The sequence below is a fragment of the Methylobacterium mesophilicum genome (assembly GCF_022179445.1).
GTDB classification, from domain to species: Bacteria; Pseudomonadota; Alphaproteobacteria; order Rhizobiales; family Beijerinckiaceae; genus Methylobacterium; species Methylobacterium mesophilicum.
Genome location: NZ_BPQU01000034.1, coordinates 1 through 51,000, shown reverse-complemented (window position 1 = coordinate 51,000; position 51,000 = coordinate 1). Strand labels below are relative to the sequence as shown.

Here is a 51,000-nt window from a genome sequence, read left to right as displayed (position 1 = left end):
ACCTCAGAGCCATCGTCACTCAGACCGCCTGATCCCCTTCAAGCGATCGCCCTGGAATCGATCTGGTTTCCGGTTGTTGCCGGCCGGCGGCGCGGTCGCTGGTGGGCGGGTCGTCCGGAGACAGGCCTGCCGCGGCTTCCGGATGTCCAAGGCCGTATCCAGGATCCACCCCGTCATCCCGGGCTCCGCTCCGCGGCCCCGGGATGACGGAGTTGTCGTGAGCGCTGCCTCTGCAATGCCTCGGAGGCGCTCGCGGGATAGCCTGTGACGCATGCGTCGGCCGGCACAATCCAACCGCGCTGGTTCCGGTCCCCGGAGCGATGGGCTATGGACGCTGCGCTTTCCAGGGAATGCCGATGGCGCTCATCTACAAGATCTGTCCGCGTGCGCTCTGGCGCGAGGCCGAGGCGGCGGGCCGGTTCACCGGGGCGCCGGTCGACCGGGCGGACGGCTTCATCCACTTCTCCACCGCCGAGCAGACCGCCGAGACGGCGGACCGCCACTTCGCCGGCCAGGCCGACCTGCTGCTGATCGCCGTGGACGCCGAGACTCTGGGCGCGGCCCTGGTCTACGAGCCGTCGCGCGGCGGCGCGCTGTTTCCGCACCTCTACGGCGACCTGCCGCTCGCCGCGGTGGTGTCGATGGAGGACCTGCCCCTCGGCCCGGATGGGCGGCATGTCCTGCCGGCAGGCATCCCGCGCGCATGATCGCCGCCGCCTTCCCGCTGGTCCGCCCGCTGCTGCATCGCCTCGATGCCGAGAGCGCCCACGACCTGACCCTGCGTGCCCTGGCGCTGCTGCCCCCGGTCAAGCCCGCCGCCGACGACCCGCGGCTAGCCGTCGACCTGCTCGGGCGCCGCTTCCCCAATCCGGTCGGCCTCGCGGCTGGCTTCGACAAGGGCGCCCGGGTGCCGGACGCGATGCTCGGCCTCGGCTTCGGTTTCGTGGAGGTCGGCGGCGTGGTGCCGCGGCCGCAGCCCGGCAACCCGAGGCCACGGGCGTTCCGCCTCGCGGCGGACCGGGCGGTGATCAACCGCTACGGCCTGAACAGCGAAGGTCTGGCGACGGTGGCGGGGCGGCTCCGGGCCCGGGCCGGCCGGCCGGGCCTCGTCGGGGTGAATATCGGGGCCAACAAGGACTCCACCGACCGGCTGGCCGACTACGTCGCCTGTACCGAGAGCCTCGCTCCGCTCGTCGATTTCGTCACGGTCAACGTCTCCTCGCCCAACACGCCGGGCCTGCGCGACCTGCAGGGCGAGGCTTTTTTGGACGAACTGCTCGCCCGCACCGTTGAAGCGCGGGACGCGGCCGGCGCCAAGGCGGCGGTACTCCTGAAGATCGCCCCCGACCTCGCGCTGGATGCCCTCGACGCGATCTGCGCCACGGCGCTGAAGCGCGGGGTCCAGGCTTTGGTCGTCTCGAACACCACGGTGGCGCGGCCCGAGAGCCTGCGGGAGAAAAGCCTTGCCCGCGAGACCGGCGGCCTCTCCGGCCGGCCGCTGTTCGGCCCGGCGACCCGGATGCTGGCCCAGACCCGCCTCCGCGTCGGCGACACGCTCCCCCTGATCGGCGTCGGCGGCGTCGATTCCGCCGAGGCCGCCTGGATCAAGATCGAGGCCGGGGCGACCCTGGTCCAGCTCTATTCGGCGTTAATCTATGACGGGCCGGGGCTGGTGGATCGCATCAAGGCCGGCCTCGTGAAGCGGATGGCGGCGGAGGGCGTCGCCGCGCTCAGCCAGGTCGTCGGCCGGGGCGCGGAGGCGCTGGCCCGCGCGGCGTGAGGGACGTTCGTCAAGGCGCTTCCCAGTCTCGACCTCATGTCGAGGTGGCGTAGCGAAGCGCCCCGCAGGAGGCCTTCAGGGTTCGCACAGGCCGCGCTTTCGAGGTGTCTGCCGGAAGCCGTCGGCATCTGACCGTCCCGTTGGGCCGATGCGCCTCGTTCCTTGCCGAGGCGGTTCCAGAAACAGCCCCATCATCCCGGGCTCGCCTGCGGCGCCCCGGGATGACGGGGCGGAGGCATAAAGGCGTCCGCAGAAACCTGGGATGCGTGGAGGGCGGATATCCCTCTGCGACCCGTCTCCGGCTTGCCGCCGTCTCGGCTATGGCCCACTGTGTGATTGCGCGCCCCGCCGGACCTGGCCTGTGCGGCCCGGAACGCTTGATCCTCTTGGCAGATCTCCTCGCGGACCGACAAGCGCAGACACCTTGAAGGGGCTCGCGCGCGGCGCTTGGTTCCTCAGGCTGCGCGCGCAAGATGGGTTCGGAACCGAACCGTCGGCGGCCCGGTCCGACCGCTGCCGAGCGTCGCACCCGCCAGTTTAGAAAGGCTTTGCCAAGCGGTGACTTAGCCTGTGTCCCGTGCATGAGGGGCCTGCGCCGGCACGCCATTGTGACCGGTATCCCAAGCCGCTTATCTCGCGGTTGCGAATTGGCGAGCTCAGCTCGTTTTCACAAGAACATCCAGGACAATCCATGGCCCAGCCTGACGGGGCTCCCAAGCGCTCATCCGCCGCCGGCGGCTGGGGCGCTCTGAAGAGTTGCGGCAAGCACCTGTTCGGCTCGCGCGCTCCGCTGACGGGGGCGCGTGCGCTGCTGAAGGCGAACCAGCCCGACGGGTTCGATTGCCCGGGCTGCGCCTGGGGCGACCCGGAGCACGGCTCGTCGTTCGAGTTCTGCGAGAACGGCGTGAAGGCAGTCTCCTGGGAGGCCACCGACAAGCGCACCCCGCCCTCCTTCTTCGCCCGCCACACGCTCACCGAACTGCGCGGCTGGAGCGACTACGCCCTGGAGGGCGAAGGCCGCCTCACCCACCCGATGCGCTACGACGCGGCGAGCGACCGCTACTTGCCGGTGAGCTGGGACGAGGCCTTCGCCGAGATCGGCGCGACTTTGCGCGGCCTCGACAACCCCGACCAGGCCGAATTCTACACCTCGGGCCGCGCCTCCAACGAGGCCGCCTACCTCTACCAGCTGTTCGCCCGGTCCTACGGGACCAACAACTTTCCCGACTGCTCGAACATGTGCCACGAGGCCAGCGGCGTCGCCCTGATCGACGCCATCGGCATCGGCAAGGGCACGGTGCTGCTGGAGGATTTCGAGAAGGCGGACGCGATCTTCTGCGTCGGCCAGAATCCCGGGACCAACCATCCGCGCATGCTCGGCGACCTGCGCCGGGCGGCCGAGCGCGGCGCCCAGGTCGTGGTGCTGAACCCCGTGCGCGAGCGCGGGCTGGAGCGCTTCGCTGACCCGCAGAACACCGTGGAAATGCTGCGCGGCTCCAGCCAGCCGATCGCCAGCCACTACCTCCAGCCTCGTTCCGGCGGCGACATGGCGGCCTTCCGGGGCATCGCCAAGATCGTGTTCGCCCGCGACGCCGAGGCCCTCGCGGCCGGGCGGCCGTCGCTGCTCGACCGGGCCTTCCTGGAGCACCACACCGCAGGGCTCGACGCCTACCGGGCCGCCGTGGAGGCCACCGCCTGGGACGCGATCCTCGACCAGTCGGGCCTGACCTACGAGGACATCTCCGCCATGGCGGATGTCTATCTCGGCGCGCAGCGGGTGATCGCCACCTGGGCCATGGGCGTGACCCAGCACCGCCACTCGGTGGCGACCGTGCGGGAGATCGCCAACCTGCTGTTCCTGCGCGGCAATATCGGCCGGCCCGGCGCCGGCCTGTGCCCGGTGCGCGGCCATTCCAACGTGCAGGGCGACCGCACGGTCGGGATCAACGAGCGCCCTTCGGTGGCCTTCCTCGAATCGCTGGAGCGGCATTTCGGCCTCGCCATGCCCCGCCGGCACGGCCACAACGTCCTGGCGGCGATCCGGGCGATGCGCGACGGCACGGCGAAGGCCTTCATCGGGCTCGGCGGCAATTTTTTGCGCGCGACGCCCGATACCCCGGTGGTGGCGCAGGCGCTCGCCTCCTGCCGCCTCACCGTCCACATCGCGACCAAGCTCAACCACGCCCACCTGGTGCCGGGCGCCATCGGCTACCTGCTGCCCTGCATGGGCCGCACCGAGATCGACCGGAACGCGGCCGGCAAGACCCAGATCGTGACCGTCGAGGATTCGATGAGCATGGTCCACGGCTCGGGCGGCATCAACAAGCCGGCCTCCAAGGAGCTGCGCTCCGAGATCGCGATCATCGCCGGCATGGCCCAGGCCACCGTCGGCTCGGCCGCGATCGACTGGGCCGGGCTCGCGGCCGATTACGACCGGATCCGTGAGGCGATCGCCGCGACGATCCCGGGTTTTACGGAGTACAACACACGGGTGCGCAAGCCGCGCGGCTTCATGCTGCGCAACCTCGCCGCCGAGCGGGTGTTCGAGACCGCCACGGGCCGGGCCAACTTCTCCGCCGACGCCCTGCCGGCCGAGACCGAGCATCAGGTCGCGCGCAAGGGCCAGAACACCTTCGTGCTCCAGACCTTCCGCAGCCACGACCAGTACAACACCACGATCTACGGCCTCGATGACCGCTATCGCGGCGTCTACGGCGAACGGAAGGTGCTGTTCGCCCACCCGGACGACCTCGCCGAGATCCGCGATCGGATCGGCGAGCGCGTCGACATCGTCGGCCTCCATGCCGACGGCGTGACCCGGCGGGCCGAGGATTTCCGCCTCGTCCCGTTCGACATGCCCCGGGGCGCGGTGGCCGGCTACTACCCGGAGCTGAACGTGCTGGTGCCGCTCTCGACCTTCGGTGAGAAGAGCGACACGCCGACCTCGAAGTCGGTGCTGGTGACCCTGCAGGCCCGCGCGGCGGCGTGAGCGGGCCCGCGGACCCTCCCCCGGACGAGGCGGCGTTCGTCGCCGCCCTCGACCGCGTGACGGCGGCCCATCCCGGGATGATGCCGCTGGAGGCCGGGCTGCTCGCGGCCCTTTCCCTCGGCCTGCCCGGCGACAGCCGCGCCTTCGCCCGCACCTTCGCGGTGGAGCACGCCCTGGTGCTGCGCGCCCTCTCGGGGCTGGAGGAGGCGGGCCACGTCGCGGTGACCGCCCGGGATGCGCGCACCCAGCGCACGCGCTACGGGGCGGCCGCCTAGGCCCTCTTTCAAGGCGTGGCGGCGGCCGCCTCCAGGGCCGCGACGTCGAGCTTCACCATGGTCTGCATGGCAGCGAACACCCGGGCCGCCACCGCGGGATTAGGGTCGGCGAGCAGCCGCGGCAGGGCCTCCGGGACGATCTGCCAGGGCACGCCCCAGCGGTCGCGCAGCCAGCCGCACTGGATCTCCGCCCCGCCCTCCCCGGTGAGGGCGTCCCACAGCCGGTCGACGTCCGCCTGATCCGCGCAGGACACCGCAATCGACGCGGCGGTGCCGTACTGCGCCGGGACGCCGCCGTTGAGCGCCTGGAAGCTCTGGCCGCCCAGGGTGAACGCCACCAGGATCGCGGCGCCCGGCGCGCCGCCGGGCCAGGGTCCGGGCGCCCGCAGGATCGGCCCGAGGCTCGAGCCGGGCACCAGCGACACGTAGAACCGCGCGGCCGCCTCCGCGTCGTCCGCGAACCACAGGCAGGTGCTGACCGTCTTCGCCATGACGAGACCTCCGTCCCGAGAGATTGGACCCGTCGCGCGGCCTACAACCCGGCCGCGAGTTCGGCGAGTTGATCGGCGCAGCGCCCCCAGCCCTCGTGGAAGCCCATGGCCTCGTGGGCCGCGCAATCCTCGGCCGACCAGTGCCGGGCCCGCGCGGTGTAGCGGGTTCCCCCGCCCTCGGACTCGAAGGTGATGAGGCCGGTGAAGAACGGCTTCGGCGCGGGTTCCCAGGCCCGTACATAGGCGTCCGTGAACACGATGCGGGCATTCTCGACCAGTTCGAGATAGACGCCTACGCTCGGGAATTCCGTGCCGTCGGGCGCGCGCATGACGATCCGGGTGGCGCCCCCGGGGCGAAGGTCGGTCTCGGCCTCCGAGACCGTGAAGGGCGCGGGTGCGAACCAGCGCTTCAGGAGATCCGGCTCGGTCCAGGCCCGGTAGAGCGAAGCCGGGGATGCGGCGATGCTGCGCGTGAGGACGAGGTCGCGCCCGTTCGGTTCGGTCATGGTCGTGCTCGCTGGCGGCGGTCGTGGGGCGGTCAGCCCTTGCGCTGGTTCATGGCCCAGACGATCCCGAACGGATCGCGCAACTGGCCGTAGCGGTCGCCCCAGAACATGTCGGCCGGCGGCATCAAGGCGGTCGCGCCCGCCGCGACGGCCTCGGCGTAGCGCGCGTCGATATCCTCGACCATCAGCATGAGGGAAAACGCCTGCGGCGCCTGCAGCGGGTGGCCATGCTCCGGGAAGGCGTCGCTCAGCATCAGCGACGACCCGTTGACGTGGAGGTGCACGTGCATGGTCCGGCCCTGGTCGTCCGCCGGCATCGCGGTGACGATTTCGGCCCCGAAGGCGCGCCCGTAGAACTCGGCCGCTCTCAAGGCGCCGTCCACGGTCAGGTAGGCCACGAGCCCGCCCTTCACCGGGGCCGGGATGTCTGGATTCGCGCTGCTCATGGCGTGAGCCTCCGATCGCGGCCGCGCGCCCAGGATCCATGCGTTCGACACGGTCCGATTCGGCCGGTCGAATGTTGTCTCATCCCGTGTGTGATCCGTCGAGCGGCGCGTGAATGGGGATCGAATATTTGAAACGCGGGCCGCATGAGACCAACGGACGGACCCAGGCGCGCACTCTCACCTCGGTGCGGGAGAGGATGGCCCGCAAAGCGGGTCGGGAAAGGGGAACCCGGCTTCCCAAAGGGACGAGACCCAGCCCTTGCAAGGTGTTTGCAGCAGCTGTCGGCATCGAACCGTCCCGCCTGTTCGGCGCCCCCTGGTCTTTGTAGAAGCCGCTTTGAAGGCAGCTTCGTCATCCCGGGGCCGCGAAGCGGAGCCCGGGATCCAGAACCATCGTCGGGTCAAAGACTTGCGCCGCCGGCGGCTCTGGATCCCGGGCTCGCCTGCGGCGCCCCGGGATGACAGGGTGGAGGCTGAAGCGTCTGTGGAAACTTCGGATCCCTGGATGACGTATGGTCCTCTGCGACCCGTCTCTCGCTTCCGCGCCGCCTTCTCGGCTGTCACGCGGGGGCGTGATAGGCGGATGCCATCGTGTCCAGCCTGTGCGGTTCCGAAGCGCTTTATGCCATTGGCAAAACGCGTCAGGTACAGATCGATCCCAACACCGTGAGAGGGCTGGGACGAGGCCGTCTTGAGGGCCGGAGCGCACCTCCGCGCCGTCGCGTCTCGTCAGTCCAGATCGCCGGCGAAATTCACGCGATCGCCGCCAGGGGCCGGTCCGAATGCGCGGCCTCCGCGCCGGGGCCCGGCGCGAACATCTCCATGTCGTCGGCGAACTGCTCGACGATCGTCGCCGAATTGGCCAGGCATACCGGCAGATACGAGGCGAGCGACGGAGCCTGCGCGAACCCGTCTTCGAGCAGCCTGTCGTTGGCGAAGGTGAGGTCGAGGGCGCAGAAGGCGTAGTAGGCGCGGGTGGCACGCAGCATCGCCCGCTTGGACGCGTCGTTCAGGCCGAACACCTCTGCAAAGCGCTTGCGCAACCGGGCGTGGTCGCGCTCAAGATCGAAGCGCTGGAAGGCACGCACCCCGTCGCTCGGATCCGCCGCCTCGAAGGCGGCGATCACGTCGGCCCAGCGGGTCCGCCCGGCGGTGCCCGCGGAGAGGTGATAGAGGGTGTGGCTGAGATCGCGCTTCGCGAGGAGGCCGACCAGCGTCTCGGCGACCCAGTCGGCCGGAACGATGTCGACGCAGCTCTCCGGGCTGCAGGGCAGCATGCGCAGGGCGTCGGCGGCGCGCAGGACCCAGAGGATGCTCGAACTCGGCGCGGCGCCGAGCGTCGCGTGGCCGACGACGATCGACGGCCGCGCCACGACGATCGGCAGGTCGGGGAACAGCGCGGCGAGCGACGTCTCGGTCGCCGCCTTCGATTCGGTGTAGCCGACGATGTGGCGGGCGTCGGCATCGGGATAGGCCGCCTCCTCCACCAGGCTCGGCGCGTCGGCACCGCAGATCATGGCGGTTCCGACATGCAGGAACCGCTGCAACCCCGGCATGGCCCGGGCCCGGCGGGCGAGCGCCAGGGTGCCGTCATGGTTGGTCCGGAACACGCGCTCGCCGCCCCACCATGAGGTGTCGGCGGCGAGATGGAGCACGTGGGTGCAGGCATCGAGCCGCGGATCCATATCGAGGTCGGCCCGGGTGAAGTCGCCGGGGACGATCTCGACCTTGCGCACCAGGCGCTGGGCCGTGAAGGCGTCGGTGAACCGCTCGAGGCGCGCGGCGATGCGCTGGCGCCCCTGCTCCACGCTCGTGCACCGGACCAGGCAGACCCAGCTCGCGTCGTCGTCGCGGCTGAGGGCCTGATGAAGCACGGCGCCGCCGATCAACCCGGTCCCGCCCGTCAGAAGTATGCGTGCCAACGGTGCTCTCCGCTCGATGGGGAGAGTGAGTAGCGCAAAACTTCGGAAACAATCCCGCGGCGGCAGCTTAAAACATGAACTTTTTCCGACCGTGCCCGATCAGCCACAGTCATCACGGGTCCGTGATCGTCTGACGGAAGATACTCACGAACGCGTGATCTATGTCATCAAGCAGAAGACCGCTCTTTGGTCTTTGTCCAAGTTCAAGGAGACGTGCGGAATGAGTAGATCGCCCCGACCGCAACCGTGAGTTCGTTCGCGGTGCCGACGCGGCGCACGATCGGGCTCGCCGCCGCCGCGGCGATCAACCTGTCGTAGCGGACATAGCCGAGGCTCTGCCACGCGTCGGACCAATCGTAGCTCACGGTGGCCGTCGCCCCGGCGGAACGCGGTCCAGAAGAAGCCCGGTACGGGGCCAGGACGGGATTCACGAGCGTCGCGGCGACCGGGACGTCGAAGTCCAGATGCATGGCGGCGGCATCGCCGACCACGAACCGGGGGCCCAGGCTGAGGGTGAACCGCCCGAAACGGCCCACCAGGTCGGCCGCCAGCTTGGCGATGATCCCGTCATGGGCGCGGACGCCCTGCGTGACCTCGGCCCGCAGCCTAAACGTATCGGGGACCGGCCAGACCTCTCCGAACAGGCCAAGCCCGACCGTGGCCGGCAGGCGCGGCAGGCCGGCGAGGCGCTGGTCGTCGCGGCGCGACCGGCCTTCCCGGAAGTCCAGGACGGCACCCAGCTGGACCGGGCCCTCGCCCACGAGCGTGGCATCGAGGCCGTCGTCCGGGGACCACCAGTCGTGGGGCTCGTCGGCCTTGCGGAACGACAGGTAGGGCAAACCCCAGAGCCCGGCCGCCCGGCTCCCCTGGAAGCGCGGGCCGGCACCGGCGAATCCGCCGACCGAGACGACGGTGTTGTGATCGAACAGCGCGCTCAGGTCGTCGGCGCGCGCCATGACCGGGCACAGGGCCAGGGCCGCCGCCAGGGACAGGCCGGGCCGCGCGGCGCGCCGGGGCCATCGATTCGGAAGTGCACGGGCGTGCACGGGCAGGCGGGGCACCGTCGCGGTCCTTCTGTCACGCTAGGCTTAAAGACCTCTCCCATGACACGCCCACGTTAACGGCGGTGGGTCAATCGTCCACGCGCGCACCAAAGATCCGCCGGGGTTTCGCAGGCCTTGCTGTCTTCCGGCCGCGATCGGCCGAGCGCCGGTGCGACGACGGACCGGCCTGCAACTGGGACACGGGCGCCGGTCCTCTCTCGCCGCAGGGCTTGGAGTTTCACACAACGCCTTCGGGCATAGGCACGGGACGCACGACGCGTTTTCCCCGCCCCCTTGCGGCTACGGGCTACACCGGTTGGAAGATCCGCGTCCCGAGGATCGATACCCCACCGCTGATAACCCACGCCGCCATTCCGGGGCGCCCCAGGCGAACCCGGGCTCGAGAAACGTTGCCCGATCAGGACGTTGGCACGTCGGCGGTTCCGGATGCCGGGCTCCGCTGCGCGGCCCCGGGACGACGGGGCGTGGCCGTATCGATCCGGCCATCGCTGGAAGGATCAGACTGAACTTTCAACGATGGGGAGTGATCAAAATCCCAACTGGTGTCGCCCGTGGCTGCAACGGGAAAGAGGGCGCGTTCCGCCCGTCATCGGCCGCTGTTTGAGCATCCGAGCCGGAGTGCGCGGGGAAGCGCCTCATGCCCGCTCGGGCCCGTTCCGATGCGGGTTGCGCCGTCCACCCCGGGAAGCGCCCGCCGGCATCTCGGCGTGGCCCGAGACCGGAATCGGCCGCCCGCTCTCAGAACCCCTTCGCCCGGATCGCCTCGGCCCAGGTCACGGCCCGGCGGTTCACGCCGAGGTGCTGGCGCTCGTAGAGGCGGCCTTCGAGCTTGATCGCGCCGCGCTTGGCGTATTCCGGGCGCTCGAACGCCTCGATCACCAGCTTGGCCCTTCGCACCTCCTCGTCGGTGGGGGCGAACGAGGCGTTGGCCGGCTCCAGCTGGGTCGGGTGGATCAGGGTCTTGCCGTCGAAGCCGAGGTCGCGGGCCTGGCGGCACTCGTCGCGGCAGCCCTCCGTGTCGGCGATGTCGTTGTAGACGCCATCGAGGATCGCCAGGCCCTCGGCCCGGGCGGCGGCGAGCGCCATCATCATCCAGGGCAGCATCGGCACCCGGCCCGGTACGATCTTGGCCCAGGTGTCCTTGGCGAGATCGTTGGTGCCGAGCACCAGGCAGGTCAGGCGCATGCGCGGATCGCGCCTGGCCCGGGCGATCTCCTGGATGTTGAGGATCGAGGCCGGGGTCTCGATCATCGCCCAGACGGCGATGCCCTCGGGGGCGTCGAGGGATTCGAGCCGGTCGGCGATGCTCTCCAGCACCGCCGAGGACGAGACCTTCGGCATCAGGATCGCGTCGGGCTTGGCCTCGATCGCGGCGTGGAGGTCGGCCTCGCCCCAGGGGGTCTGCGGGGCGTTGACCCGGATCACCAATTCGCGGCTCCCGTATGCGCCGCTCTTCACCGCGGCGCAGACCTGCTCCCGGGCGAGCTCCTTCTCCTCGGGGCCGACCGCGTCCTCGAGGTCGAGGATGATGCTGTCCACCGGCAGGGTCTTGGCCTTGTCGAGCGCCCGCTGATTCGAGCCGGGCATGTAGAGCACGCTCCGGCGCAGGCGCAGGTCCGTCGTCGTGGCCATGGGCATCTCCCTCCTGCGGCCGCTCCCCGGCCGGCCTTCGTTGCACTGCACCCTAGAGCAGAACGTCCGATACGCCACGCCCGAAGTCTTGCCATCGGTGAGTCCGCGCGCGGTTTGATACGATCAAGGGCGGTGTTCGATCCAGCCGTGCTTTGGTCATGTTCTCACGGCTAAAGGCGGCCTGGGTTCAATCCTTGGATCCCGGGATCTGGTCCTATGCGCGCTCTCTCGACTGTCTTCGTCCTCGCCGGCCTGGTCCTGGCCGGGGCGCCCGATCCGGCCCGGGCCCAGAGCCGGACCACCCTGGGGGTCGGCTCCGGTGCGGTCGCCGGCGCCCTGGTGGGCGGCCCGATCGGGGCTGTCGCCGGCGCCGTGGTCGGCGGGTTCGTCGGCCATTCCAGCGAGCGCGGACGCCGCCACCTCCGCCGGGGCCGGCGTTACGGCAGCATCCGCCGGGCGCCGCAACGCCGCGCCGAGGCCGAGATCCCGCGCACCACCGGGACGGTCGCCCGGGCCGCGCCGCCGGCCGCGACGGCCTGGAAGGATCCGCGCTGAGCCGGGCCGCGCGTCCGGACAGCAATTCTTCGAAGAACGACCCCGGATTCGGGCGCCGCGGCTTACGCTTCGTGGACTACGCGGAGGCTGGCGTCGGATTCCCGTCCGCGAACTGCGTCGATCCGCGAAACGTGTCGCGGGCCAGGCCGGGAAACGCGACCGCCTGGAACAGGCCTCGGGCACCCAGGAACGCCACGAAGGCCAGCCACAGCCCGGCATTTCCCAGGCCGAACACCTGCACCAGCCCCAGAGCCGCGCAGTAGATCGCGAGCGCCCCCGCCATCAGGTTGCGCATCGCCCGCGTCCAGGTGGCGCCGATATAGATCCCGTCATAGGCGAACGCCGCCGTTGCGGCGAACGGCGCCAGCGCGGCATACGGCAGGTATGCCCGGGCGGTCTCGCGCACCGGCGCGCTGGTGGTGACGAAGTCGATGAAGCCCGGCCCCAAACCGAGCGCCAGCAGGCTGACCCCGATCCCGAAGCCCAGGCACCAGCGCAGGCTCAACGCGGAGGCCCGCCGGAACCCGGCGGCGTCCCGGGCGCCAACCGCTTGTCCGCACAGGGTTTCCGCCGCCGTAGCGAAGCCGTCGAGGAAGAAGCCGCCGATCAGGAACAGGTTCCAGAGGACGGAATTCGCCGCCAGGACCACGTCGCCCTGGCGGGCGCCGAGCGCCGAGAACAGCACGATGCCGGTGATCAGCGCCAGGGTGCGCAGGATCACGTCGAGGTTGACGCTGAGCGTCCGGCGCAGGGCGGCGGCGTCCCGCAGGTCGCGCAGCGGCACCCGGAACGGGCGCGATCCGAGCCGCGCGAGCACGATCAGGCCGAGCCCCAGCCCGGCCGCCTCCGCGCACAAAGTCGCCAGCGCCGCGCCGGCGAGCCCCAGGCCGAGGCCCAGCACGAAGGCGAGCGTCAGCCCGACATTGATCAGGTTGATCGCCACCTGCAGCAGCAGACCGAGATCGGTCCGCCCACGCCCCACCACCGAGCCGAGCACGCCATAACTTGCCAGCACGAAGGGCGCGGACAGGATGCGGATATGGAAGTAGGTCGCGAGCCCCGACGTCACCGCCTCGCTGGCGCCACTGACCGCGAAGGCGGCTTTGGCGATCGGCCATTGCAGCGCGAGCAGGGCCAGGCCGATCGCGGCGCCGGCCATCAGCGCTCGGGCCAGGATGCGGTCGACCTCGATGCCCTCCCGGGCCCCGACCGCCTGCGCGGTCAGTCCCGCGGTTGCCATGCGCAGGGACCCGAACGACCAGAAGATGGCATCGAAGATGACGGCTCCCAGCGCAACCGCGCCGAGCAGGGCCGCATCGCCGAGCCGGCCGATCACCGCCGCGCCGACGAAGCCGAGCATCGGCGTCGTGACGTTGGCGAGCGTCATCGGCAGCGCCAACGCCAATACGCTGCGGTGCGTCGGCAGGACCGGGGCGGCGGGCGGATGCGTCATGCCGCGACCTTAGCCGAGCCGGACGATGCGCGTCCCGATCAGCGCGAGGTCGCGAACAGCCGCGACAACAGCCAGAGCGGGATGACGACCACGGCGCCCGCGACGATCCAGCCGCCGAAATCGTGCAGCGAGGCGAGGCCGATCTCGAGGAGCGCCCGGGCCGAGTCGTAGGCGTGCCAGAATAGCCGGCCCGGCGTCAGGCCGAGCATCGCCATGGAGGCGCCGACCAGGACCGAAAGGAACAGCAGGCGCAGGAAGACGCCGGCGGGCGAGCCGCCAAGGAATCGGTGCAGCGCGGAGGGCCGCCGCTGGTATGTCTCAGACCCGTAGGCGGCGTTCGGCGGCGGAGCGCCTTGCCGGCGCCGGTCGTGATCGACGAGCATCGCGTCCTCATGAAGCCAGGAAGGGTCCGGATCGGCGACGAAACGGGCGGAACCGTGGCCGGCACACAACACCGCGTCGAAACCGGATCCCGGATCGGACGTTAGCGGGTTTCACCCACGGACCCGAGATGGCAAGCGAGAGCCGTCCCGCCAAGATGCCGGGAATGGCCGCGGGACAGCGCCGACGGGACGAGACCCAACATGATCGACCACGCCTTGTTCGACCCGGCGACGATCGATCCCGAGACGCTTCGGCTCAATGCCGAGATCGTCGCGGCGCACGCCGCCCTGCCTGATCCCTGGTCGTTCCCGATCGAGGAGGTTCGTGCCCGCCGCCGCGCCGGGACCAAGGCGGCTCCGGCGATGCCGCACAGCGCCCGGGCGGAATGGATGACGATCGAGGGGCCCAGCGGTCCGCTCAAGCTGCGCGTGGTCCGCCCGAAGGCCGACACGAAGGTGCGCGGCGCCTATCTTCACATCCACCGGGGCGGCTGGGTCTGGGGCGCGGCCGACGAGCAGGATCCCTGGCTCGAGCGCATCGCCGACGCCTGCGGCTTCGTCGTGCTGTCGGTGGAGTACCGCCTCGCCCCAGAGCATCCTTATCCGGCCGCGCTACTCGATTGCGAGGCCGCCGCCCTCTGGCTCGCGGGACCCGGCCGGGCCGAGTTCGGCGTCCACGCGCTGACGATCGGTGGCGAGTCGGTCGGCGCGCACCTCGCCGTGATGGTGCTGCTGCGCCTGCGGGACCGGCACAACCAGCCGCGCGCGTTCCGGGGCGCCAACCTCAACGCGGGCTTCTACGACCTCGGCCTGACCCCGTCGGTGCGCAACTGGGGCGACGAGCGCCTCGTCGTGAACACCCTCGATCTCACCAAGTTCGCGGACGGCTACGTCCGCGAGGGGATCGACCGACGGCGTCCGGACGTGTCGCCGATCTATGCCGACCTGAAAGGATTGCCGCCGGCCCTGTTCACCATCGGGACCGCTGACCCGCTTCTCGACGACACGCTCTACATGTCGGCGCGCTGGGCCGCCGCGGGCAATGGCGGCCACACCGCGATCTATCCCGGCGGTTGCCACGTCTTCGCCCGGTACCCGAGTCCGATGAGCGAGCGAGCCCTGGAACTGATCGACCGCTTCCTGATGGCCCTGGCCTGAGCGATCGATCCGAGATCCTGCCGGAGGCCTTCCGGGCGTGGTTCGCCGCGCGTGGCTGGACGCCGCGGCCGCACCAGCTCGACCTGCTGCGGATCGCCCGGTCGGGCCGGTCGGCGCTCCTGGTGGCGCCGACCGGCGCCGGTAAGACGCTCGCAGGATTCCTGCCGAGCCTCGTGGCTCTGGCGGAACGGGCAGCCCCCAAAGCGGAGCCCAAGACCGCCAAGGGCCTGCATACCCTCTACGTCTCGCCGCTCAAGGCGCTGGCGGTCGACATCGCCCGCAACCTCGACGCGCCCATCGCCCAGATGGGTCTCCCGGTACGCGTCGAGACCCGCACCGGCGATACCCCGGCGCACAAGCGCACCCGCCAGATCAGCCGCCCGCCCGACATCCTGCTGACGACGCCCGAGCAGCTGGCGCTTCTGATCGCCCATCGCGACGCCGCCGAATTCTTCTCCGGCCTGCGCTGCGTCATCCTCGACGAGCTGCATGCCCTCGTGACCTCGAAACGCGGGGACCTGCTCTCCCTGGCCCTCGCCCGGCTGCACCGCCTCAGCCCGGATCTGGCAGCGATCGGGCTGTCCGCAACGGTCCGAGAGCCCGACGAATTGCGGAAGTACCTGGTGCCGCAGCTGGAGCTTTCCCCTCCCCCCTCTGCGGGCGGTCGGAGTCATACAGCCCCGGACGAGGCTCGGGTCCCCTTTCCCGCACGGGAGAGGAAGCGCGTCGCGGTGTCGGCGCTCGATGAGGTCACACGCCCGACCCAGGCGCCTCTCCCTTCCTTCCCTGCAGAGGGGGGAGGGGAAAAACAGCCGCCCATGGCCGACCTCGTGACCGTCCGAGGCGGCGCCAAGGCCGACTTGCGCCTGCTCGATCTCGGGCGGTCGCTGCCGATCTCGGGGCACACCGCCTGGCACTCGATGCCGGCGATCTACGAATTGATCAAAGAGCACCGGACGACCCTGGTCTTCGTCAACACCCGGCTCCAGGCCGAGTACACGTTCCAAGAGCTCTGGCGCCTCAACGAGGACGCGCTGCCGATCGCGATCCATCACGGATCCCTCGACGCGCAGCAGCGGCGACGGGTCGAGGCCGCGATGGCGGAGGGACGATTGCGGGCGATCGTCTGCACCGCAACCCTCGACCTCGGCATCGACTGGGGCGACGTCGATCTCGTGGTCAATGTCGGGGCGCCCAAGGGCGCGAGCCGGATCATGCAGCGGATCGGCCGGGCCAACCACCGGATGGACGAGCCCTCGAAGGCCTATCTCGTCCCCGGCAACCGCTTCGAGATGCTGGAGTGCCAGGCGGCCCTCGACGCCGTCGAGGCGGCCGCGCAGGATACCCCCGACGCGCGGCTCGGCGCCCTCGACGTGCTCGCCCAGCACGTGCTCGGCATGGCCTGCGCGGACGCCTTCGACCCGGTCGGCCTCTACGACGAGATCGTCTCCGCAGCACCCTATGCCGGCCTGACCTGGGAATCTTTCGAGCAGGTCGTCGATTACGTCGCGACCGGCGGCTATGCCCTGCGTGCCTACGAGCGCTTCGCCAAGATCCTGCGCGGGCCCGACGGCCTCTGGCGCGTGCGCGATGCCCGGACGGCGCAGGCGTACCGGATGAATGTGGGCACGATCGTCGAGGCGGCGCGGGTCCGGGTGCGGCTCGGCCGGACCCTGCGCGGCAAGCCCGGCACGGTCCTGCCGAAGGGCGGCCGGGTGCTCGGCGAGATCGAGGACGAGTTCGCCGACACGCTCACGATCGGCGACACCTTCCTGTTCGCCGGCGAGACCCTGCGCTTCGAGGGACTCGCCGAGGACGAGGCCCTGGTGACCCGCGCGCCGCTCGGGACCGATCCTGCGATCCCCTCTTATGCCGGCGCGAAATTCCCGCTCTCGACCTTCCTGGCCGAGCGGGTCCGGGCGATCATCGCCGACCCGTTCGCCTGGGATCGCCTGCCGAAGCAGATCGGTGACTACCTCCAGCAGCAGCGCCGCCGCTCGGTCCTGCCGGGCGAGCGCGACCTGCTGGTGGAGACCTTCCCACGGGGGAAGCGCCACTACCTGACGGCCTTCCCGTTCGAGGGACGGCTGGCACATCAGACCCTCGGCATGCTGCTGACCCGGCGGATGGAGCGTGACGGCCTGCGCCCGCTCGGGTTCGCGGCCAACGATTACGGCATCGCGATCTGGACGACCCGCGATGTTTCGGAGCGCGCTGCGCTGGACTCCGACTTCATCGGCGACCTGTTCGCGGTCGACATGCTGGGCGACGACCTGGAGGCGTGGCTCGATGAATCGGCGATGATGAAGCGTACGTTCCGGCAATGCGCGGTGATCGCCGGCCTGATCGAACGCCATCACCCCGGCCTGAAGAAGTCCGGCCGTCAGGTCACGATCTCGACGGATCTGATCTACGACGTGCTGCGCAAGCACCAGCCCGACCACCTCCTGCTGCGCGCGGCGCGACAGGATGCGGCAACCGGACTCCTCGACGTGAGGCGCCTCGGCATGATGCTAGAGCGCATCCAGGGGCGAATCATTCACAAGGCTCTCGATCGGGTCTCGCCGCTCTCCGTATCCGTCATGCTCGAGATCGGGCGCGAACGGGTCTACGGTGAGGGGGCCGACGAGATCCTGGCCGAGGCCGAGGCGGAGCTTCTTCAGGAAGCCCTGTCCTGACCGTCGATCCGCCCTCCCCCATCGAGCCCGAGGATGCGATCTTGGCGGCCGGCCTGAGACTCGAGAAGACTCACAAGCACCCGACCCTGCTGCTGGCGGGCGAGACCCTGGTGCTGGATCTCTGCGGCGGCGTGTGGCTGCCCGAGCACCGCACGCTGATCGTCTCCGATCTCCATCTGGAGAAGGGGTCGTCCTACGCCGCCCGCACCGGCCAGTTCCTGCCGCCTTACGACACCCGCGAGACCCTCGCCTGCCTCCACGAGGCGGTGGTGCGCCACGATCCGACGCGCGTGGTCGCGCTCGGGGATTCCTTCCACGATGTCCGCGGCCCGGAGCGGATGGAGCCCGGCGACCGAGCCATGGTGTCGGCTTTGCAGGAGGGCCGGGACTGGGTCTGGATCGCGGGCAATCACGACGCGGCGGTCAGCGAGGGTGTCGGCGGTCGCTACGCCGACGCGCTGACCCTGGGCGGCCTGATCCTGCGTCACGAGCCGAGCGCCGAACCGGTCTCCGGCGAGATCGCCGGCCATCTCCATCCCTGCGGAAAGGTCGCCATGCGCGGCCGGGCGGTCCGCCGTCGCTGCTTCGTCACCGACGGCACCCGCCTCGTGATGCCGGCCTTCGGCGCTTACGCCGGCGGGCTGAACGTCCGCGACCGGGCCATCGAAAGCCTGTTCCCCAAGGGGTTCACGGCCCATCTGCTCGGGGATGGACGGGTCTTCACCATCGGCCGGTCGCAGCTCGCGCGGGATTGACGGGAGCGCGCGTCACCGTTCGGGATATCGCTTCGCCGCGGGTGGGGGCCATGTGAACGAGCGCCGCGAGACGTCAGCGATAGAAGGTGTACGTCGCGCTGTAGGGCACACGCGCCGTCTGGCCCGGCGTGCAGACGCCCTGCGGTTTCTCACCGCCGACCGTGTCGCTCCGCAAGATATACTGCGTTCCGGCGAGCGATCCGGATCCAGTTGCTCGGCCGGACAGCAGCAGCCACGCAACGGCTTGGGGTCGCGGTGCGGGCGCCTGAGCGATGACGGTGCCCAGCACCCGGGAGCCGTCCTGCGCCTCCCAGACCGGTCCCTCGAAGTGACGCCCGACCGCGCGTCCGTCCGGCTGGACGAGTTCCGCCTCGGGCTTGGCGGGGCCCCAGGCCGGCCCCTTTTCGGCAGCGATGCAGGCATAGATCTGCACGCCCCGGGCGGAGAGCCGCGCGACTGCCACGCTGCCGGGCGGCGGCGCCAAGCCCGCCGGTTCGGCCATTGCGAAGGCCGGAGCGCAAGATGCAGCGGCGATGAGGGCTGTCCGGCAAGACCTGATGAGGGTGCGGGACGTGATGATGGCGTAGGAAATCGGTTCAGCTCCATCCTGACGGTCCGAACCGCCGATACGTCGCAAACCGCGTGCGCGTTTCACGCCGCGGCTCGCGCGTGTTCCGGGTCAGGCTGATTTCATGAACCGGGTGACACTCTCCGAGAGATCCGCTGAGTGTCCGGCAAGGCTCTCGGCGACGCCCAGGACAGCTTCCGCAAGTTGACCGGTGGCATTGGCGGCCTGCGAGACGCCGCCGATATTGCCGGACATCTCATGCGTCGAGACTGCCTGCTCCTCGACGGCGCTCGCCATCGCCAGGGTCAGCGTCGAGAGCTCGGCGACGGCGGCGGTGATCATCTCGATCGCCCCGACCGCTTCGCCGGTGGCGCTCTGGATCGCCGCAACCTGCTGGGTGATCTCGCCGGTGGCCTTCGCGGTCTGCTCGGCCAGAGCCTTGACCTCGCTCGCCACCACCGCGAAGCCCCGGCCGGCGGCGCCGGCACGGGCGGCCTCGATCGTGGCATTCAGCGCCAGGAGATTGGTCTGCCCGGCGATCGACTTGATCATGCCGACCACCGCGTCGACCTCGCGGGCGTTCTCGGCGAGCTGCCGCATCGTCGCGTCCGTGGTCTCGGCCTGGACCGCGATCTGCCGGGCACGCTCTGAGACCCGTCCGACCTGACCCGAGATCTCCTGGATCGCGCCGTTCATCTGCTCGGAATTCGCCGCCACGGACGAGGCCTTCTGCCTGGCGGCATCGGCCGACTGCGTCAGCCCCTCGGCCGAATGCTGCATCTCGCGGATCGCCGAGCCCACGGCATCGACGACACGGCTGACGTCGGTGGACATGTTCACCTGCGCGGATACGACGGCCCAGGTCAGCATCGGCCCGATGTAATTGCCCTTCCGGTCGTTGACGGCGGTGACCTGCAGGTCGAGCGTCTCCGGCCCCACCTTGATCTTGGTCCGGTGCGGCAGCCGGCTCGCATCCGCCAGCATGTTGCGCTGGTGATGCGGGTTCTTGTGGAACACGTCGAAGGAGTGGTCGAGCATCTCGTCGACCTTGATCGGCAGATATTGCTCGAGCGGCCCGAGGGTCCGCCGCGAGGTGGCGTTCAGGTAGTTGATCTTGAACTCGTTGCGGGGATCGGCCGTCATCACCGCGACCGGCATGTTGTCGATCATCGACATCAGCCGATCGATATCGTTCTTCTTGGCCGAGATGTCGGCCGCGAACTTGACCACCTTCACCGGCTTGCCGTGCGCGTCGAGGACGGGGTTGTAGGTCGCCTCCAGCCAGACCTCCGCACCGTTCTTGTCGATGCGCAGGAACTCGCCGGTGACGTACTGGCCGTCCTTCAGCTTCGACCAGAACTCCGTGTACTCTGGCGACTTGGCAAACATCGGTTCGACGAAGATGCGATGATGCTTATCCCGTACATCAGCCAGGGTGTACTTCATCAAGCTTAAAAAATTCTGGTTGGCGTTGAGGACTTGGCCGTCCATCGAGAATTCGATGATCGCCAACGACCGGTCCAAGGCGTCAAGCTTGGCCTGCGCCTCGTTGTAGACGGTTCTCTTGAACATATCGGTGCTCACGCTGCTCCCGCGGGCATATGGCCAAGATTGGGTTAAATTTTATCTAATTCGACAGTTTTTGAGACGGAATCCTATATTGATCGAAAACGGAAGAAAATATTCGTGCCACATCAATTATAATATTTTCTGATTATGGGTGTCGATTTGTATTGATGATGGTTTTTTGCTGATAATCTGGCGAATATCAGAACCAGCCTCGGCTTCGAAAATAAACGATGGGAGCCAGAGCGCTGATCAGGATAAGCGCGAGGGCGTAGGGATAGCCGTATGCCCAGTCCAGCTCCGGCATGTGCTTGAAGTTCATGCCGTACATCGAGGCGATCAGGGTCGGCGGCACGCCCACCACCGAAACCACTGTCAGCACCCGGAAGACGTTGTTCTGCTCGATGTTGATCAGTCCCAACGTGGCGTCGAGAAGGAACTGAACGTTCTCGGCGAGCCGCGTCTCGAACTCGTCCAAGGAGTCGATGTCGCGCCGGATCGTCTCGAAGCGGCCGTCCTCGGGCAGGCCCAGTCCGTCGCAGGCGGCCGACACGAACGGCACGATCCGCTCCAGGCCGAGCAGACTGGCTCGGATCTTCCCCAGGACCTTCCCGCGGTTGCTGATCCCGCGCAGGATCCGCCGCAGCGCCAGGTCACGGCGGCGGGGCGGCGGGCGTTCCAGCCGGCGGCGGTCGGCGCCGCGGACATCGAAATCGAAGATCCGCGTGGACAGCGTGTCGAGTTCGGAGGCCATGTCCTCAAGGGCGTCCGCGAGGCTGTCGACCAGTTCCTCAAGGATCACGATGAAAATCTCGCTCGGCGCGACGCTGCCGTCGCCGTCCGCGATGCGCTTCTCCGACGAGTCGATCGCGCGCATGTCGTGGAACCGGATCGTGACGAGGTGATCCTTCGACAGGAGGAACCCCAGCGGCTTCAACTGGGAATCACTGCGCTCGAAGGTGATCATCGGCGTCGAGAGCGACAGCCCGTCCTTCACCCGCCGCAGCCGGCTGGAGGATTCCACCTCCGACAGGGCGGCCCGGGACGGAACGCGCAGGCCGGTGGCCGCTTCCACGGCGGCGGCCTCCTCGGAGGTCGGGTCCTTCAGATCGAGCCAGACGGCATTGCCGGGGATCGGGCTGCCGCATTCAGGCGTCACCGCGCCTTCGGGTCCGTGCAGGCTCAGCATGAGGGCGCGTTGTCCTAGGGGAAATCGGGGCCGATGCCCCGTCATCGCGCCGTCGCGCAGGGGTGCGACAGCCTTGACTCGAAACCACGCGAGGGCTATCTCGCCGCCGTCATTGGCACTCGCCAAGACAGAGTGCTAACAGTCGGGTTTGGGAGCGGTCGCGCAGGCCGCATCAACGCCAACTGCAGACCTGAAGCAAGAGGGCAGCTCATGAAGTTCCGTCCGCTGCACGACCGCGTGGTCGTCCGTCGCATCGAGAGCGAGGAGAAGACCAAGGGCGGCATCATCATTCCGGACACCGCCAAGGAGAAGCCGCAGGAAGGCGAGATCGTCGCCGTCGGTCCCGGCGCTCGTGACGAGCAGGGCCGCGTCAACGCGCTCGACGTGAAGGCGGGGGACCGCGTCCTGTTCGGCAAGTGGTCCGGCACCGAGGTCAAGATCGACGGTCAGGACCTCCTGATCATGAAGGAATCCGACATCATGGGCGTCGTCGCCCTCTGATCGGATCCCTGTTTCCCGCCCTTTGAGGCCGTTCGAGGCCTTGGGGTCCAACCCAATCACAAGAGGCAAACCATGGCAGCGAAAGACGTTCGTTTCTCCGCCGACGCCCGCGATAAGATGCTGCGCGGCGTCGATATCCTCGCCGACGCGGTGAAGGTGACGCTGGGCCCCAAGGGCCGCAACGTCGTGATCGAGAAGAGCTTCGGCGCCCCGCGCATCACCAAGGACGGCGTCACCGTCGCCAAGGAGATCGAGCTCGCCGACAAGTTCGAGAACATGGGCGCCCAGATGGTGCGCGAAGTGGCCTCGAAGACCAACGACATCGCGGGTGACGGCACCACCACCGCCACCGTGCTGGCCCAGGCCATCGTCCGCGAAGGCGCCAAGTACGTCGCCGCCGGCATCAACCCGATGGACCTGAAGCGCGGCATCGACCTCGCCACCGCCGCCGCGGTGAAGGACATCATCGCGCGCGCCAAGAAGGTCTCGACCTCCGACGAGGTCGCCCAGGTCGGCACGATCTCCGCCAACGGCGACAAGGAGATCGGCGAGATGATCGCCCACGCCATGCAGAAGGTTGGCAACGAGGGCGTGATCACGGTCGAGGAGGCCAAGACGGCCGAGACCGAGCTCGACGTCGTCGAGGGCATGCAGTTCGACCGCGGTTACCTGTCCCCGTACTTCATCACGAACGCGGAGAAGATGGTCGCCGAACTCGAGGATCCCTACATCCTGATCCACGAGAAGAAGCTGTCGTCGCTGCAGGCGATGCTTCCGGTGCTCGAGGCCGTGGTCCAGACCGGCAAGCCCCTGTTGATCATCGCCGAGGACATCGAGGGCGAGGCGCTGGCCACCCTCGTGGTGAACAAGCTGCGCGGCGGCCTGAAGGTCGCGGCCGTGAAGGCGCCGGGCTTCGGCGATCGCCGCAAGGCGATGCTCGAGGACATCGCGATCCTGACCAAGGGCCAGATGATCGCCGAGGACCTCGGCATCAAGCTCGAGAACGTGACCCTGCCGATGCTCGGCCGCGCCAAGCGCGTCCGCATCGAGAAGGAGAACACCACGATCATCGACGGCGTCGGCGAGAAGTCGGACATCGAGGGCCGCATCTCGCAGATCAAGGCGCAGATCGAGGAGACCACCTCGGACTACGACCGGGAGAAGCTGCAGGAGCGCCTGGCCAAGCTCGCGGGCGGCGTCGCGGTGATCCGCGTCGGCGGCGCGACCGAGGTCGAGGTCAAGGAAAAGAAGGACCGCGTCGACGACGCCCTCAACGCCACCCGCGCGGCCGTCGAGGAAGGCATCGTCCCGGGCGGCGGCACCGCGCTGCTGCGCGCCAAGAAGGCCGTCGCCGAGCTGAAGAGCGATGTTCCGGACGTCCAGGCCGGCATCAAGATCGTGCTGAAGGCGCTCGAGGCCCCGATCCGTCAGATCGCCCAGAACGCCGGCGTGGAAGGCTCGATCGTGGTCGGCAAGATCACCGACAACACCTCCTCGGAGACCTACGGCTTCAACGCCCAGACCGAAGAGTATGTCGACATGATCCAGGCCGGCATCGTCGACCCGGCCAAGGTCGTCCGCACCGCCCTGCAGGACGCGGCTTCCGTCGCCGGCCTGCTGGTCACCACGGAGGCGATGGTGGCCGACGCCCCGAAGAAGGACGGCGGCGCCCCCGCGATGCCGGGCGGCGGCGGCATGGGCGGCATGGACTTCTAAATCCACGCCAACCATCGAGCTGACGAAGGGGGTCGCCGAAAGGCGGCCCCTTTTTTCGTTGGTGCGACACGGTCCCCTCACGCTCCCGCGTTAGTCCCGGCTTTCATGAGGGACGGCCGTGCGATGGCTGCAGAATGGTCTTCGCGTGCGAGATCAGCCTCGATTTGGGCAGCCAGCGTGAAGAAGCGCTGGCGGACCTCGGCGGCAAACGGATTCGATCGCTCGATCGCCTCGAAGACTTCCGGGGCGTCGTGCCGGACCATGTCGACCGCCTGCATGTGCAGTGAAAAGCTCCGCGTGGTCATATGAGTGGGAAGCGGCTCCATGGCGACGAGCACCCGCGCGATCAGATGCGTCAGGCCTTGCACCGCCGCGGCCTCGCGGTCGTGAGCCTCCGGCGTCGTGACGATCACCTTCAGTCTCAGCACCGTCCGGAGAAAAGCCGCAGCACGACGCCCCCGCCGTCCCGAGACAGCACACACCGCGATCTTCAGGCCGACGATCCCGCCGACGGCACTCTGGGGGCCGAACAGGGGATGGGTTCCCAGGATATCGACGCCGGCCGGTAATCCCGCCCGCATGATCGCGACCGGCATCATCTTCACTGAGCCGACATCGACCACCAGGGTCCCCGGTCTGAGGTGGGGGGCTATCGCGGCCACGACATCGGACAGGCGGGAAACCGGAACGGCCAGGATGACGACGGGGCAGCGTGCCGCCGCGATCAAGTCCGTTCGCACGGCGCCGTAGGTCGGGGAATCGGCCTCGGCCGGGCGGGGATCGTACACGCGCAGCGCCATGTGCGGCGCGAGATGCTGAGCGATCAGGCGACCGAAAGCGCCGAAACCGATGATCCCGACGGCGGGGCGGCCTTGAGTTGTTTAAGAGAATGACACGGTGACCTCGGGCAGGCGCGAGGTCGGCGGATCATGATGAGGTGCAACCGCCGACGACGCAGCGGTTGGGCATGATAAGCAAGCCGCCGCTATGAAAGCGGCGGGCGATAGGATGCGGTGAACGGCAAGCTTAGCATGATGACGGCCGTCTATGCCGTGCCACCTTGCTCGTCAACAAGGCCGCATCGATGCCGGGACAGGGCTGGTCGTGCACTTTTCTCAGACGTTGCTCGATCAAAAGTCCCAGGCTTCACTGCGCCGGGCGCGCGTTTCCCTTCGCGTTATCTCGGAACCAAAAAAAACGGGACGGCTTGCGCCGTCCCGTCTGTCGTCGTGCCTATCGGCCTAAGAAGATAGAAGCCAGTCGCTGGAGCAGGCCCCGCGGTGCGGGCGGAGGCTCACTCTGTCCAGGACCGTCCCCAATCTAATTGGCGGCGAAGGGATGCTGGGCCGAGTTGCGCTGCTCGGTGACGGTCGAAGCCTTCGGCTCGCCGTTCACGGCGCGCTGGATCGAGAGCTTGGTGGCCTCGTAGTTGTACTTCTGGATCTTGGCGTCATCGGCCGCTTCCCAGTGGATGAACACGCCGACCAGGATGAACAGGTCGTCGGCCTCATCGGCCGGGATGATGCCTTCGGCGACGGCGTCCTGGACGGCCTTGGCAACGCCGTGCTGGGCCGGGCCGAACATCTGGACGGCCTGACGGGCGTCGTTGATGGTGACCTTGTTGAACATCAGGGTGTTCGGCTTGCACGGCAGGTTCGGCGCGATGACCGCGAGCAGGCTGGTGAAGCCGTGCTTGTTGTTCACGAGGCCGTTGCAGAAAGCCGTCTCGGCGGGCGAGCCGCGCGGTCCGATGATCAGGTCGATGTGAGCGACTTCGTTGCCGTCGCCGACGAGGGCTTCGCCAACCTGAACCTTGGTGATCTTCGCCATTCGGTGTCTCTCCCTGGATTCCGAAATAGGGCCGCGGCGCCGGACAATGCCAGCGGCCGGGAAGCCATCCTTGTTATCGGCGCCCGAACCTCCGGACGAGCCGGTTGGGCCGAGCCGGTTGGGCCGGACAGCGCGCCGGACCCTACAGTGCGACCCAGCGGCTCACAACCCGCGCAAGGCCCTGGATCTGAGGAATTTCTTTGGCCACGGGGCGTGAAAAGCTGGAACTTATCCGTGCGTCACGCGAAGGCGGCGCCTGCCGTGGTCAAGGCGTCCCAGAACACGGTCGCGACCGTGAAATCCGCGCTGGTGCCGGGGTTGAGCCCGCGCGCCTTCAGCGACGCGTCGAGGACCAGCAGCGGCTCGACCGGACGGGTGGTGAGATCGAGGCTGTCGAGTAAGGTTGCGACCTCCCTGCGAACAGACTCCGCCACCGGTGCGCCGGCCTTGCGGGCGATGTGGCTGTCCGGAACGGTCCTGAGATAGGCCAGGTGGATCGCGGTGGTGCACCAAGTCGGATCGAGACCTGCGGCGCGCGCGCCGGCGAGGGCCGGGAGCCCGATCTCTACGATGTCCGCGAAGCCTGTGCCGTAGGCCCCAGCGATGCGGTCGCGATGCGCCGCCTCCGCCATGGCGGCGCGCAGGGAGGCCGGGGCGACGGCCGATACGTCGTGCCGCTCGGCCCGGCCGAGGCCTCCCGGGTTCGCGAGCCGGATCGCCGCGAAGACCGCTTCGGAATCGGCGGCATCGAGGGTGTCCAGCACCGCCTTGACCGATCGGCCCCCCTCCGCTGCGACAGCGAGCGGCGCGCACAGGAGCAGGATGCCGAGATTGGTGTTCTGGGCGACGGCCGCCAGGGTCGCCGTGACCCCGGCGCGGACCCGCGCGCCGACGCCCGATCCCGCCCGCGCCAGCCCCGGCGCCGAGACGTCGGCACTGGTGACGAAATCCGCCACCACCATGCGATGGCCGGCTGCGTAGGCATGGACGTTGCCGGGTTTCAGCGCATCGAGTTCCGCCAGGCAGGCGGCGCGGTAGAGCGTGCCGATCAGCCCCGGGGCGAGACCGCTCATGCCACCACGAGCCGCGGGATGCTGGCACCCCTGACCGCGGACAGGAAGCCGCGCACGACGGCGCCGGCGATATCGGTGTCGCACACGGTCTGCAGGCCGGACCAGGCCGGCATGGAATTCACTTCGAGGATCGAGAAGCCGCCCTCCCCGTCCTCGACGAGGTCAACCCCGGAATAATCGACCCCGACCGCGGCGGCGGCGGCCTCGGCCATCTCGGCGGCGTCCCGGGGCATGGCCCAGGGCAGTGGCCGGCCTCCGCGGTGGACGTTCGTGATCCAGCCGTCGCCCTCCCGGATCATGCCGGCGATCGCGCGACCGTCGCAGACGAACACGCGGTAGTCGCGCCACAGGCCGTCCCGCCGCGGCACGTAGCGCTGGAGATAGTAGACGCGCGCCACAGCCTCCTCGTCCGGCAGGTCCCCGGGCGTCTCGATCAGCGCGAGCCCCTCCCCTTGCGAGCCGAACAGCGGCTTGAGGACCAGGGGCGCGCCAGGGCGTGCCTCCCGCTCCACGATCTCCGCGGCGGCCTCGCGTTTCGAGACGACCCAGGTCTCCGGGGTCGGCAGGCCGGCTCGGGCGATCAGCAGCGAGGTCGCCGCCTTGTCGACCGAGCGCTCGATGGCGGTGGGCGGGTTCCAGACCGTCACGCCTGCCGAGACCAGGGCGTGAAGCACGCCGAGCCGCATGGTGGTCGCCTCGAAGGTGCCCCCCGCGATGGTCCGCAACAACACGCCGTCCGGCAATTCACCGGAGAAGCCCGGGACCCGCAGCGGTTCGCCGCCGCCGGTAGCCACGATCACGTCCGCCAAGGAGAACAGCACCGGCTCGACCCCCTGCGCCCGCAGGGCCGCCAGGAGCCGGGCCTTGTGCCAATTGCCGTTATCGGCCGCCAGGGCGATGCGCATGGATGGGAGACTCTCGACGGCCCCTTCCTGCACGGGAAAGCACCGGATCTGTGTGGATGCGAGGCGCTATCGCGAGGGCTGGCCGGGACCTGCCCCCGCTGAGGAGAGGGGACCTCGCTTCTTGCGATTGGCATCGCGACGCAGTCTACGCCGCGATGCCCGTTGAGCCGAAGCTGGAATGCCCCGCGCCTATGCGAAGGACGCTTCCACCAGCGTCGGCTCCAGGCGACCGCCGCGATAGGTAGCGCCGGTGCGCACCGATGTGACGATCGCCTCGGCCGGCGAGAACAGCGCGCCATCGATCTTGTAGAAGTCGCCGTTCACCCGCGAAAAGATCTCGGCGAACGGAGCGCCGTGGTCGCTCGAGGTGGTGGACGGGATCTGCTCGGCAAGCTGCTTGGCGTCGGCATCGTCGGCATCGACGAAGAGCTGCACCCGGCCGCCGTAGATGATCGCGTCGTTGGTCCGGCCCATCGCCTTGATGAAGTCCGGGTGCGGGGGCGACAGCGGGGCCGAGCCGATGCCGTCGACGATGGCGTGCAGGTCGAACCCGACCGTGTGGGCCTTGTGCAGGGCCACTTCGAGCACCCGGGCGACCACCTGGGTCGAGCCGGCCAGGCTCTGGGTCGGCGCGAAGATGAAGGTCAGGTCCTCGGGCCGCAGGCCGGCGGCCTCGGCGACCTTTGCGACGACGCTCTCGGGCGGTCCGCCGGCGGCTTCCAGCACCAGAGCGGTGTTCGAGGCCGAATCCCGGTAGCCGAGTTCCTGAAACAGATCCTCGACGGCGGCCACGGCGCGGCCGGGGCCCGAGCCGAGGGCGAAGAAGCCGGAATCACCGGCCTCGTCGGCAAGGCTCCAGCCCGCATACTGGCTGCCCAGGCAGGCGAGCACCGGATCGGCCGCATGGACGATCACGGAATACGGCCACGAGGCGATCGGGCCGGTCGGGGCGATGCTCACGGTGCCGAGGCCGCCGAGGCAGATCTCGGCAATGCGCCGTCCGGCCTCGATGGAGCCGCGCGCCTGGGCGCCGGCATCGACCATCCGGGCCCCGCCGGCCGTCTGCGACACGGACAGGCGCAGGGTCGCGGCGTCGGCCACGAACCGCTCGATCAGCGGCGCCGTCAGCGCGTTGACGCTGGGATAGGATTGGCTGGCACTCATCTCAGGGTTTCCTCGGGATGCATTTTCTCAGCGGTGAGGTCGGCTTGGAGCCGCATCGTCCGCGTGTTCAAACTGTCGAGCGCCGTCTGCCGGTCGGCCCCATGGGCAAACACCGTGCAGAGAGGCGCGTCGCGGCGGACCACCGTGCCGGGGCGCGGGCGGTCGCGCACATGATCCGGCCAGGCGAAATCCGGCACGGGCGCATGCTCCCGACCCGCGTAACAGATCTGGGCGGCGGCCGCATCCGCCGGTTGCGCACCGAGCGCCGGCATGGCGCCGAGGCTAGCCGCGATGTGGGCCATCAGGAGCGGCGTGCTCCGGCGATCGAGGATGTCGAGAGTCGCGCCGGGCCGCGGATTGATCTCCGTGAGCCACCAGCCGGACGCATCGGCCAGGAAATCGGCGCTGCCGAGCCCGCGCAGGCCTGTCGCCGCGACGATGCTCTCGACGGCCTCCGCGACCGTTGTGATCAGCGCGTTGGGGAGAAGCGGAGCCTCCGTCGCGGCGCCAGTTACGGCACCGCCATACCGGTAGGGCCGAATCGGTGACGGCGCGCACCATTGCTCCGTCACCGCCAGCGTCTGGATCGCGCGGCCGTCGGCGAGGAAGTTCAGCGCGTGGGGCCGGCCTTCGACCCGGGCCTGGAAATAGTGCGCATCCGGCGCGGGGCCGCGCACCGCCGGTCGAATGTGACTGCCGCCGCTGCCGCCGGCCCGCTTGAGCAGCCATCCGGACGGGTCGGGACGCGCATCGGTCGCGATCTTGGGATGCGGGATGTCGAGCCGGGCGCAGAGTGCGGCGAGCGCGAACGGATCCTTGAGTGCGGCGACCGCAGGCGCAGCTGCGCCGATCAGCCGATGCCGTTCCGCGATGCGGGCCATAAGATCGCGCGCGTCCTCGAAGCCGCTGCCGAGGACGAGGCCGACGACCGAGCCTGCGGTATCGGCCAAGGCGTCGATCGCCGCCAGGGTCGCGTCGAAAGCCATCGGGCTGCCGAATCGGCCCGGGAGCGGCCGGTAGGCTTTGCTGAGCGCCAGCGTGTCGGAATCGCCGAACAGGTCGGCCACGAAGGGGCGCATTCCCGCCCGCCGGGCCGCCTCCGCGAGGGCGCGCCCGGACTGAGCGGCGATCAGGACCGCCTCTGCCATGCCGGAATGCGCCGGAGCCGGCTCAGCCGGCGATCTCGACCGCCAGCGTGTAGGCGTCCCGGAAGTCGAGGCAGAGCGGCGTATCGGAGGCGAGCATCCGGTCGAACAGGCGACGCTGGGTCTGGTACTTCACATTGCCCACCGCGAGGGCGCCGATGCCCACGCCCTTGCCGGTCGGCAACGGCACGTCGACGGCATTGACGTCGATCCCCGCAATGCCGGCGGGCGGCACGGCGTTCACATCGGAGGCGACGAGGAGCTTCGGGGCGGATTTCAGATCCTCGGCCGAGAGGATCGGGATGCCGGCCGGCCCGGCGGACAGGATCACGTCGGCGTCCCGGATGGCGACGCGGCGGTCTTCCGGCGTCGTCCCATCGACGGCGCCGACCTCGATGCCGAAGCGCCACTTCATCGTGAAGGCGATCTTGGAGACGCGCTCCTCGCCGTCGTGGCCGACCAGGACGGTCTGCGCGCCCTGGAGGGCGCCGATCACCGCGGCCACGTAGGCGACCACGCCGGCGCCGCCGAAGATCACGATGCGCTTGCCGGTCAGGTCGGTGCCGAATTTATCTCGCAGCGCCCGGGAGACCTGCGCCACCATGGCGGCGCCGGTGGTGAACGAGCCGGCGGGATCGGCGAAGACGTGGTTCACGAAGGGCGGCACGAACGCCTTCTTGGCGCGGTCGACCATGTCGAGGGCGTCCTCGGCGTTCTTGCCGCCGATGAAGATGCCGGTGCGGGTGCCGTCGGCCGGGGAGCGCGAGAAGATCGAATCCTGGGTCAGCGACACGACGTCGGCGAGGCTGACCTCTGTGTAGGTCACCACCGTCTCGAAGCCGGCGTCGACGGCCATGTTCACGTCGAACGGGCTCATGTGCCGGAGCGGCGTCAGCATGTGGAGGATCGAGCGGGCCATGACGTTCTATCCCGTTTGGCGCGCATCAACCTGCGCCTGCAGACCGTCCAAACCCGCTGCGGGTGCCGCGGTCAAGTCCGGACCTGCCGGTTCAGTCCCCCGTGGTTATCGATGCGCCGCTGTTGCGGCCGCGGGCAATCAGGAAGCGGAGCGGCCCGCCGCGGTCGAGACTTGCCACCAGCGACCGGGCGTCGGCCTCAGACGGCATCAGCGCGAATCCGGTCGGTCCCCAGGACGACTGCCCGTAGCCGGGCACACCCTGCGCGGCGGCCTGTTCGAGGGCTTGTGCGACGGCGGCGCTGGCGTAGCGGCCGCCCTGGTGCGGGGCGAAGTGGTCGCCGATGAGATCCTGGATCCGGGTGATTCCCGCGCCGAAGCCCTGCGGCTCGGCGAGGGCGACCGCCGGCAGGACCTGCATCAGCACGATCCGGCAGATCTCGGCCGCTTGGGCCTCGGGGAAGCGCGGGAGGTCGCGAAACGCCTCTATCTCCCGCGTTCCGTGCACGCCGGCCATGCTCCGATCGAGGATGAGCACGATCCGCCAGGCTTCGGGGTAGGCGAGGCGCGCGGTGACCGGCGGTGCCGAGCCATCCGCACCGCGGCCGCCATCGACGATCAGGCCGCCCTCGGTAAACGCGCTGAGTCCGACACCCGACCGGTTGCCGCGATCCAGGCTGGAGGAGAACGCCGCCGCCGAGAAGGGAGCGCCGCTCAGTCGCGCCATCGCGGCCGCCACGGCCAGCGCGAGCTGCGTGCCCGACCCGAATCCGGCATGGGCCGGGATCGTCCGCTCGACCGCGATCGTCGCCGCATCGGACCCGCCGAGATGGGTCGCCGCCGCGCGGGCGTAGCCCCGGACGCGGTCGGCCTCCTCGCCCGTGACGGACAGCTGCGCGGACCGGCGGGCGGTGAGCGCCAGGGAGGGCGTGTCGATGGCCAGCCCGATGCTGCCGAAGCGCCGGCCCAGGCCGCCGTGCAGGTCCAGGAATCCGAAATGCAGCCGCGCAGGCGCCTCGACTCGGATGGTGCTGTTCGAAGCGGCCGCCTCGTTCCGCTCGGGGACCTCGCCCACGCCCATGTCTTCGAAATCCACACGCCGAACCGGCGCGCTTTTCCCATGCGGCGGGCGGCCGAAGCAACGGGATCTTGAGGCCGATCGGCCGAACCAGGATGCGAACCCCCCTTGCCGAGGCGCGCGGATGAATGCAAACCTAGGGCAGCGACGGCGCGCCGAGTTGCCGCCCGCCCCGACCTGTCGGGCGGGCGAGCCATTCCGATCCGGCGGGATGCTCCTTCGGGAGTGAACCTGCTTCGTCCGGTCTTACGGCCGTCGCCCGCTCCGAAGCCAAACAAGAACGTCGCGTGAGGGAGCATGGCAGCCTGGGTGAAGGGTGGCGCGACGGACGCGGGCACCGCCATCGAGGCGGCCGTATCCTTGCTCGCCAAGGCACGCGCGCCGGTGATCGCCGGCCTGAGTGCCGACGTCGCCGCGATCCGCGCGGCCTATGATCTCGCGGGGCGCATCGGCGCCTCCATCGATACCGCCGGCGCGGTCGGCACCTATGCCGAACTCGGTTCGCTGAGCCGGGTCGGCGCGATGAGCACGACGCCGGCCGAGGCCGTCGGCCGGGCCGATGCCGTGCTCGTCGTCGGCGCCGCCGCTTGGCATACGCCACTTCTCAAGCGCCTGATTGAGTCGAAGCCGACGCGTGGGCGGGCTGCCGGTTCGGACCGGGCGCTCCTGGCGCTCGGAGCCGGCGCCGAGGGTTCAAAGGCGGCGCTGTCCTGCCCGGCTGCGGGTGGGCTCGCGGAGGCCGTCGCCGAACTGCGCGCTTACGGCAAAGGCCATCTCGCGGGCGACACGCCGCAGGCCAAGCTCGTCGCGCGGATCGCTGCCGCGCAGTACGGCGTCCTGCTGTACGATCCCGCCGAACTCGGTGAGCTGGGCGTGGAGATGCTGCAGGGCTTCGCCATGGAGCTGAACGAGACCACGCGTTGTTTCACGCTTTCGGTCGCTGGACCGGATCAGGACCGTGCCGTCGTGCCGGTGGCCGCCTGGTTGACCGGGCAGGCCCCGCGCAGCGGGTTCGGCCGCCGCGTCCCCGAACATGATCCGTGGCGCTTCGACGTCGCCCGGCAGGTCGCTGCCGGCGAGGTCGATGCCGTCATCTGGCTCGCCGCGCTACCGGTGGACCGGCCGGACTGGCTGGCTGCGGTGCCGTCCGTGGCGCTGGTCGCCGAGGCGGAGGCCTCCCTCGCCGACGTGGTGATTGCGGTCGGCCGTCCGGGACGCGACCTGGGCGGCGTGTTGTGGAACGAGCAGCGCGCCGCGCTGACCTACTGGCCGGCTTCGGCCCCGACGGACCTGCCCTCCGCCGCATCGGTGCTGGGTGCCCTGACGGAGCGCCTGGTCGAAGGTGGCGCCGTGTCGAGGAGTGAGCCCGCATGCTGAGCGTGATCCGGGGCGGGCGCGTCGTCGATCCGACCGCGTCCCGCGATGCCGTGGGCGACGTCTGGATCGAGGACGGCCGCATCGTCGAGCCCGCAGGTCGGGAGCCCGATCGGGTGATCGATGCGTCCGGCTGTGTGGTGATGGCGGGCGGCGTCGAGGTGCATTCGCACATCGCCGGCGGGAACGTGATCACGTCGCGCCTGCTCCTGCCCGACCTCTACGTCAGCGAGGCCTCGCCCGAGGGGCATCCCTTCGCCCATGCCGGCGGGGCTGCGGCCTGGATCGGCTCGACCTATGCGCGGATGGGCTACACCACCGCGGTCGAGCCGGCGATGCCGCCGACCCACGCGCTGGCTACCCAGCTCGAACTGGCCGACATCCCGCTCCTGGATCGCGGCGCGCTCACCGTGATGGGCAACGACGACCAGCTCCTGCAACTGTTGCGCGAGCGGCAGGGCGGGAACGCCGTGCGCGATCTCGTGGCGCTGTCGGTCGCCACCTCGCGCGGGCTCGGCGTCAAGTGCATCAACGCCGGTGGCGCCTCCGCCTTCAAGGACGGCGCGCTGCGCCTGTCGCTGGATGAGGAGATCCCGGTCTACGGTCTCTCGACCCGGCAGATCATGGGATCGCTGCTCGACGCGGTCGAAGAGATCGGCGTCCCGCACCCGCTGCACGTCCACTGCAACAATCTCGGTCTACCTGGCGCCGACGATTCTTTCATCGAGACCTTGGATGCCGCGGAAGGGCGCCGCATCCACTTCGCCCATGCGCAGTTCTATGCCTACGGCGCGACCGAGGGCGGCGGCTTCCGTTCCGCGGCCGAACGGATCGCCCAGGCGATCGCCGACAACCCGAACGCGACCCTCGATATCGGGCAGGTGGTGTTCGGCCAGACCGTGACGGTCTCCCTCGACATCCTGCGCCAGTTCGCCGGTCGGAAGGGCGCCAAGCCGAAGAAGTGGGTGCTGAACGCCGGCGATGCCGAAGGCGGCGGCGTGGTGCCGTTCCTGTACCGGCCGCGCGGTCCGACCAGCTCGCTGCAATGGGCGATCGGCCTGGAGATCATGCTGCTCTCCACCGACCCGGAGCGGACGATCCTCACCACCGACCACCCGAACGGCGGTCCGTTCACGCAGTACCCGCGCATCATCCACTGGTTGATGGATAAGACCGAGCGCGACCGCGAGATCGCGACGCTGCCGGGTATCGTCGCGGAGCGTTCCAGCCTGCCGAGCCTCGAGCGGGAATACACCCTCTCGGAGATCGCCCAGCTGACGCGATCCGGCCCGGCCAAGCTGCTGGGGCTTGCCGACCGTGGCCATCTGCGGCCCGGCGCCTGCGCCGACGTCGCGGTCTACCGCGATACGACCGACCGCACGGCGATGTTCACGGCTGCGAAGCTGGTCCTCAAGGACGGCGTGCCGATCGTCGAGGATGGCGAGGTCGTGGAATGGCGCGCCGGCCGGACGCTCTCGCTTTCGGTCGAGTCGGATCCGGCGATGGCCAAGCGCGCCGACGCCTACCTGACGGACCGGTTCGGCGAGGGGCTCGACAGCTTCGCGGTCCCGGATGCGGCGTTCGACGCGGACGCGGACACCTTCGAGGCGGTGCCATGCCGGGCGTGATCAGCGGGGCCAGTGGCGGAAACAACCATGTCTGACCTCAGCCTCAACGGCATCCCGATCATCGACACCTTCGCGGAGGCGTTCGATGTGGCCGGGACCGCCATCATCGTCACCAACGACACCGCCAAATGGGCGATGATCGCGGCGACCACCATGACGGGCTTCGCCACGTCGGTGATCGGCTGCGGCGCCGAGGCCGGCATCGATGCCGTGCTGTCGCCGGACGAGACCCCGGACGGACGGCACGGCGTGCGCATCCTGCTGTTCGGCTTCGAGCCGAACGGCCTCAAGGATCAGCTGATCAAGCGCGTGGGCCAGTGCATCCTCACCTGCCCGGGCACGGCCTGCTATGCCGGCGTGGACGGGCCGACGAAGATCAAGCTCGGCGGCGCGATCCGGTATTTCGGCGACGGCTTCGCCATCGCCAAGCGGCTGCCGGATGCCAGCGGTAAGCTCCGGCGCTACTGGCGCATCCCGGTGATGGACGGGGAGTTCCTCTGTGAGGATTCGGTCCGGTCCGTCGACGGCGCTGTGGGCGGCGGCAACCTGCTGTTCCTGGGCCGGACCCATTCCGAGACCCTGATCGTCGCCGAGGCGGCCGTCGAGGCCGCGAAGGCGGTGCCCGGCGCGATCCTGCCGTTTCCCGGTGGCATCGTCCGCTCGGGCTCGAAGGTCGGTGGGCGCACCAAGGGCATGATGGCCTCGACCAACGATGCTTACTGCCCGACCCTCAAGGGCCGGGCCGGCTCGGCGTTGCCGGCCGATTGCGGCGTCGTGCTGGAGATCGTGATCGATGCCCTGACCTCACAGGGCGTGTCAGATTCGATGCGCGCCGGCCTCCACGCCGCCACCGAGATCGGCGGACGGCACGGGCTGATCGCCGTGACGGCCGGCAATTACGGCGGCAATCTCGGCCGCCACCATTACCACCTGCGCGACCTTCTCGCGCGCGACGACGCCAAGACGGAGGGCTGAGCCTTGAGCACCCTCACCCTGCGCGCAGCCCCGCCCGAGCGGCTCGACTTCCTGAACATCAATCCGCTGGCCCTGAGCCGGCTCTCCCAGGCCGAGGCCGAACGCCTGGAGGTCGGCACATCCCGCACCGGCGTGCGTCTCGGCGACTGCTTCTCCGTCTCGCTGGACGGCTCCGAGACGCTGACCATCGAGGGCGGCCACGAGCGCCTCGACCGGGTCGGCGCCGCCCTGTCCGAGGGGGCGATCCGCGTGACCGGCGATGTCGGCCAGCGCCTCGGTGAGGGCATGGCCGGCGGCGGTCTGACCGTCCGCGGAAATGCCGGGCCCTATGCGGGCGCCGGCGCCGCCGGCGGCACCATCACGATCGCGGGCGATGCCGGCGATTATGCGGGTGGTGCCGTGTACGCGGCCAAGGCCGGCCTCGACGGGGCGACGCTGATCATCCGCGGAACGGCCGGCGCGCATCTCGGCGACCGGATGCGGCGCGGGATTCTCCTGGCTGGCCGGGCGGGTGCCTATGCCGGCTCTCGGATGATCGCGGGAACATTGGCCGCGCTGGCAGTCGGGGACCACCCGGGCTACGGCATGCGCCGCGGAACCCTGCTGATCGGTTCACACGGCCGGATGTCGCCGACCTTCGTGGAGACCGGGACGCACGATCTCGTCTTCCTGAAGCTCCTCGGAAAATCGCTCAGGGGCCTCAGCGCAGAGCATGCCGCGCTGCTCGATCGGCCGCTGCGGCGCTATTCCGGAGACCTCGCGACCATCGCCAAGGGCGAGATCTGGGTCGCGTCCTGACGTCACCCTGGGCAGAGCGGCCGCGCGCGGCATATGCTCTGTCCAAGCGGGCCCGCACGAGGCCGGCACATTGGGGAGGCGCCCATGCTCCTGCTTCTGTCGATCTGCCTCGTCGCCCAGCCCTCGACCTGTCGCGAGGACAGGATCGAGATGTCCTACGAGGGCTCGAACCCCTTCATCTGCCTGCGCCATTCGCAGAGCGCGCTGGCGACCTGGCAGGCCGCCCATCCGGACTGGCACGTCGAGCGCTGGCGCTGCGCCGCGCGCGGCAGCCTGCCGAAGAACCTGTGAGGGCGCCCCGAGACCGCGCCTCGGCGCTGAGCCGTCGGGCTGCCGATTGCTGGCGGCGGGCCCCGGCGGGGCGGACCCAATGCGCTCGCTGAAACTCCGGTTCGCGCTGCTGCTCGGAGGCACCGCCATCGTGGTGATGCTGGCGGCCATCGCCGCGTTGGCCTCGATCGCGGCGGCCGAACGCACCGTCGACCGCACCCTCGAGGCGCAGCGCCGTCTGGAGTTGCTGGCCGAGTTGTCGGGCCGCCTCACCCAGTTCGGCCTCGCTGCCGTCGAGACCGTGGGCAATCCCGACGGGCAGCCCGAGGCCATGGCGATCGCCCGCGACAATGCCGACCGGGCGCTGACCACGGTCGACGAGGCGCTGGCTCAGAGCTTCCCGCCGAGCGACGACCCGGCCGACCGTATGCAATACGCCGCGCGGACGCGCCCGATGGCGCAACTACGCGCCGCCCGGGTCGTGCTCGACCGTCAGGTCGCGCGGATCAACCGGCAGACCGAACCGGAGAAGCGCCAGGACGCGATCAAGGGCGCGCTCAACGGCTTCGGGGCGATGACGGGCCAGCCGCTGTCGTTCCTGATCGAGGCCGAGCGGCGCAGCATGGCGCTCGGGTCCGAGCAGGCCCGCGCCCTGTCGGCGCGTCTGCGCGTGGCCGCAGCGTCGGCGGTTGCGGCAGCCCTCGTGCTGCTGGCAGTTCTCTATCGCGGGGTGACCCGCCCGACCTTGGCCCGGATCGAGGAGGTCCGGCGGGCGGCGAGCGCCATCGGCCACGGTGCCCTCGATACGCGCCTGTCGGTGGCGACCCGCGACGAACTCGGCCTGCTGATGACCAACGTCAACCGCATGGCCGCACGCCTCGCCCGGCGTGAATCCCGGGTGGTCGCCGATCGCGCCGCCCTGGAAGACACCGTGGCGACCCGCACCGCGGATCTGCGCGCCGCCAACGCCCGCCTGGAATCCGTGGACCGCTCCCGCCGGCGCTTCTTCGCCGACGTCAGTCACGAGTTGCGCACGCCGCTCACCGTCATCCTCGGCGAATGCGATCTGGCGCTGCGGGGTGCGTCCCGAGGTGCCGACCCGGCGCCGGTCTTCGCGACGATCCGGAAGCGGGCGCAGCGGTTGAAGCTTCGGGTCGAGGACCTGCTGCGTGTCGCGCGCTCGGAATCCGGGGAGATCGAGTTCGACAAACGTCCGCTCGGCCTCGCCTCGGTGCTGGCCGAGGCCGTCGACAACATGGCGTCGGAGGCAGCCCGGCGCCGCGTCGGTCTGAGCCTCGATCCCGGCACCCAGGACGTCGAGTGCTTGGCCGACCGTGAGTGGCTCCGCCAGACCGTCGAGAGCCTCGTGGATAACGCCCTGCGTCACGCCAAGGGGCTGGCCCGCGTCGAGGTTGCCTTGTCGGCCGGGCCAGGTGCCCGCGCCCGGATCACCGTGACCGATGACGGGCCCGGCTTCGGCGCGTCGGAAGCCGAGCTGTTCGAGCGTTTCCGGCGCGGCGCCGGAGCGAGCCCCGACGAGACCGGCTTCGGCATCGGCCTGGCGCTCGCGCGCTGGATCGTCGAGCAGCATGGCGGCTCGATCCGCCTCGGGGCCGGCCCCGACGGACGCGGTGCCCGGGTCAGCCTGGACATCCCGGCGCTCGATCCGGCATGGGAGAGCGGCACGGCCGGGAATACGGCCGCTGCCGCGCAGGTGAGGGAGCCGGCCGCATGACGCGGATCCTGATCGTCGAGGACGATATCGACATCCGGGGGCTGTTGGCCCGCGGCCTGGAAGCCGAAGGGTTCGAGGTCGGTACCGCCGCCTGCGTCGACGAGGCGTTGAAGGCTGCACATGATCCGGCGCCCGGCGCCGTCCTGCTCGACATCAACCTGCCCGACGGGTCCGGCCACGATGTCTGCCGGTCCCTGCGCGAGGGTGGTTTCCCGGGCGCGATCCTGTTCCTGTCGGCGCGCGACGAGATCCGCGACCGCGCCGAGGGCCTGGCGCTCGGCGCCGACGACTACATCATCAAGCCGTTCGTGTTCGACGAACTCGTGGCGCGCCTGCGCACGCACCTGATGCGGCGCGAGCAGGCCGAGGCGCCGCGCTCGCGCATCACCGCGGGCCGGTTGATGCTCGACCTCGACACCCGCCAGGCGAGTTGCGGCGAGGCCAGCGCGCGCCTGACGCCGCGCGAGGCCGACCTCCTCGCCATGTTGATGGAGAGCATCGGCAAGCCGGTGTCCCGGGCCGACATCTTCGACCGGCTCTGGGCCAGCCAGGGCGGCCTCTCGCTCAACGTGGTCGACGTCTATATCGGCTATCTCCGCTCCAAGATGGCGGACTTCGTCCGGTACGGTGGACCAGGATTGGTCACCGTCCGGGGAAAGGGCTTCATGCTCGAACTGCGCGGTCCTGATTTCCGTCAATGAGCCACTATACTTAAGTCGAATCCGGTAACGTTTCTGATCGTGAGCCGGGCATTTAGGTAGAGTCTCACAAAAAATTTGGGAGTATCCGGCAACTTAGTGCTTGAAGACCGCAGCTGAATCGCCGATATCGGGGGCGCGCCGGAAAACCAGAGCGCCATCAGTGTCTTAGGGTACTCTTAGGAACCCGAGACGCCTGGTGAGGATACCGCCAAGGAGAAACACCATGAAGTGGGCTGCCCCTGTTGTGTCCGAGATCTGTGTCGGCATGGAAGTGACGAGCTACGAGTCGGCCGAGATCGACACCTTCAACTAAGTTTTCAGGGGCCGGGGATCGCGGGAACCGCACCATGCGCGTCGTGATTCTCGGCTCCGCTGCCGGTGGCGGCCTCCCGCAGTGGAACTGCCGCTGCCACAACTGCACCCTGGCGCGGTCCGAGCCGGACCGGGTGCGCCCACGGACGCAATCGAGCATCGCTGTCTCTGCGGACGGGTCCGATTGGCTCCTGGTCAACGCCTCGCCGGATATCCGGCAGCAGCTCTTCGACAATTCCCAGATGCATCCCCGCGAGGGACTGCGCCACTCGCCGATCCGGTCCGTGCTCCTGACGAACGGAGATGTCGACCACGTGGCGGGGCTGCTCACCTTGCGCGAGGGCCAGCCCTACACACTCTACGCCACCCGCGGCATCCTGGATTCCGTCAACGCCAACCGCGTGTTCGACGTGATGGCCGAGGGCGTCGTCGCCCGTCAGCCCATCGCCATGGACCAGCGTTTCGAGCCGTTGCCCGGCTTGTCCGTCACGCTGTTCCCAGTCCCCGGCAAGGTGCCGCTCTGGCTCGAGGACGAGACCATGGAGATCGGCGCCGAGACCGAGACCACCGTGGGCGCGCTGATTGAGGCGGGCGGCCGTCGCCTCGCCTACATTCCCGGTTGCGCCCGCGTCACGGACGCGCTCAGGGACCGCATCGCCGGCGTGGACGCATTGCTGTTCGACGGCACCGTCCTGCACGATGACGACATGATCCGCGCCGGCGTCGGCACCAAGACCGGCTGGCGGATGGGGCATGTGCCGATGCGCGGCGACAATGGCTCGATCGATGCGCTGGCCGGCGTTTCGCTCGGCCGCCGCGTCTTCGTCCACATCAACAATACCAACCCGGTCCTGGTGGAAGGTTCGCCGGAGCGCGCCGACGTCGAGGCGGCCGGCTGGACCGTGGCCCATGACGGTCTGAGCCTCGCGCTCTGAGGCAATCGCGCCCACCGGTTGGGTACGGGCCGAGCCGGCACTATATCAGGACCGAGCCCGGACATTCGCCCCGGCGTGGCATCATTCCGAACGGTCGTTGCCGTCACTCGGGGTGGTCCCCGCACAGAGGGCGGGATCGGAGTACAGGAAACGCGACCCGAGAACGGATTCCGGTAACGCCATGAACGCAGTCTTCCCGACCCCTTCGCCGACCGCCGACTCTGCCGAGAGCCAGCGGCTGCTTTCCCCGGACGAGCTTGAGGCCGCTCTGCGCGACATCGGCGCGCGCCGGTACCATATCCTGCATCCGTTCCACCGGCTCCTGCATGACGGCAAGCTCTCGAAGGATCAGGTCCGGGCCTGGGCGTTGAACCGCTACTATTACCAGGCGATGATCCCGGTGAAGGACGCCGCCGTGCTCGCGAGGATGACCGACGCGTCTCTGCGGCGGATCTGGCGCCAGCGCATCGTCGATCATGACGGCGACCATCCGGGCGACGGCGGCATCGAGCGCTGGCTGAAGCTCGCCGAGGGCGTCGGGTTCGACCGGGACTACGTGCTCTCTACCCGGGGCATCCTGTCGGCCACGAAGTTTTCCGTAGAGGCCTACGTCCACTTCGTCGCGGAGAAGAGCCTGCTGGAGGCGATCGCCTCGTCGCTCACCGAGATGTTCTCGCCGACGATCATCTCCGAGCGTGTCGCCGGGATGCTGAAGAACTACGACTTCATCACCAAGGACACGCTGGCCTATTTCGACAAGCGCCTGACCCAGGCGCCGCGCGATGCCGACTTCGCCCTCGATTACGTGAAGACGCACGCGACGACGCCTGAGCTGCAGCGGCAGGCGATGGCCGCGTTGACCTTCAAGTGCAACGTACTCTGGACCCAGCTCGACGCTCTCTATTTCGCCTATGTCGCCCCCGGCATGATCCCGCCGGATGCCTGGACGCCCGGAACCGGTCTCGTCGCGGAGGCACCTGTCGCGACGACAGCGGCCGGCGTTCGCAAGATGGCGGCTGACGACCGGCCGCGCCTCCCGCGGGGCGTGCGTCTGCGCCATGACGAGACCCGCGGCAAATACGTCCTGCTCGCCCCGGAGCGGACCTTCGACCTCGACGATAACGCCGTGGCGGTGCTCAAGCTGGTGGACGGCAACCGCAGCGTCGCGGCGATCGCGGATGAGCTGGGTCGGACCTATGCGGCCGATCCGCGGGCCATCGAGGCCGATATCCTCGCAATGCTGGACGGGCTGGCGGAAAAACGGGTCCTGGAGCGATGAACGCACTGACGCCGAACCGGCCGGACGTTCCAGCGCCGGTGGGCCTGCTCGCCGAGCTGACTCACCGCTGCCCGCTGCGCTGCCCCTATTGCTCGAACCCGCTGGAGCTCGATCGCCGCTCCGGCGAACTCGACACTGCTACGTGGCAGCGCGTCCTGACGGAGGCGTCGGGCCTCGGCGTCCTCCACGTCCACCTGTCGGGGGGCGAGCCGACGGCGCGCAACGACATCGTCGAGATCACCAAGACCTGCGCGGATCTCGGCCTCTACTCGAACCTGATCACCTCGGGGGTGGGCGGTGCGCTGGGCAAGCTCCAGGCGCTGTACGATGTCGGGCTCGACCACGTGCAGCTCTCGGTGCAAGGCGTCGATGCCCAGAACGCCGAACGGATCGGCGGTTTGAAGAACGCGCAGCCCCAAAAGTTCGAGTTCGCCGCCAAGGTGGTCGAGCTCGGGCTGCCGCTGACGCTGAACTCGGTGATCCATCGCGGCAACATCCACGAGGTCGAGGGCTTCATCGACCTAGCGGTGAAGATGGGCGCCAAGCGTCTCGAGGTGGCGCACACGCAGTATTACGGTTGGGCCTACGTCAACCGTGCGGCCCTGATGCCCGACAAGGCGCAGGTCGATGCCTCGATCCGGATCGTCGAGGCGGCCCGCGAGCGCCTCAAGGGTCAGCTCGTCATCGACCTCGTCGTGCCGGATTACTACGCGAAATACCCGAAGGCCTGCGCCGGCGGCTGGGGCCGCAAGCTGATGAACGTCACGCCCCAGGGCAAGGTCCTGCCCTGCCACGCGGCCGAGACGATCCCGGGCCTCGAGTTCTGGCACGTCACCGACCACTCGCTCGGTGAGATCTGGCGGGATTCGCCGGCCTTCACCGCCTATCGCGGAACCGACTGGATGAAGGAGCCCTGCCGCTCCTGCGACCGTCGGGAGAAAGATTGGGGCGGCTGCCGGTGTCAGGCCCTAGCGCTCGCCGGGGATGCCGCGGCGACCGATCCGGCCTGCTCGCTCTCGCCGCTCCATGCCAAGGTGCGGGCGCTGGCCGTGGAAGAGGCGGCCGAGACGCCGCCGGATTATGTGTACCGGACGATCGGCAGCAACGTCCGGTCGCCGTTCAAGGAGGACGTCAACTCGTGAAGCTTCTCGCCACGACAGCCCTCGCGCTGGTGCTGGCCGCGATGCCGGCGCTTGCCGAAGATGCGCCCAAGCCCGCAGCGGTCACCCAGGTCAACGCGGCGGCCCCGCCCAGTGCGGCCGATCTGCTGTTCGAGCAGCCGCATATGAAGAACGCGGCCCCCGGCTCGACGATCACGTACGATTATCTGCGCCGGTCCGGCATCGCCAAGGGACCGTTCGGGCCCCCGCTGTCGGATACGCTCACGCTCACGCTGGAGCCCGGTAAGAGCCCGGAGGCGCGCGACATCCGCGTCATGATGTTCTCCGGCCTGAACCGCGTGCCGGCCGGGCCTTTCGAGGACATGAGCGGCAACCCGGTGGTCTCGCTGTTCCTGGAGAACCACCTCCGCTCGCTGGCGAAGGTGCTGGAGGCCAACCCGCGTTACCTGAAGCTCGCCATCCGTAAGGGACTGCGTGAGGCTGCGACCGTGACGCCGACCAAGGTCTCGGTCGGCGGCCGCGAGGTCGATGGCTGGCGGGTCGAAATCCAGCCCTTCGCCAAGGATGCCATGGAACAGCGCATGCGCGGCATGGACAAGATGATCTACACCTTCATCACCGCCCCGGAGGTTCCCGGCGAGATCGTCTCCATCGAGGCGTCGTCGAAGAACGCCGAGGGTGGCGAATTGCTCGAGGAGAAGCTGAGCTATGATCCGAAAGCTGGCTGAACGCGGCGCGCTCGCCGTCCTCGCCCTGTCCCTGTCCGGCCTGGCCGGTTGGGCGGCCGAAGAGAACGACTATCCCACCGACGCGCGGGTCGATTACGTCTTCGGCTGCATGGCGGCCAACGGCCAGACCCGCGAGAGCATGCAGCGCTGCTCCTGTTCGCTCGACCAGCTCGCCGCGATCCTGCCCTACGACAAGTACGTGCAGGCCAGCACGGTCCTGTCGATGCGCCAGGGCATCGGCAACCGGGCGAACGAGTTCAAGGCGACCAAGGTCTTCGACGACAAGGTCGCCGATCTCCGACGCGCCCAGGCCGAGGCGGAGATCCGCTGCTACCGCGGCTGATGACCGGACCATGACGGCCGGCGTTGCGCTGGCCTGTGGTTTCGATCACACCGGGTCCCGAACCGCTCCTGAGAACGGGACCCGATCCGTGCCCCCCTCCCCCGGCCTGTCCGACCTGTTGCCCGGCCTCGGGTCGCGCACGCTGGTCATGGGCATCCTCAACGTCACGCCCGATTCCTTCTCCGACGGCGGCCTGTTCTCCGGCGAGGCCGAGGCGGTTGCGCAGGCCGAGCGCCTGGTAGCCGAAGGCGCCGCGATCCTCGATATCGGTGGTGAATCGACCCGGCCGGGTCACGTTCCCGTTCCTGCCGAGGAGGAGCAGGGCCGCGTCCTGCCGGTGATCCGGGCGGTGGCGCCCCGCCTGTCCGTCCCGATCTCGATCGATACCTACAAGGCGTCCACCGCGCGTCTCGCGCTCGAAGCGGGCGCCCGCATCGTCAACGACGTCTGGGGCCTCCAACGAGAGCCCGACATCGCCTCCGTGGCGGCCGCGCACGGCGCCCCCGTGGTGATCATGCACAACCGCGAGACCATCGACGCGGATCTGGATATCGTCGCGGATCTGCGGGCCTTCTTCGAGCGCTCGCTCGACATCGCCCGGCGGGCCGGCATTCCGGAGCGCGACATCGTCCTCGATCCCGGGGTAGGATTCGGAAAGACCTGGACTCAGCACTTGGAAGTGCTTCGGCGCCTCCCCGAGATCCGGGCCCTGGGTTTTCCCGTCCTGGTCGGGGTCTCCCGCAAATCTCTGCTCGGCCGCCTGCACGATCGGGAGACCCGGCCGGCAGACCGGCTCTACGGATCGCTCGCGGCCCATGCCCTTGCGGCCACGCTCGGCGCCGACATCGTGCGGGTTCACGACGTCGCGGCCCATGTCGACGCCGTTCGGGTCGTCGACGCCGTCATGCGGCCGGACGCCCGATGAGCGCGGACCGGATCGGCGTCGCCCGCATCGCGGTGTTCGGGCGGCACGGGGTGCTGCCCGAGGAGGCGGTGCTCGGCCAGCGCTTCTACATCTCGATCGACGCGCGGCTCGACCTTGCGCCGGCCGGCCGCTCGGACGACGTCGCCCATACGGTCAGCTACGCGGACCTCACCGAGATCGCCGTTTCGATTGCCACCGAGCGCCGGTTCAATCTCATCGAGGCTCTCGCCGAGACGATCGCGGCTACGATCCTCGAACGCCATGACATGGTGGAAGCGATCACGATCCGCATCGACAAGCCGAGCGCGCCGGTGCCGGCGATCCTGGATGGCGTCAGCGTCGAGATCACGCGTCACCGCGGAGTACGCGCGTGAGGGCCTATCTCGGGATCGGCAGCAATATCGGCGACATGGCCGCGATGCTCGACCGTGCGGTCGCGGGATTGGCCGCGACGCCCGGCATCGACGTTGTCGCCCGCTCGGCCGACTATCGGACGCCGCCTTGGGGCAAGACCGATCAGCCCTGGTTCCTCAACGGTGCGGTGGCCGTCGACACGGCGCTCGATCCGCATGGGCTGCTCGATGCCTGCCTCGGCGTCGAGCATGCGCTGGGGCGCATCCGCGAGGAGCGCTGGGGGCCCCGGGTTATCGATGTCGACGTGCTGGCCTACGAGGGGGCAACGGTGGACGACGCGCGGCTGGTGCTGCCGCACCGCCATGTGCGGGAGCGTGCCTTCGTGCTGGTGCCGTTGGCCGAGATCGCCCCAGACCTCGTGATCGGCGGCGAACGCGTCGCCGATGCCCTGGCCAAGCTCGACCGCACCGGGATCAAACGGGTCTGAGCCGAGGCTCGCGGACGGCTCCCCGCCCGCGAGCCCGAAGGCGTGGCCTACTTCGTGCCGGGTTCGGCCATCTCGCTGGCCTCGTCGTCGAGGAGCGGCACGTCGTATTCGCGCAGCACCTTGTCGATATCGGCCTTGCGCTTGCGCAGGATCGTGTTGAGCGAGCGCTTCCAGTCGTTCTCGCCGAGGCGCACGCCCATGGCGATCCGGTAGGCCATGGGCGGACGAGCGGGCTCCTTGAGCAGGGGCACCACCGTCATGGGCGTTCCGGATTGCTTCGCGAGCCAGCCGGCAGCCGGCCCCCACAGCACCGCCGCATCGATGTCCTTGGCCGCGAGCGCCCCGACGATCTCGGCGCCGACGGTCTGGAACTTCCGTGCCGGATCGAGCTGATAGGGCGCGTAGGCCTTCATGGTCGAGACGAGGCCGAGATCGCCCATCCGATTCACCGGCGGGGTGCCGGCGATGACCCCGATCGCCTTGCCCTTCAGCCGCGGATCGTCGAGGGCGGTGATGCCGTCGAGTTCACCCGTGCGGGTGACCAGCACGTAGGACGAGTGATAGTAGGGATTGGTGGTTTGGACGAGGTCGCTGCCGAAGGCCTGGCCCATGATCAGGTCGCACAGGCCGGTACCCAGCGTGTTGCGCACGAAGCCCGGACCTTGGGTCAGCCAGTAGTAACGGACCTTGATCTTCAGTTCGTCGGCGATGATCGCCGCGATCTTGTTCTCGAAGCCGTCTTCCTTACGCTCGGAAAACGGCATGTTGCCGGGATCGCCGCAGACGCGCAGCACATCGGTCGTAACCGTGTCCGGCAGGTGCTGCGCGGCAGCCCCCTGCGCCACCGTCATCGACAGGGCGCAGAGGGCGAGCGTCCGGGTGAAGGACGATGCAGGGGAGGACATCAGCCGCCCATGCACTCCTTCTCGGCCTTCCGGGCGGTCTCGGGCTTGTCCTCGTGGTCCGAGGGACGAACGCGACCGATCGCACCGTCGGCCCGGGCCTTGAGGTAGGTGTAGAGGTCGTCCGAATAGCACATGACGTTCTTGTTATCGCCAAAGGCCGGCATGACCTTCTGCTCGGAGGCGCTCACGTCCTGCTTGCCGCCCACCAGGATGCCGATGAACTCCTCGTACGAGAGGTGCTTCAGCGAGTCCTTCAGGGCCGGCGCGTAGGTCGAGCCCATGCCGTCCGGACCGTGGCAGACGTGGCACTCGGCGTGATAGCGGCGATACCCGGAGTAGGTGTACCAGTCGAGTTTCTTACCATCGTTGGTGACGTGGTACGTCGGATGGCCGTCGGCATCGACGTACTTGCCGTCCTCGACCTTAACGGCAGCGTTCTTCTTCAGTAGTGCGGGGTCCTGCTCGGCGGTCTTGTCGTTCGCGTTGAGCGAATTGGCGAGAGCCGGATCGGCAGGCTTGGCATCCTCAGCATGTACGGCAACCGCGGAAACGGTCGCTAGGGCGAGGGCGGCGAGAAACGGCCGCGTGACGATGTTGCTGAGGTTGTGCAACGCGTAGTCTCCCTGGAGCGAGGCCCTTCGTCTCGCTTAGAGCCGTAGCCTCTTACGACAAATTCTAATCACAAGGATGCCGGCGCGGAAACCCGCGCCGGCACCATTTCGACAGCTAAACCCTGCGGCCGATTAGTTCGGCAGAGCGAAGACGGTCAGCTGACCACCGAGGTTGGTGTACTGCGAGAGGGCTGCGTAGCCGCCCACCGCGCCGAGACCGGCGTTCGGGTCGGTCAGGCCGGCCGCGAGGCCGATGCCGGCCCAGCCGCCGACGCCCGACAGGACGCCCACGTACTGCTTGCCCTTGAGCTGGTAGGTCATCACGTTGCCGATGATGCCCGACGGCGTCTTGAACTTGAACAGCTCCTTGCCGGTCTTGTCGTCGACGGCCTTCAGGTAACCTTCGAGGGTTCCGTAGAACACCACGTCACCGGCGGTGGCGAGAGCACCGGACCAAACCGAGAACTGCTCGGCGTTGGACCACTTGATCTTACCGTTGACGCCGTCCCAGGCGATGAAGTTACCCATGCCGCCGTGCGAGTTCGGGGCCGGGTACATCGACAGGGTCGCACCGACGTAGGGCTGGCCCGGGGTGTAGGTCACCCGGAACGGCTCGTAGTCCATGCAGACGTGGTTGGTGGGCACGTAGAACAGGTTGGTCTTCGGCGAGAAGGCAGCAGGCTGCTGATCCTTGGTGCCGAGGGCCGCCGGGCAGATACCCTTGGAGTTGGTATCTTCGCCGTTCTGCTCGGTCGAGTACTTCGACACGACCAGCGGCCGGCCGTAGTTCTTCGAACCCTTGTCCATATCGACCTTGGTCGCCCAGTTGACGGCCGGATCGAACTTCTCGGCGACCAGGAGGGCGCCGGTCTCGCGGTTCAGCGTGTAGCCGAAGCCGTTACGGTCGAAGTGGGTCAGGAGCGGCTGCTCCTTGCCGTCAACCTTCTGATCCGTGAGGATCATCTCGTTGATGCCGTCGTAGTCCCACTCGTCGTGCGGGGTCATCTGGTAGACCCACTTGGCGACGCCGGTATCCGGGTTACGCGCCCAGATGGTCATCGACCACTTGTTGTCGCCCGGACGCTGCTTGGGGTTCCAGGTCGAGGGGTTGCCCGAGCCGTAGTACATCAGGTCGAGCTTGGGGTCGTACGAGAACCAGCCCCAGGTGCAGCCGCCGCCGGTCTTCCACTGATCGCCTTCCCAGGTCTTCAGCGAAGAATCCTTGCCGACCGGCTTGCCGAGCGAGGTGGTCTTCTCCGGGTCGACCAGCATCTGGTCGTCCGGGCCGATGGAGTAGCCGCGCCACACCTTCTTGCCGGTCTTAAGGTCGTAGGCGGTGACGTGGCACTGCACGCCGAACTCGCCGCCCGAGATGCCGACGATGACTTTGTCCTTCACGGGCAGAACCGTGGCGGTGTTGGTCTCGCCCTTCTTCGGGTCGCCGTTGACGACGGACCAGTTCACCTTGCCGGTCTTGGCGTCGAGCGACACGAGGGTGGTGTCGGCCTGGTGCAGCAGGATGGTGCCGTCGGCATAGGCGAGGCCGCGGTTGACCGTGTCACAGCACATGACCGGGATTACGGACGGATCCTGCTTCGGCTCGTACTTCCAGACGATCTTGGCCTCGTGGTCGAGGTCCAGGGCGTACACGATGTTCGGGAACGGCGTGTGGACATACATCATGTTGCCGATCACGAGCGGCGAGCCCTCGTGGCCGCGCAGCACGCCGGTCGAGAAGGTCCAGGCAACCTGGAGGTTCTTCACGTTCGCCGAGGTGATCTGGTCGAGCTTCGAATAACGGGTGTTGCCGTAGTCGACCGTCTGAAGCGCTTGTTCCGCCGGGTTGGCGATGCTCTTCAGGACGCTTTCGTTGGCCAGCGCGGGCGCGGCGAGTGCCGCGACACCTGCGCCGAGCGCGAGGAGATGTACCGCTCTCATGGGTTCCTCCGACAAGTCTTAAGAGTCGTACAGACGCACTTCGAGAGTGGCGTCGCTCGGACCCCGACCTGACTGTTTGCGACAGGGATGGACGCTTCGGTAGCGGGCGTAGCGGACTTGAAGTGACCCAGAAGGTCTCTTCGCCAGGAGCCGCCATCCCTGAGGCGGCCCCCTCGAAACCGAAGCTTGCCCGGACCTTAAGAGATTTTTGAGCGCCGTCAACTCGATGTTGCCGAGCCGTGGGAACACGGTGAAAGCTTCTTTTCGCGTAACAAAACACGCGTGAATGTCATTGCTATGCGGCGCGAAATGCTGCGCTGCACAAACGAGGCTGCGGCTATTTAGGCCCATCTCGGGCTGCCGAGCACGCTGTCCATGCAGTTCTTGCACGCCCGGGCGGTGTTGCCAGTTCCATTATGCTTGGACTGCTTGATGAGCTTGACCGTGATCGTCACTCGGCGCGCGTGCGGAGAGCTGGATCAATCGCGGTGCGAAATGGCCGAGCTTGGGAAACGACGGCGTTTTCAGAGGTTGAACACTGTGCGCCCTCTCGCCGCACGGGTGGGATGCGGCGTTTTGGAACCCGCCGCACGCCATCCTCACGAGGCTGTGATTGCCGAATCGTCCCGACTCAGTTCGAGCAGCTGGATTGAGGAACAGTCACGCGGGCCAGGCAGGCTGTTCAGCCGGCATCTGCGTCTTCAGGCTAGGTCGGGAACCACTCGGTGCACGACGGCTGGGCTCCGCTACGAACCCTTGGTCAGCCAGCGTTGCCGGCAGGCTGCGACTTTGGTTGTAGGGGCTCACAGCGCGCCGACGTCGCCGATGCTCTCGAATTCGGCGCTGTCGCCGACGAGGTCCGTAAGGGAGATGTCGAGGCGGCGGCCGGTCTTGAGACGGAGCTGGGCATCGGGTTCGAGCCAGATCGGTCTCAGGCCGGCATGGCTGCCGTGGAGATCGCCGTAGGCGAACACGCCGCCCTGCCTTCGCTCCACGACGACACGGTAGCGGACACGAACGCTTTGGCATCCCTCGGCCGTGACGAGGCCGCGCCCCGTCAGCGTCGTCAGGATCTCGTTCGGTTCGAACATACGCGTGACGCGGTGCTAGGATTAAGTGGCAATCTCGCTTGCCACTTAATCCTAGCACCTCGACGTGTCACGCCCTCGTTACCGGATAGTTTCGCGATCCGGCTGCTGTGTCGATCGGCAGGCGTTTCGACGGCGCTCCTAGAGGCGGCGAGTGTGGGCCGACGAGAAGGTCTGCAATCCCTCCAATGGCCAAGGTTGTCGCGAGCTTGACGGCGACGCGCCGTCCCGGACAATCGGACCTCGGAGGGAGGTCCGCGAAGGCGGCCGACCCGCATCGTGCGTGAAGGACGATCGTGATCGGGCGCACACAATTGGCCCTGGCGGCCCTGTTCCTTGTCGCATCGGGGGCACGAGGCGTTGCCGAGACCGTTCACGACGGGCAACTCTGGCTGAATACAACCCTGTTCGGTTCATTCGGCGACGTCGCATACTTCGCCGAAGTTCAACCCCGCTTCGGCAAGGGCATCTCCCAGCTCGACCAGCTTCTGCTGCGCCCTGCCTTGGGCTGGAAGGTCAACAACGACCTCACCCTCTACCAGGGTTACGCTTACGTCGAAGACCACGGGATGCCCGGCGGGGTGGGGACCGAGGATCGGAGCTTTCAGGAGATCAACTGGCAGATCGGCACGGTCTCCGGCGTGAAGGTTTCGTCCCGCACGCGCTTCGAGCAACGGTGGCAATCGGCCGGCCGGGATGTCGCAGGGCGATCGCTTGAAAGGAATGGATTTCGGTGTTGCCTTTTGCGTGATTCA

The 51,000-nt window shown here is 68.8% G+C and carries 50 protein-coding genes; 27 read left to right on the top strand and 23 right to left on the bottom strand.

From position 1 onward, the window contains the following. The first annotated feature begins 356 nt into the window (after positions 1–356). The 4 genes from MFF40_RS23955 (at position 357) to MFF40_RS23940 (ending at position 5,044) form a co-directional block, all read left to right on the top strand. Positions 357–707: a DUF952 domain-containing protein gene (locus tag MFF40_RS23955; RefSeq protein ID WP_147856976.1), complete on the top strand. Its 351-nt coding sequence runs from the start codon at positions 357–359 to the stop codon at positions 705–707. Continuing rightward, positions 704–1,780: a quinone-dependent dihydroorotate dehydrogenase gene (locus MFF40_RS23950; RefSeq protein WP_147896499.1), complete on the top strand. Its 1,077-nt coding sequence runs from the start codon at positions 704–706 to the stop codon at positions 1,778–1,780. The genes MFF40_RS23955 and MFF40_RS23950 overlap by 4 nt, the downstream gene beginning before the upstream one ends. A 691-nt stretch (positions 1,781–2,471) precedes the next feature. Next, entirely contained in the window at positions 2,472–4,769 is a 2,298-nt protein-coding gene (locus MFF40_RS23945; protein WP_238262504.1) for an FdhF/YdeP family oxidoreductase, read from the top strand. Continuing rightward, the gene (locus MFF40_RS23940) at positions 4,766–5,044 is read left to right on the top strand and encodes a hypothetical protein (RefSeq protein ID WP_147896500.1); all 279 of its coding nucleotides are present in this window, start codon (positions 4,766–4,768) and stop codon (positions 5,042–5,044) included. The genes MFF40_RS23945 and MFF40_RS23940 overlap by 4 nt, the downstream gene beginning before the upstream one ends. A gap of 8 nt (positions 5,045–5,052) precedes the next feature. On the opposite strand, the gene MFF40_RS23935 is transcribed toward MFF40_RS23940, so the two are convergent. The 6 genes from MFF40_RS23935 to MFF40_RS23910 all read right to left on the bottom strand — a co-directional run bounded on the left by MFF40_RS23935 (position 5,053) and on the right by MFF40_RS23910 (position 11,105). Then, positions 5,053–5,535 carry a VOC family protein gene (locus MFF40_RS23935; protein WP_238262502.1) on the bottom strand — a complete coding sequence of 161 codons (483 nt, stop codon included), beginning with the start codon at positions 5,533–5,535 and terminating at the stop codon, positions 5,053–5,055. Between the two features lie 41 nt (positions 5,536–5,576). Further along, positions 5,577–6,041, bottom strand: coding sequence for an SRPBCC family protein (locus MFF40_RS23930; protein ID WP_147856429.1), 465 nt, complete (start codon positions 6,039–6,041; stop codon positions 5,577–5,579). Between the two features lie 32 nt (positions 6,042–6,073). Continuing rightward, positions 6,074–6,487 (bottom strand): VOC family protein, encoded by a 414-nt coding sequence (locus MFF40_RS23925; protein WP_147856428.1) that lies wholly within the window; start codon positions 6,485–6,487, stop codon positions 6,074–6,076. Positions 6,488–7,239: 752 nt separating this feature from the next. Continuing rightward, entirely contained in the window at positions 7,240–8,409 is a 1,170-nt protein-coding gene (locus MFF40_RS23920) for an SDR family oxidoreductase (protein WP_238262500.1), read from the bottom strand. A 203-nt stretch (positions 8,410–8,612) separates the two neighbouring features. Next, entirely contained in the window at positions 8,613–9,470 is an 858-nt protein-coding gene (locus MFF40_RS23915) for a MipA/OmpV family protein (RefSeq protein WP_238262498.1), read from the bottom strand. A gap of 741 nt (positions 9,471–10,211) precedes the next feature. After that, the gene (locus MFF40_RS23910; RefSeq protein WP_147857343.1) at positions 10,212–11,105 is read right to left on the bottom strand and encodes an HpcH/HpaI aldolase/citrate lyase family protein; all 894 of its coding nucleotides are present in this window, start codon (positions 11,103–11,105) and stop codon (positions 10,212–10,214) included. 216 nt (positions 11,106–11,321) lie between these two features. On the opposite strand from MFF40_RS23910, the gene MFF40_RS23905 reads away from it, so the two are divergent. Then, a complete protein-coding gene (locus tag MFF40_RS23905; RefSeq protein ID WP_147906628.1) occupies positions 11,322–11,660 on the top strand; it encodes a YMGG-like glycine zipper-containing protein in 339 nt (112 codons plus the stop codon). A gap of 76 nt (positions 11,661–11,736) precedes the next feature. On the opposite strand, the gene MFF40_RS23900 is transcribed toward MFF40_RS23905, so the two are convergent. Together MFF40_RS23900 and MFF40_RS23895 are read right to left on the bottom strand one after the other, a co-directional pair. Beyond that, a complete protein-coding gene (locus tag MFF40_RS23900) occupies positions 11,737–13,113 on the bottom strand; it encodes an MATE family efflux transporter (protein WP_147853818.1) in 1,377 nt (458 codons plus the stop codon). A 38-nt stretch (positions 13,114–13,151) separates the two neighbouring features. Beyond that, positions 13,152–13,496 (bottom strand): DUF6460 domain-containing protein, encoded by a 345-nt coding sequence (locus MFF40_RS23895; protein ID WP_238262496.1) that lies wholly within the window; start codon positions 13,494–13,496, stop codon positions 13,152–13,154. 201 nt (positions 13,497–13,697) lie between these two features. Between MFF40_RS23895 and MFF40_RS23890 the strand changes: the two genes are divergently transcribed. The 3 genes from MFF40_RS23890 to pdeM are packed head-to-tail and all read left to right on the top strand — an operon-like array spanning position 13,698 to position 18,087. After that, entirely contained in the window at positions 13,698–14,654 is a 957-nt protein-coding gene (locus MFF40_RS23890; RefSeq protein ID WP_147853820.1) for an alpha/beta hydrolase, read from the top strand. Further along, positions 14,651–17,332: a ligase-associated DNA damage response DEXH box helicase gene (locus MFF40_RS23885; RefSeq protein WP_238262508.1), complete on the top strand. Its 2,682-nt coding sequence runs from the start codon at positions 14,651–14,653 to the stop codon at positions 17,330–17,332. The genes MFF40_RS23890 and MFF40_RS23885 overlap by 4 nt, the downstream gene beginning before the upstream one ends. 41 nt (positions 17,333–17,373) lie before the next feature. Continuing rightward, the gene (pdeM, locus tag MFF40_RS23880; protein WP_147853821.1) at positions 17,374–18,087 is read left to right on the top strand and encodes a ligase-associated DNA damage response endonuclease PdeM; all 714 of its coding nucleotides are present in this window, start codon (positions 17,374–17,376) and stop codon (positions 18,085–18,087) included. A 73-nt stretch (positions 18,088–18,160) separates the two neighbouring features. Here the strand turns inward: pdeM and MFF40_RS23875 are convergent, their stop codons facing one another. The 3 genes from MFF40_RS23875 to MFF40_RS23865 form a co-directional block, all read right to left on the bottom strand. After that, complete coding sequence (locus MFF40_RS23875) at positions 18,161–18,589, bottom strand: DUF3455 domain-containing protein (protein ID WP_147853822.1); 429 nt, start codon at positions 18,587–18,589, stop codon at positions 18,161–18,163. A gap of 177 nt (positions 18,590–18,766) precedes the next feature. Continuing rightward, a complete protein-coding gene (locus MFF40_RS23870) occupies positions 18,767–20,227 on the bottom strand; it encodes a methyl-accepting chemotaxis protein (protein WP_147853823.1) in 1,461 nt (486 codons plus the stop codon). A gap of 196 nt (positions 20,228–20,423) precedes the next feature. Next, on the bottom strand, positions 20,424–21,410 hold the full coding sequence (locus MFF40_RS23865; RefSeq protein ID WP_147853824.1) for a CorA family divalent cation transporter: 987 nt from the start codon (positions 21,408–21,410) through the stop codon (positions 20,424–20,426). Positions 21,411–21,620: 210 nt separating this feature from the next. Between MFF40_RS23865 and groES the strand changes: the two genes are divergently transcribed. Continuing rightward, positions 21,621–21,911 (top strand): co-chaperone GroES, encoded by a 291-nt coding sequence (groES, locus tag MFF40_RS23860; RefSeq protein ID WP_007567860.1) that lies wholly within the window; start codon positions 21,621–21,623, stop codon positions 21,909–21,911. A 72-nt stretch (positions 21,912–21,983) separates the two neighbouring features. Beyond that, positions 21,984–23,627 (top strand): chaperonin GroEL, encoded by a 1,644-nt coding sequence (groL, locus tag MFF40_RS23855; protein ID WP_147853825.1) that lies wholly within the window; start codon positions 21,984–21,986, stop codon positions 23,625–23,627. A 77-nt stretch (positions 23,628–23,704) separates the two neighbouring features. Here groL and MFF40_RS23850 read toward each other — a convergent pair whose 3' ends face one another. The 8 genes from MFF40_RS23850 to MFF40_RS23815 all read right to left on the bottom strand — a co-directional run bounded on the left by MFF40_RS23850 (position 23,705) and on the right by MFF40_RS23815 (position 31,735). Beyond that, positions 23,705–24,481, bottom strand: coding sequence for a prephenate dehydrogenase (locus MFF40_RS23850; protein WP_147896508.1), 777 nt, complete (start codon positions 24,479–24,481; stop codon positions 23,705–23,707). Between the two features lie 466 nt (positions 24,482–24,947). Then, positions 24,948–25,457, bottom strand: a complete 510-nt coding sequence (fae, locus tag MFF40_RS23845; protein WP_007568574.1) for a 5,6,7,8-tetrahydromethanopterin hydro-lyase — start codon at positions 25,455–25,457, stop codon at positions 24,948–24,950. Positions 25,458–25,696: 239 nt separating this feature from the next. Next, a complete protein-coding gene (locus tag MFF40_RS23840; RefSeq protein WP_147896509.1) occupies positions 25,697–26,530 on the bottom strand; it encodes a triphosphoribosyl-dephospho-CoA synthase in 834 nt (277 codons plus the stop codon). Further along, positions 26,527–27,435: an ATP-grasp domain-containing protein gene (locus MFF40_RS23835; RefSeq protein ID WP_147853316.1), complete on the bottom strand. Its 909-nt coding sequence runs from the start codon at positions 27,433–27,435 to the stop codon at positions 26,527–26,529. The genes MFF40_RS23840 and MFF40_RS23835 overlap by 4 nt, the downstream gene beginning before the upstream one ends. A 189-nt stretch (positions 27,436–27,624) precedes the next feature. Further along, positions 27,625–28,599, bottom strand: a complete 975-nt coding sequence (mch, locus tag MFF40_RS23830; protein ID WP_147853315.1) for a methenyltetrahydromethanopterin cyclohydrolase — start codon at positions 28,597–28,599, stop codon at positions 27,625–27,627. Beyond that, positions 28,596–29,747 carry an ATP-grasp domain-containing protein gene (locus MFF40_RS23825; protein WP_238262492.1) on the bottom strand — a complete coding sequence of 384 codons (1,152 nt, stop codon included), beginning with the start codon at positions 29,745–29,747 and terminating at the stop codon, positions 28,596–28,598. The genes mch and MFF40_RS23825 overlap by 4 nt, the downstream gene beginning before the upstream one ends. A gap of 22 nt (positions 29,748–29,769) precedes the next feature. After that, a complete protein-coding gene (locus MFF40_RS23820; protein WP_147896510.1) occupies positions 29,770–30,663 on the bottom strand; it encodes an NAD(P)-dependent methylenetetrahydromethanopterin dehydrogenase in 894 nt (297 codons plus the stop codon). Positions 30,664–30,754: 91 nt separating this feature from the next. Further along, complete coding sequence (locus MFF40_RS23815; protein ID WP_378996147.1) at positions 30,755–31,735, bottom strand: beta-ribofuranosylaminobenzene 5'-phosphate synthase family protein; 981 nt, start codon at positions 31,733–31,735, stop codon at positions 30,755–30,757. 300 nt (positions 31,736–32,035) lie between these two features. Here MFF40_RS23815 and MFF40_RS23810 point away from each other — a divergent pair, with 300 nt between their 5' ends. From MFF40_RS23810 to folK, 16 genes are all read left to right on the top strand, one after another. Further along, positions 32,036–33,115 carry a molybdopterin-binding domain-containing protein gene (locus tag MFF40_RS23810; RefSeq protein WP_147896511.1) on the top strand — a complete coding sequence of 360 codons (1,080 nt, stop codon included), beginning with the start codon at positions 32,036–32,038 and terminating at the stop codon, positions 33,113–33,115. After that, positions 33,109–34,740 (top strand): formylmethanofuran dehydrogenase subunit A, encoded by a 1,632-nt coding sequence (locus MFF40_RS23805; protein WP_147896512.1) that lies wholly within the window; start codon positions 33,109–33,111, stop codon positions 34,738–34,740. Before MFF40_RS23810 ends, MFF40_RS23805 begins: the two co-directional genes overlap by 7 nt. 27 nt (positions 34,741–34,767) lie before the next feature. After that, entirely contained in the window at positions 34,768–35,715 is a 948-nt protein-coding gene (fhcD, locus tag MFF40_RS23800) for a formylmethanofuran--tetrahydromethanopterin N-formyltransferase (RefSeq protein WP_147853310.1), read from the top strand. Between the two features lie 3 nt (positions 35,716–35,718). Next, positions 35,719–36,513 carry a formylmethanofuran dehydrogenase subunit C gene (locus MFF40_RS23795; RefSeq protein WP_147853309.1) on the top strand — a complete coding sequence of 265 codons (795 nt, stop codon included), beginning with the start codon at positions 35,719–35,721 and terminating at the stop codon, positions 36,511–36,513. An 84-nt stretch (positions 36,514–36,597) separates the two neighbouring features. Next, the gene (locus tag MFF40_RS23790; RefSeq protein ID WP_007564437.1) at positions 36,598–36,804 is read left to right on the top strand and encodes a hypothetical protein; all 207 of its coding nucleotides are present in this window, start codon (positions 36,598–36,600) and stop codon (positions 36,802–36,804) included. A 79-nt stretch (positions 36,805–36,883) separates the two neighbouring features. Then, a complete protein-coding gene (locus MFF40_RS23785) occupies positions 36,884–38,518 on the top strand; it encodes a sensor histidine kinase (RefSeq protein ID WP_147853308.1) in 1,635 nt (544 codons plus the stop codon). Beyond that, positions 38,515–39,219 carry a response regulator transcription factor gene (locus tag MFF40_RS23780; protein ID WP_147853307.1) on the top strand — a complete coding sequence of 235 codons (705 nt, stop codon included), beginning with the start codon at positions 38,515–38,517 and terminating at the stop codon, positions 39,217–39,219. The genes MFF40_RS23785 and MFF40_RS23780 overlap by 4 nt, the downstream gene beginning before the upstream one ends. A gap of 223 nt (positions 39,220–39,442) precedes the next feature. Then, positions 39,443–39,532, top strand: a complete 90-nt coding sequence (pqqA, locus tag MFF40_RS23775; protein ID WP_007564431.1) for a pyrroloquinoline quinone precursor peptide PqqA — start codon at positions 39,443–39,445, stop codon at positions 39,530–39,532. A gap of 34 nt (positions 39,533–39,566) precedes the next feature. Beyond that, the gene (gene pqqB / locus MFF40_RS23770; RefSeq protein ID WP_238262490.1) at positions 39,567–40,466 is read left to right on the top strand and encodes a pyrroloquinoline quinone biosynthesis protein PqqB; all 900 of its coding nucleotides are present in this window, start codon (positions 39,567–39,569) and stop codon (positions 40,464–40,466) included. 181 nt (positions 40,467–40,647) lie between these two features. After that, a complete protein-coding gene (gene pqqC / locus MFF40_RS23765; protein ID WP_238262488.1) occupies positions 40,648–41,745 on the top strand; it encodes a pyrroloquinoline-quinone synthase PqqC in 1,098 nt (365 codons plus the stop codon). After that, complete coding sequence (gene pqqE / locus MFF40_RS23760) at positions 41,742–42,887, top strand: pyrroloquinoline quinone biosynthesis protein PqqE (RefSeq protein WP_147853304.1); 1,146 nt, start codon at positions 41,742–41,744, stop codon at positions 42,885–42,887. Before pqqC ends, pqqE begins: the two co-directional genes overlap by 4 nt. A 41-nt stretch (positions 42,888–42,928) precedes the next feature. After that, on the top strand, positions 42,929–43,594 hold the full coding sequence (locus MFF40_RS23755; RefSeq protein WP_378996144.1) for a hypothetical protein: 666 nt from the start codon (positions 42,929–42,931) through the stop codon (positions 43,592–43,594). After that, on the top strand, positions 43,575–43,937 hold the full coding sequence (locus MFF40_RS23750; RefSeq protein WP_147853302.1) for a hypothetical protein: 363 nt from the start codon (positions 43,575–43,577) through the stop codon (positions 43,935–43,937). The genes MFF40_RS23755 and MFF40_RS23750 overlap by 20 nt, the downstream gene beginning before the upstream one ends. An 88-nt stretch (positions 43,938–44,025) precedes the next feature. Then, positions 44,026–44,862, top strand: coding sequence for a dihydropteroate synthase (gene folP / locus MFF40_RS23745; protein WP_147853301.1), 837 nt, complete (start codon positions 44,026–44,028; stop codon positions 44,860–44,862). Then, positions 44,859–45,236 carry a dihydroneopterin aldolase gene (folB, locus tag MFF40_RS23740; protein ID WP_147896517.1) on the top strand — a complete coding sequence of 126 codons (378 nt, stop codon included), beginning with the start codon at positions 44,859–44,861 and terminating at the stop codon, positions 45,234–45,236. The genes folP and folB overlap by 4 nt, the downstream gene beginning before the upstream one ends. Next, positions 45,233–45,703: a 2-amino-4-hydroxy-6-hydroxymethyldihydropteridine diphosphokinase gene (folK, locus tag MFF40_RS23735; protein WP_147896518.1), complete on the top strand. Its 471-nt coding sequence runs from the start codon at positions 45,233–45,235 to the stop codon at positions 45,701–45,703. The genes folB and folK overlap by 4 nt, the downstream gene beginning before the upstream one ends. A 47-nt stretch (positions 45,704–45,750) precedes the next feature. Here the strand turns inward: folK and xoxJ are convergent, their stop codons facing one another. From xoxJ to MFF40_RS23715, 4 genes are all read right to left on the bottom strand, one after another. Further along, complete coding sequence (xoxJ, locus tag MFF40_RS23730) at positions 45,751–46,608, bottom strand: rare earth element methanol dehydrogenase accessory protein XoxJ (protein ID WP_187278039.1); 858 nt, start codon at positions 46,606–46,608, stop codon at positions 45,751–45,753. Continuing rightward, positions 46,608–47,219, bottom strand: coding sequence for a c-type cytochrome, methanol metabolism-related (locus MFF40_RS23725; protein WP_147853297.1), 612 nt, complete (start codon positions 47,217–47,219; stop codon positions 46,608–46,610). Before MFF40_RS23725 ends, xoxJ begins: the two co-directional genes overlap by 1 nt. Before the next feature lie 132 nt (positions 47,220–47,351). Further along, a complete protein-coding gene (gene xoxF1 / locus MFF40_RS23720) occupies positions 47,352–49,157 on the bottom strand; it encodes a lanthanide-dependent methanol dehydrogenase XoxF1 (RefSeq protein WP_147853296.1) in 1,806 nt (601 codons plus the stop codon). Positions 49,158–49,960: 803 nt separating this feature from the next. Beyond that, on the bottom strand, positions 49,961–50,248 hold the full coding sequence (locus MFF40_RS23715) for a hypothetical protein (protein ID WP_147853295.1): 288 nt from the start codon (positions 50,246–50,248) through the stop codon (positions 49,961–49,963). 293 nt (positions 50,249–50,541) lie between these two features. On the opposite strand from MFF40_RS23715, the gene MFF40_RS23710 reads away from it, so the two are divergent. Further along, the coding region (locus MFF40_RS23710) for a DUF2490 domain-containing protein (RefSeq protein ID WP_238262486.1) at positions 50,542–51,000 on the top strand (459 nt) is incomplete at its 3' end.

Bases quoted from the DNA above. Each gene is read 5' to 3' on its own strand.
- MFF40_RS23900 (WP_147853818.1), bottom strand. From the start codon at position 13,113: ATGACGCATCCGCCCGCCGCCCCGGTCCTGCCGACGCACCGCAGCGTA.
- xoxF1 (WP_147853296.1), bottom strand. From the start codon at position 49,157: ATGAGAGCGGTACATCTCCTCGCGCTCGGCGCAGGTGTCGCGGCACTC.
- MFF40_RS23715 (WP_147853295.1), bottom strand. From the start codon at position 50,248: ATGTTCGAACCGAACGAGATCCTGACGACGCTGACGGGGCGCGGCCTC.
- MFF40_RS23805 (WP_147896512.1), top strand. From the start codon at position 33,109: ATGCTGAGCGTGATCCGGGGCGGGCGCGTCGTCGATCCGACCGCGTCC.
- MFF40_RS23810 (WP_147896511.1), top strand. From the start codon at position 32,036: ATGGCAGCCTGGGTGAAGGGTGGCGCGACGGACGCGGGCACCGCCATC.
- MFF40_RS23865 (WP_147853824.1), bottom strand. From the start codon at position 21,410: ATGCTGAGCCTGCACGGACCCGAAGGCGCGGTGACGCCTGAATGCGGC.
- mch (WP_147853315.1), bottom strand. From the start codon at position 28,599: ATGAGTGCCAGCCAATCCTATCCCAGCGTCAACGCGCTGACGGCGCCG.
- groES (WP_007567860.1), top strand. From the start codon at position 21,621: ATGAAGTTCCGTCCGCTGCACGACCGCGTGGTCGTCCGTCGCATCGAG.
- xoxJ (WP_187278039.1), bottom strand. From the start codon at position 46,608: ATGTCCTCCCCTGCATCGTCCTTCACCCGGACGCTCGCCCTCTGCGCC.
- MFF40_RS23910 (WP_147857343.1), bottom strand. From the start codon at position 11,105: ATGGCCACGACGACGGACCTGCGCCTGCGCCGGAGCGTGCTCTACATG.
- MFF40_RS23935 (WP_238262502.1), bottom strand. From the start codon at position 5,535: ATGGCGAAGACGGTCAGCACCTGCCTGTGGTTCGCGGACGACGCGGAG.
- MFF40_RS23750 (WP_147853302.1), top strand. From the start codon at position 43,575: ATGATCCGAAAGCTGGCTGAACGCGGCGCGCTCGCCGTCCTCGCCCTG.
- MFF40_RS23835 (WP_147853316.1), bottom strand. From the start codon at position 27,435: ATGCGCATCGCCCTGGCGGCCGATAACGGCAATTGGCACAAGGCCCGG.
- groL (WP_147853825.1), top strand. From the start codon at position 21,984: ATGGCAGCGAAAGACGTTCGTTTCTCCGCCGACGCCCGCGATAAGATG.
- pqqA (WP_007564431.1), top strand. From the start codon at position 39,443: ATGAAGTGGGCTGCCCCTGTTGTGTCCGAGATCTGTGTCGGCATGGAA.
- MFF40_RS23930 (WP_147856429.1), bottom strand. From the start codon at position 6,041: ATGACCGAACCGAACGGGCGCGACCTCGTCCTCACGCGCAGCATCGCC.
- MFF40_RS23780 (WP_147853307.1), top strand. From the start codon at position 38,515: ATGACGCGGATCCTGATCGTCGAGGACGATATCGACATCCGGGGGCTG.
- MFF40_RS23825 (WP_238262492.1), bottom strand. From the start codon at position 29,747: ATGGCAGAGGCGGTCCTGATCGCCGCTCAGTCCGGGCGCGCCCTCGCG.
- MFF40_RS23905 (WP_147906628.1), top strand. From the start codon at position 11,322: ATGCGCGCTCTCTCGACTGTCTTCGTCCTCGCCGGCCTGGTCCTGGCC.
- MFF40_RS23950 (WP_147896499.1), top strand. From the start codon at position 704: ATGATCGCCGCCGCCTTCCCGCTGGTCCGCCCGCTGCTGCATCGCCTC.
- folB (WP_147896517.1), top strand. From the start codon at position 44,859: ATGAGCGCGGACCGGATCGGCGTCGCCCGCATCGCGGTGTTCGGGCGG.
- MFF40_RS23955 (WP_147856976.1), top strand. From the start codon at position 357: ATGGCGCTCATCTACAAGATCTGTCCGCGTGCGCTCTGGCGCGAGGCC.
- pqqE (WP_147853304.1), top strand. From the start codon at position 41,742: ATGAACGCACTGACGCCGAACCGGCCGGACGTTCCAGCGCCGGTGGGC.
- MFF40_RS23875 (WP_147853822.1), bottom strand. From the start codon at position 18,589: ATGGCCGAACCGGCGGGCTTGGCGCCGCCGCCCGGCAGCGTGGCAGTC.
- MFF40_RS23785 (WP_147853308.1), top strand. From the start codon at position 36,884: ATGCGCTCGCTGAAACTCCGGTTCGCGCTGCTGCTCGGAGGCACCGCC.
- MFF40_RS23820 (WP_147896510.1), bottom strand. From the start codon at position 30,663: ATGGCCCGCTCGATCCTCCACATGCTGACGCCGCTCCGGCACATGAGC.
- fae (WP_007568574.1), bottom strand. From the start codon at position 25,457: ATGGCGAAGATCACCAAGGTTCAGGTTGGCGAAGCCCTCGTCGGCGAC.
- MFF40_RS23870 (WP_147853823.1), bottom strand. From the start codon at position 20,227: ATGTTCAAGAGAACCGTCTACAACGAGGCGCAGGCCAAGCTTGACGCC.
- MFF40_RS23790 (WP_007564437.1), top strand. From the start codon at position 36,598: ATGCTCCTGCTTCTGTCGATCTGCCTCGTCGCCCAGCCCTCGACCTGT.
- MFF40_RS23840 (WP_147896509.1), bottom strand. From the start codon at position 26,530: ATGAGCGGTCTCGCCCCGGGGCTGATCGGCACGCTCTACCGCGCCGCC.
- fhcD (WP_147853310.1), top strand. From the start codon at position 34,768: ATGTCTGACCTCAGCCTCAACGGCATCCCGATCATCGACACCTTCGCG.
- MFF40_RS23890 (WP_147853820.1), top strand. From the start codon at position 13,698: ATGATCGACCACGCCTTGTTCGACCCGGCGACGATCGATCCCGAGACG.
- MFF40_RS23945 (WP_238262504.1), top strand. From the start codon at position 2,472: ATGGCCCAGCCTGACGGGGCTCCCAAGCGCTCATCCGCCGCCGGCGGC.
- pqqC (WP_238262488.1), top strand. From the start codon at position 40,648: ATGAACGCAGTCTTCCCGACCCCTTCGCCGACCGCCGACTCTGCCGAG.
- MFF40_RS23895 (WP_238262496.1), bottom strand. From the start codon at position 13,496: ATGCTCGTCGATCACGACCGGCGCCGGCAAGGCGCTCCGCCGCCGAAC.
- pqqB (WP_238262490.1), top strand. From the start codon at position 39,567: ATGCGCGTCGTGATTCTCGGCTCCGCTGCCGGTGGCGGCCTCCCGCAG.
- MFF40_RS23925 (WP_147856428.1), bottom strand. From the start codon at position 6,487: ATGAGCAGCGCGAATCCAGACATCCCGGCCCCGGTGAAGGGCGGGCTC.
- MFF40_RS23755 (WP_378996144.1), top strand. From the start codon at position 42,929: ATGCCGGCGCTTGCCGAAGATGCGCCCAAGCCCGCAGCGGTCACCCAG.